Below are 57,671 nucleotides of genomic sequence, written 5' to 3'. Positions count from 1 at the left end.
ATTCTCCCCATCTAGATCAAATCGAAAACCTACCCGCCGAGCTGCAGGCCGACGAATCAGTCATCACAACCAAGGTATTCGAACCATGCGGTGCGGCCGAAAACTTTTTACTTGCTAGCGGTGCAGCAATTACGCACAAAGGGGGCAGGGCGTTTTATCGACCCAGTACAGACGAAATTTACGTGCCGCCACGCGAGGCCTTCACGACACCCGAAAACTATTACGCCACTGTGCTACACGAGCTAACCCACTGGACAGGGCACGCCAGTCGGCTGGATCGAAACTTTTCCAAGACCTCCCGGTTTGGCGACGAGTCCTATGCTTTTGAGGAACTGGTGGCAGAACTGGGGGCCGCGTTCTTGGTTGGACATTTTGGATTCGTTGCGGCAACCGTTGAGAACCACGCCTCATACATGGCAAGCTGGATCAAGGTACTCAAGAACGACAAGAATGCAATATTCACGGCAGCCAAGCATGCCGGTGCTGCAATGGACTATCTACTGGACATTGCCGATAAGACGGTCGACCAGCGTGATGGCTACAAGATTGCCGCGTAGTGTTGGGCAACTCAGTCTGATTAACCCACCCGTGCGGTGGGTTTTTTTATGGGGTTTTAGGGTGGGGCGTTCTCTTAAGTTGTGACGTTCTCAGAGCCTGCGTCGCATTATGTGGGGTCGCTATTTGTTGGGCCGGTTAGCGTGTGTGCGCGTTATCTTTTGGTGCGTGTCGGTGATGGCCGTGTCAGGTGCAGTCCGTATGTTGTCGGTGTGGTGTTGGTGGCATCTTTGGGGGTCGTGCTTCCCCACCTGGCTTTGCCAGTTGGGGCCCCATGGGTGGACGTTGCCCTTACGGGCTGGTTCCCTTAAGGTTGCAAATCCCCTTGGATTTTCTCCCTTAAGGTCACCACACAGTACGCACCCTGCGGGTGCCTTAAACCATTGCCAAGATTGGATATTTTTTGAGAGGGTGTTTGCATCGCGTAATACAACATGCGCGCAAACCCGCATGGATAAAGGATTTGCGTGTCTTACATCGACTGCATTGAGTTGTCATTTACCTACACATTCTCGCTTGATAACAAAAGATAACGAAAGTTATTTATTAAAAAACTTTAATCAACACTAATTAACTAAAACGTAACATTTTTTATTGTATTTAAGTTAAAAAAACATAAATTAACTATATTCATACAACGTAGCTTGAATCTGGTGCCAGTTATGACAAACCCACAACTTTTGGTTGATGAGCTGGAAAAATTGCTCAGTCAATGGGCAAAATTAGGGCGTCGCGCGCAGTTGGAAGCCGTTATGCCGATTGTTAGCAAGTTGATCGAGCATCGAGCGAGCTATCAAAATCTGGCCGATATGATGACAAGCAATGGTCTTGATATTGGCGGGCATGCACTGCGCCAGGCTCTTTATCGTTGGCGGAAAAAGAGTGGTTCCGGAGTGATTTCAGAATCTTTGCCCAAAGTGTTATCACCAGAGCTGGCGACAGTGGTTGCTGGAGAGATAGCTACAAACGGATCGCAATTGATAAAGTCTAATCCCGCATTTCTGTCGAGTGGTGTTGTAGATGAGAGGGGGCCATTGACGAAGGCATCTTTGCGAGAAATCAGGGACAAGCATATCGACCTAGACGAAATAAGTCGGCAAGCCAGAAAATTGAGAGAGCAAGAAAGTTAAAAGCAGGTGCATGTTATGTCTGTAAATGACACTTCGCGGAGCAAAGTCAAAACTTGCTAACCAAGCAGCGGCGTAAATTTGTTCGTCAAACGGTGGTTTTCTGAACAGATGAGAGTATTGCAATGTTTGTCGTGAGAGCTGCTTCCAAGTGCTCATTTATCCGTCAAGTTTTCAATGTCTTGGCTCCGGCCATCAGTCAACTTATAGGCTGTGTGTCGGGTGCCGGATGATTAGCTGCTTAAAAATAAACGGTCGGAGCTTGAACAGTGCCACAAAGCGCTGCGGGCATGGGACACCTTGGTGGTGTGGCTGCTGGATCGGCTAGGGTGCAGCTTGCCCGGCATAGTACAGATCGTGACCGTTCTTGGGTGGCGTGGTGTTGGCTTTGAAATTTTGACGTAAAAGATCGAAACCGGCAGCGCAGCGTGTAAGTTAATCTTCCATATGTTCGCAGCGCTGGCAAAGCTCGAGCGTGGTTTGACCGCAGCGCGTGTTCTAGGTCGTGCGCAGAAGTTTTAGGGAAGCCAAGTAAAAGACGATGCTAAAAGCGTTGGGAGCTCGTCTACTACCTGCCAAACTGATAAATTATGCTCTTTACGATTTAAGCCGACTTTATGCAATCTGAAACTACTGCAGGAGTGCTCGATGACTGCTGAACCTTGGGTTTCTGTGGACCAAATTGCCGAGCACCTGGGTGTCACGCGCGACTCCATCTACCGATGGATCGACCGAAAGCACTTGCCCGCGCACCGCGTGGGGCGCTTGTGGAAGTTCAAAGTGTCCGAGGTGGACGGCTGGGTGCGCGCCGGTGGCGCGGATGAAGAACAACGCAGCGATGGCCAGACGCCATCGCGCAAAATTTGAGGGGATGGGCTGAATGCCATCATTGAACTGGATCGGCAAAGAAGCAGTCGTTAAACATCACAAGGATGTCCCGTTTCGCCTGCTGGAACCGATGGCGGATCTTTCCTGCGGCCCGGCGCAGGGTAAAGACTCGGGCAACCTCATCGTGCAGGGTGACAACCTGCACGCGCTGAAAGCCCTGCTGCCGCGCTATGCCGGAAAAGTGAAGTGCATCTACATCGACCCGCCGTATAACACCGGCAACGAAGGCTGGGTATACAACGACAACGTCAACAGCCCGGAGATTCTTAAGTGGCTAGGCGAAGTTGTCGGGAAGGAAGGCGAGACGCTCGACCGTCACGACCGCTGGTTATCGATGATGTACCCCCGCTTGGTATTGCTAAAACAGTTTCTGGACGAGGATGGTGTCATATTCGTTTCTATTGATGATGACGAGGTGCACCATCTTCGTTCCTTGATGGATGAGTTATTCGGAACCCGACGGCGACTGGCGACATTTGTTTGGCGAACTGACGGCAACTTCGACAATCAGGCAAAGATCAAGAACTGTCACGAGTATGTGCTTGCATACGCAAACAACCCAGACCTCTTTCCGCACCCTTCTGTCGTTGATCCATCAATCGGCAAGGAAAGCAAGCTTAATCGATTACATATTCAAAACACGATTGTCAAAAATGGCCCGAAGAACCCCGTAAGCTCAATTGAGCTTCCTGCTGGGTTCCCGGCCAGCATAGACGCAGGGGTTATCCGAGCGCGCTCGAATCAATGGCCGCACTACGCGACAGATGTGAACATCGTGGATGGAAAACTAGCAACCCCGGTCACTGTTTCCAGCGGATGGTCCTCGAAATCGATACTTCAAAATTTCATCGACTCCAACTTTGAATCTGTGCTTGATTCGAAAGGGCAGCGCACACGCTTTGTTGTGACAGGAACAGGTGCGATTGAATCCGTTAAGGATCGCGAGCAGGCTAGCCATGTCATCACCGTCATTGGCGGTGTTGGTAGTACGCAGTCGCAGTCGAGTGCGCTGGCAGAAATGGGGTTTGCCTTCCCGTTCCCGAAACCCGTCGACCTGGTGCGCTATCTGGTTTCGATGATTCAAGGTAACGATTTCATTGTGTTGGATTCATTTGCTGGAAGCGGCACGACCGCACATGCTGTCCTGAAACTGAATGCCGAGGACGGTGGCAACCGTCGATTCATTCTTGTGGAAATGGACGACAACATCTCCCGGAATGTCACCCGTGAGCGGATCAAGCGGGTGGCCGAGGGCTATTCCAACGCCAAAAACCAAGCCGTCGAAGGCCTCGGTGGCGGCTTCCAGTTCTGCAGCTTGTCCGCAGAACCGTTGTTCAACGCCGATGGCCAAATCCGCAGCGACGTGAAGTTCGCGCAACTGGCTGAATTCGTCTGGTTTGCCGAAACCGGCACGGGCTTCACCGGCACCGCAGATTCGCCGCTGCTGGGCGTCCACGAAGGCCGCGCCATCTACCTGCTCTACAACGGCATCCTCAAGGATAAGTCGGTGGGCGGCGGTAACGTGCTCACCGGCCCGGTGTTCGATGTGTTGCCCAAGTTCGCTGGCTCTAAAGTGATTTACGCCGCTGCCAACCGCATGGGAGCCCGCACCGCGCGCGAAGGCATTGTCTTCAAGCAAACCCCTTACGCGCTAGAGGTTTAAGCCATGTCCGGATTTGCACCGAAAATCTATCAACAGCAAGTGCTCGACAGCGTGGAAGCTTATTTCAAGGCCTGCCACGAACTGGCGTCGCCCTCGATTGCCTTCACCGTCACCACCGAACGCCTGTGGGGGCGCGGCAACCCGTACAACCCGTTGTCGGGTTTCCCGTCCGATATGCCGTATTTCTGCCTGCGGGTGCCAACTGGCGGTGGCAAAACCTGGCTGGCGGCAAAAAGTGTCCAGCTCGTCAACACGCACTTGCTGCGTTGCGAGCACAGCGTGATTCTGTGGCTGGTGCCCAGCAAGCCGATCCGAGAGCAGACCATCAAGGCGCTGAAAGATCGCAGCCACCCGTATCACGCCGCACTGCGCGAGGCGGGCCCGATCACTGTGCTCGATCTCGAAGAGGCCAAAAGCGTGACCCGCGCCACGCTGGATACGTCGACAACGGTAATCGTGGCCACGCGGCAGGCCTTCCAGGTAGAAGAGGAAGAGTGTCGCAAGGTGTACCAGTCCAGCGGCGCACTGATGCATCACTTCGACAACCTGTCGCCCACACAACGCGATGAGTTGTTAACGGATGGTGAAGGCGGCGCGCGCACTACGCCGTACTCCCTGGCCAATGTGCTACGCCTGCGTCGCCCGTTCGTCGTGGTGGACGAGGCACACAACAGCCGCACTGAACTGGCCTTCGATATGCTGGCCCGCTTCCGCCCCAGCGGCGTGATGGAACTGACCGCCACGCCTGACTTGGAGCGCACGCCTAGCAACGTGCTGCACAGCGTGTCTGCCGCCGAGTTGAAGGCGGAAGAAATGATCAAGCTGCCGGTGGTGCTCGAAGCGGAGCCCAACTGGCAGCAGTGTCTGGCCGATGCCATTGGCCGACGCGATGCACTGCACAAGCTGGCTGATGAAGAGCGCCGAGCAGGTGCGGCTTACCTGCGCCCGCTGGTGCTGATTCAGTCGGAACCTCGCCGTGCTGGCATCGAGACACTGGATTTCGAGAAGGTCAAGAACGAGCTGATCACCAACCACGGCATCCCCGCCAGCGAAATTGTGGTGGCCACTGGCGAGGCAAAGGGGCTGGAGCAGATTGACGCCGATTACAAGCTGGGCATTGCCGATCCGGCCTGCCCAGTGAAGTTCGTCATCACCCAGAAGGCGCTGGCCGAAGGGTGGGACTGCCCGTTTGCCTACATTCTGGTAAGCATGGCCTCGCTGTCCTCGGCCACGGCGGTGGAGCAGTTGCTCGGGCGCGTGCTGCGGCAGCCCGGTGCCAGCCATCGGCAGGCCCGCGCATTGAATCAGTCCTATGCCTTCGTTGTGTCACGCAACTTTGCCGAAACTGCGGGCGCGCTGCGGGACCGTTTGGTGGCCGGTGCCGGTTTCGAGCGGCGCGAAGTCGCCGAGTTCGTGACTGCCGCTAAGGCCGAGCAGGCCCGACTGGACTTGGAGGGCCACGCCGGACGCGTTGTCGTTCGGCCAGTTGCGATTACCTTATCCGAAAAGCCCAACCTGAAGAGCGTGCCAAAGCCGGTGCGTGACAAAGTCAGTTGGGACGGCAAGCTCAATACGCTGACGATCAGTACGCCGCTCACGGAAGATGAAGCCGAGGTGCTCAAGGCGTCGGTCACATCCGAAACCGCTGCGGCGGCGATTGTGGAGGCCGCCGAAGTCAGCCGCACCACGGCGATTGAGTTCTTCCAGACGCCTGCGGAGTTGGGGGAACGCTTCCGTGTGCCGCAGTTGGCCTTGCGCTTACAGGGCCAACAAGGTGACTTGGCGCTGTTTGATGACCCGGAGGTGCTGGAGTATCCGTGGGACCTTTCACCCTACGATGCCGCACCGACGACCGATGACCTGACGGCCTTGGGCGCCGCGCTGAAGGTATCGGAAGGCGGTGAGATCGACATCGATGCGGGTGGCCACGTGGTGTCGCGCTTCCTGCCAGAGTTGCAGCGCGATCTGGGCCTCGTCTATCAACCCGAAAACTGGGATGAAGTTCGCATCGCCACCTGGCTGTGCCGCAACCTTCCTGAGCCGTCATTGACGCACGCCAGCAAGCAGGCATTTGTTGCTGCGTGGGTCTCCGATCTGCTGCGCCGTGAAGGTTTCACGCTGGCACGCGTCAATCTTCAGAAGTTTCTGATCCGCAATCTGATCGAGGCACGCATTCGTGAACTGCGTAAGCAGGCTGTTGGCAAGGCTTTCCAACAAGCGCTATTCGCTGACGACGCGGCTGAGCGTGTAGCGGTGACGGATCAATACGCCTTTGAGTTTCATGCCCAAGCCTACGCGCCCAGCCGTGACTACGATGGACGCTTTGGGCACTTCGATTTCCGCAAGCACTTCTATGGGCGCATGGGTGACTTCGACAGCAAGGAAGAATTCGAGTGCGCCAGCCAGTTGGATATGTGGGCGCAGCAGGGCCGCATCCAGTTCTGGGTGCGCAACCTCGTGCGGCGCGAAGGCAGTTCATTCTTCTTGCAGAAGGCCGATGGCCGCTTCTACCCAGATTTCCTCTGCCAGTTGCCAGGGACGGCAGGCCAGACGGGGCCGATTCTCGCGGTTGAATACAAGGGCGCGGATCGATGGAGCGGGGCTGAGGATGACCGGCTGATCGGTGGCCTGTGGGCCAACCTGTCAGAAGGCCGTTGCCGGTTCGTGATGGTCAAGGACAAGCGGTGGGATTGGGTTGAGGGGGTGCTGAAGTGAGTGACTTCCAAAAGCACTACGCCCTGTGGGATGAGTTCCTTACCGTCTGGCCTGCCTCGCGGCTGGCCACGATGACGCTGGACGACTATACCCAGGCAGGTCAGAGTGGGAATGATTAAAGATCATTTCTAGTCGATTCTAAACTTCGTTCTTTCGGATGAGAATTCTTCCGCGACTAGTAGGCAGATAAAAATTATCTAAATTGTTTAGACATCTTTTCTGAATAGGTTGAAAAGGCTTTTTATCCAAGCCACTGCCCGCAACCATCCCAATGCCAATTGATCTTGGACCTCATAATCGAGATTGATTTTTGGTCCTTTTGCTGTGCCAGTAGGCGCTGCAATACATCTTGCATGTGTTCCAGGCCTTGTGGCGCAATTTGCTGGCCATAAGCTCGGATCGTTGCATGGGCTTTGTCGATCTCAGCCTCAAACGGTGCCATGATCCGATCATATTCGTCCATGTCATCGTCATAGGCCTTGGGGTCAGGTTCAATCGCTACCAGGTACTCCAAGGCGCTAACAAAATCTTCATAGCTGGTGGTCATGGTGCTGTTTCTCCAAAGAGGGTGTTGATTCATGGTTGTGTTCGGCCTGGCGAGTTGCTTGAGCAATGCCGATATCGAGCGCAGCGCCTTTTTCCTCACGTCGGCTGACGGCAAACGGCAACTTGGCCATGTCGTTAGTGTAGACACTGATTTTCTCTTTTGCGCGTGAGATGGCCACGTAGAAAACGTCAGATTTGGTGGTCCGACTGTACGTTTCCTGATTCAAGATGACCTGCGTTGCGGTAAGACCCTGGGCGCTGTGCACAGTGCTGGTGTAAGCGTAATCCATATGCAGAGGGTGCGTTTTGTCGGCATCAAGCATAAGTCGCCGGGTTATCGACCCGTTGTCATCCCGTTTTCCTATCGTTACGGTGGTGGGAGTGACGGCAAGCACTTCGTAGCGCTCGCCATTGACCAGATCGAGTTTGGCATCATTTCGGGTGATGCGTACGCTATCGCCGGCGCTCAGTTCAGATTGACGAAGTTCATAAATTGACAGTTTGGTTGTGCGCGACGGGTTGAACTCGACGGTTACCCCCGTTTGCAGGTGAGCAACCTGAATGCGGTTAAGTTGCGTGTCAACTGATATGACTTTGTACTGATTGCCCGCAAGCAGGCCATTACGATAGTCACGCTCGGGTTGAATGATGGTGCCCACTTCGTAATATCGCGCTGACCGTCGTTGTGCTTGTGTCGTGTCCACACGTGTATGCAGATAGAACGCGAAACCTTTGCCTTTGAGCCCAAGCTTGTCATGCACCAGGTCGTTCAGGGCAATTCGTGATGCATTGGTGCCGGTAATGATCAGCGTGTCTTTACGGGTTACCTGATCGAGCGACACGTATTGATCAGCCATTGCTGTATATCGGTCTGGGCTTTCTTTGATTTCCAGTACTGAATCTAACTTGGTCTGGATGATGTGAAGCGCTTCAGAGGCCCGACCCTGGGCCGCTAATTCGACAGCCTTGCGAAGCAGAGGATCTTTTTGGCGAACAATGTCACCCATGAGCGCTGTTTGCATGCCCTCATCTTGCAACTGGTGCATCGGCTTGCCGGCCTCAATGGCTTTAGTTTGATCTTTATCGCCCAGCATAACGACACGGGCGCCAGTGCTTTCTGCCTGTTTCAGGATCTTTTCCATTTGGCGGGTTGGAACAACACCGGCTTCGTCAATCACAAGGATCGTTTTGCCATCGAGTTTGAATCGACCTTGTTTAGCTTCGAGCATAGACGCTACGGTAACGGCCTCTACACCAAGGCTGCGAAGCTCTTTAACCTGCGTTCCGTAGGGTGCGACTGATTTAACAGTGTAATCAGCCGACTCGATAACTTTCTTGACCTCGTTGAGCATGAAAGACTTGCCCACACCGGCAAGACCCTGCACGCCAATAATTCGGTTCTTGGTCCCCAGGATCAGGTCTGCGGCCGCCAGTTGGCCAGGCTTGAGACCTTTATCGGCTAATTTTTGCTTGATCACGTCTGGTGTCATGATGGCCTCAACTTTTTCGCGACCTTCACGCTCGATCTGAAAAATTCGCTTTTCGCGTTCCCGTGCGGCCTGTGTCGTATACCGTGCCTCATCAAGGAAAAGGCTTCCTGTCGCGATCGCCCGTCGTACATTCTGGCGAGCTTCAGACGGGGTAGCGCCTTCTCGTACCAGGCGCTTGACCCATTCTTCACGCGATAGGGCGGTACCAATATCGGGGATATCGTTGGAGCGGTAAACGTGGGCACCTTGAATTAGATGTCCGGCTTTGAGCGAGCGATCAACGGCCAGTTGAATGTGCTTGACCGATATGCCGGTGCCCATGCTGTGATTGAGCGCCAGTTCTGTCAGGACGGACTTACGAATGACAGCCTCACGTTCGGCATGATGCCGTATCGCCCATGCCACGCACTGGTCGGCAATGCTGCTTTGAAGCTGGTCGCTAACAGTTGTAGGTGATTCCGGGGTAATCCCAGGGCTCGGTGCGTTTGGATGCTTTTCATCCGGTGTGGCAGAAGGGTGGGGCTGGCCGGGCATTGTTTTGTCATGACCAGGCTTGGTGAATTCGACCGGTCGTTTTGCGGCCGCAAAGTCGATACCCAGGTCTTTGGCTTCTTTTTCCCATCCCTTTTGTAAATCGTCACGGGTGATTTCAGGGCGTTTGGCGTTTCGTGTGGCCAGGGTAATGGTTTGCTTTAGATCATGGGAGGCGGTTTTACGGGTTTTGCCCATCTTGGCCAGCTCGGCTTCTACCGACATGCTCCGTTTGGAAAAATATTCGATCTGTTCGCGGCTGATATTGGCCAGCTCGAAACTGTCTTTTTCATAGCGAAGGGCGTAACCAGCTCTTTCCAGATACGCCGCCATTTCGTTCTTGTAGATTGTGTCCAGCAGTTTCTTGTTTTGGAAAATTTGCTCATTCGCCACAGAGACCCATTTGCCGTCCGCACGGCGGGTGGCATTCATGATGATGGTATGGGTATGAAGCTGCGGGTCGGCATGATCTTCTTTGGAAGGGCGTGCTGTTTCGTGTCGAAACTTCGCAGCAATGATATTCGCTGTTTTTTCTGAAGTCGTAACGCCGTCGACTTTCTGGCGAGCCCTGACCAGCTCGCTTTCGAGGTATTCCAGCGCTTTTTGAACAGCATGGTCATGCGCTTCAAGCACTTTGCTGTCTTTACCAATCAGCGCCTGAATACTCACTGATTTTGGCGCTGAGAACGTTAGGTCTTCTCCGGCCCGAGACTTAGCGTCTTTTCGGATCGATTTGGCAAGGGTGACATTTGGGCCGAAGTCACCCTTGAGCGCAGCGGTGAAACTTTCTTGGGTAATGTTGCCTTCTAGCCCTATCTGAGCGGCACCTTGTCCTTGCCACTGGGCCGAGTTGCCATCCCGGCTGTAGTAATCGTCCTTTTGGTCAGCGTAGTAGTGGCCGACTTTATTCGCGTTGCCCCTGTGTAGGGTCTTCAGGGAGATCATTGCTACTCCAATGCGTGGTAACTACGCCGTCTTCATCCCAGGTCGTGTTTGATGCTGGGCGAGCTGACAGCGTTGTTTGTTCAATAAATGAGGGGTTTCGGGTGACAAACGAAAGGGGCTTGAGCACAAATTTGGCGATCGGCCGATCTTCAGCAAAGGCGACGTAGCCCGTCAGCTCTGGCAAGGCCTGAATTTGCGCGGCTGTGACCACGGCTTCAGTTTGCCGAACCAGTCGTTCGCTGGTGCCTCGGGAGCCCCCCGGATTGCGTGAGTCGGTGTATTCCGGTCGGGCAACCTCATGCTCGCCCAGTGCCGTGGACATTTCCTTGGCGGTCTCGGCGTCAGTTTTAGAGCCGCCCAGCACCACCAGGTTACGAAAACTGGCCCGTAGGGTTTGGGACATGTGTTTGCCGTAGATCTCATCGAGCTGGGAGACGGTCTGCAGGCCTGCCACGACGCGCACGCCGTGCTTACGACCTTTGGTGAGCACGTCTTCAAGGGATGCCAGCTTTTCCAGCGAGGCCAGCTCGTCAATCAGCAGCCACCAGCGTCGGTGGGCGCTTTCGGGCATGGATAGGATCGAGGAGCAGAAAACGTCGACCCAAGCAGAAAGCAGGGGCTTCATCGCTGTTTTCATGTCTTCGCGCCAGGTGATGTACAGGCAACCTTTGCCGTTTTCCATCCAGTCCCGGATACTGAAGTCGCCGGTGGGCATCGAACGATGCTCCGACAGCTTGTTGGACAGCACGAACCGCGCCGAGTCAAAGGCCCGGGTCGATTCGGATGCGCCTGCAAACAGTGATGCAGCTTCGGTGTCTTTGAGGAATGTCTGAATTTCTTTGAACGGCGCCTCGCAACACCAATAGTTGACCTGGTTGATATCGTGAATGTTCAGCTCAAATAGCTTGCGGGAGACAGCACGTAAGAGCAGGCGACCAAAGCTGTTCCATTCTTCGGCATTGGCATCTGCACCTAGCGGAACCACGGAATATGACAAGCGCTTCCAATCGTACTCAGCCCTGACCTCGTTAAAGTACATCCAGGGTTGGGTGCGCTCATCGTAGGGATTCAGGATGACATCGTCCGGTCGGCCGAACTTGCTGTACAGATCCCCGTTGGGGTCTACGACGACCATGCGATCGCCACGTTTGAGCGCCGAGAGCATCAGCTCGCGCAGCAGTACCGACTTACCGGAGCCAGTCGCACCATTGATCAACAAGTGAAGGTTCTCAACAGAGGCTGGCATGGGGACGCCAGCAATACGGACTTGCTGGGTTCCCTTTTCGGTACATAGACGAACCAATCGCTTGAACGGCACGACCTCGGTACCGCGAATATGGCGCTTGTAGCCCGCCCCATCAAAGCCCTCGCTCTTAGAGATTTTTTTGAGCGAAATAGCCAGGATAAAGCTCAGTATCAGGCCTGCGCCCAGGGCGATCATGAGCGGTGGATACGCAAGGGTTGACCGTATCCAGTGCGAGAGCAGCAAGAAGTTAATCGATTGGATGGACGTGCCGCTCAGAGCCATGGCGGTCAGCAGCCATGCAGAGAAGGGCAAAACGACGAGCGAGAGCTTGATAATCCGACGACGTATATCCGGCGCCATGAGGCATCTCCAAGAAGAGGTAAGAGTGGGCGGGCTACTGTTCAGCCCAATAGCAACGTTGTGACCAGCACACCTAACAGGCCGCCCAGTGCGCCGGCAGTCGCGGCGATTGCGGCGGTGACTTTCACGTTGCCTTGCCCAACCCTGGTGAGGTGTTGTTGTGTGATTAAGAGGCGCTGATTGGCCTGGTTGAGCGTGGTGGTGGCGTCTTCGCCGGCTTTTTCGATGCGCGCTGCAGCCTGTTGCGTAGCGTGATGCGTGGCATGACGCAGCTGTCCTGTGAAGCTCTCGATGCGCATTGATGCTTCATCGATTTGCTTACCGATCGCCTCTTGGCGCTGGGCCAGGCTATGGCCTTCGATAAGCAGATCGCGATACAGGTATTCGAGCTTGGAGCGCGATGTGGCTGGGGTTTCGTGTTCGACGTGCATAGACAGGTCTAAGTGAAGAGGGCTTTGAACGTTTGGTCGAGTTCGCGGTGGACTGGGCGCGCCAGACTTTGCAAGGCGGCAAGGTCACTGAGTCGGTCAATTTCTTCATCGTCATTGGGGTCGGTTTCGCGCACCTTTGCGCGGTAATCGGTTTGATCAGCGACGATGGCCTCGATGGTCAGACGCCGGTTGGCCAGCAAGTCGAATACCTCGCTTTCCAGAATCTGGGCTTGCGGGTTGGCCAAGAAAGCGCGAGATAGCTGCGCGTAGGCGAAGATCGGTGCAAACTCCTCCACAGCACTCACATCGACGCGGTTAAACAGCACGCGAATGCGCTCTGGCGTGACGCCAGCTCGACTGAGGGCTTCGATTGTTTTGATGGTCTCGCGCTGGGCTTTGCCTGTTGGCACTACCGGCAGCACGAAGCAATCGATTTCGGCTTGCGCCTGGTCGTATTTGTTAAGTTCGGCCAGAAAGTCCTCGATGTTTGAGGCGCCCACGTCCACGATGGCAGCGCGGGCTGTCAGCAGTTTGCGAAAGAGCTTGCCAAAGTGCGCGCCGCGCAACTGATCGACGTCAAGGCCAAGGTCGGCGGCCGACTCGTTGGTGGATTCAACGGCGATGATTTCGGCCTCAGGAATGCGCGGGGCCAGCAGGTGGCTGGTGACGACGGTTTTACCAACAGATCCGGAAAAATTAACAACAGCGATTCGCATGGAAACTCCAAAGGTGTGTGAAAGCACTGACGCCGATCGAAGGGGTGCCAGATGCCTTGGGTGGTTATGGGGTGAGCGCATTGGCTCGGTGAAATGCGGTTGGGTTGTCCAGCCGTAGCGATCCCTCGCCATGGCCGAAGCGATGTCGGGCAAAGCCCGTAACGGGTGCTACCTGCTGGCAGGGTGGTTCACGCCGCCGGGCGAACTGCGAGGGGCGCAGGCGGGTGCAGTCTTAGGTGTCGGTTCGTGCTCAGGCCTGGGCTGGCCCTGGGTCACCTAAAAACGACTTTTGTTCTCGTCGACGAACGGTGGGGGGGCTAGGCGTAAGCCTCCTAGGCATGCGTCCGTTGTCAGGGGTCCACCTTTCCCCGCCCGAAGGGAAGGGGACTGGTGTTATCACAGGCCGGCGCCGTCAGGCGTCGGGGCGAAGGGAGCGCAGCGACCGAAGGGTAGGCGCGCGAAAGCGCGAAAAAAGCGCTCGCTGTTTTCACGGCGGTGCAGTTGTGCACAGGTCGTTTCCTGTTTTAAATAAGTTTTAAATGTTTTAATAAGTTTTAGGCTGTGGAAAAGCACTTTTTCTAGCACAAAATCAATGGCTTAAAAATGTGTCTGGTGTGTAATAGACAGCATTTGGTGTGTAATAGACAGCGTTTGGTGTGTAATAGACAGGATTTGGTGTGTAATAGACAGCGCTATTTCGATGGTTTGGTAGTTATCCACAGAATTTGACCGGGTACCTTTGTCTTTTACACACTGGCGTGTGTGTTGCGCCCTGATTGGCTCACAAAAACCAGCCTCGTAATGTCTATTACACACCGACGACGTTTGATTTTTTGAGCTAAATTGAGTGCGAAATTTTGTCTTTTACACACCGCACTCTGAGTTTTTGCCACGCCCAGGCGTGCATAAAAACTTTGTCTATTACACACTGATCGTACTTATTCTTCAGATTCCACAGGCTTATCGTCAATACTTGCTTCGCGATTCACGATGACTAGCATCGGGCCTGTTTTGCCCGGTTCTTCGGTCAAGACATACTCGGGTAGATCGTTGATCTGGATTTGCTTGCGCAGCATCCGGCAGAACTCTTTAAACGTGCCGGTGCTGCCACTGCGCTCATAGATCAGCTTGAACGACCAACGCGCTCGTCCGCGGCCTGCAACGCGCCGAGCCAGTCGATAAAGGTATCGACCGATTCCAGGTTCAATCAAAAAGTAGTCGGGGTGAATGGTCAGGATTTCAGGCTGCTGGGCCTGGACGACCTCCCGGTAGATCCAGTTGGGGACTTCCAGCTCAACACTAGCAACTTTGCCGTTTTCTGCATAGGACAGTACTCGGTAGTTGCTTAATAGCCCTTCACCCTCAGCCATGCGAATGACGCGCCCATTACGTCCTTTGCGTGTACGGACAATCTTGAGTGTTGTGTTCTTGAGCCGATCCAGCGTGCTTTCTAGCTCTTCGTATTGTCGACCGCCTACGGGACGCCGGCAGAACTTTAGGATCTCCATGACACTGGGCCTGATAAGTCGAGTAGGCATCTCACATCGACCTTCTCTATGCCGGTTCATGGCTTCGGTGAGATAGGAAATCGCCATCAAAATGATGTCGTAGTCCCAGACCGAGGCCATCCCGTCTGGGCCGGCCTTGACCTCGATATACCCATCGGCCAGCTCGTAATGGATGGTTTCCCCAGGGCGTTTGTCTCGTTTGGATAGGCGAAACACAGCAACATCCATCATGGACTGGCTGTCCTTGGTTGAAATGTCCCACATTGGTGGGGCGAAGAGGTCGCGCTGGGCATCTCCTGCCGGAGCATGTCGCAGCATTGATGCCATGGCGACTTCGGGCTGATTTTCGCTTTTGGGGGCCTGCAGGGGGACTGTAGCGTCGTTATCGTCCAGGTGTTTACGCTGGGCGCAAAGTGCCATGGACTTGATTCTGTCCAAAGGGGTTTGCTGGTTTTGCATGGGTTATATCTCACCGATGGGGGAGGTGTCGCATCGCTTATCCAACGGGATAACGATTGGCGGGCGCCAGGGGGTAAGCCACTAATTTTTAGTGCTTGCGCGGATCAGGTTTATGTCGGGCGTAGACCGGTAGGGGCAGTTTGTAATCGCGACAAAACTCTCTTAGCGCAATGAGCCAGGCCTTTTGGGGCCATTGCTCCGCTTGCCCCCAAGGGTTTGCCGATTTAATTGCCGCTAACGTTGCGCTATCACTCATCTGATTGCGCCGGCACTGGTCATAGACATCCAACATGATCATGTAAGCCTGGCCGATTTCCTGATTGCGCAGGCTGTGCTCGTGTCTTGTGCGCGTCATGTGCATTCCTTTTGTTTAAGGTCAGGCTGTTTCACTGGGCCGCTGCGGCTTGAAGTAGACCTGCGCCAGCTTGTAATTTGCAAAGTACAGGGCGATGTCCAAGGTTGAGTGCAAATAGCTACGCAACGTGTTGACATCAATCTGGTTGCCTGCAACGGACTGCTTTATCAACATGGCGACCCGATCAAAAACATCCCGTGCGCTATTGGCATGGATGGTCGTAATTGAGCCCGGGTGCCCGGTGTTCAGTGCCGCCAGGTACTCCCAGGCTTCTGCGCCGCGAAGCTCCGATAAGAAGATCCGATCCGGTGAGCTGCGCATGCAAGCCTCTACGCAATCAGTGGCACTGACCTGGCCAACTCCTTTGCCGTAGATCAGATGAACGCGGTTCGGATGGTTGGGCAAGAACAGCTCATGGACGTCCTCAATGGTGATCAGGCGCTCGGTATCGGGGATTCGCTCAATAAGGCTGCGTGCAAACGTGGTTTTGCCCGATCCTGTTTTGCCGCCAATGATGATGTTTTTGTGATGAAGTGCCGCAAATTCAAGAAAAGCGCGCATATCGCCACGGTCTTTGAGGGCCAGAAGGTGCTTGTCGACATCATTGAGGTGGGTTGTGTCACCGATTGGGTCACTGGTGTCTTGCCAGTCGCTAAACGCGCCTTCCTCAGTCAGTTCATCCAGGCTTTTGACAATAGAGCTGTGCTTACGAATGTTGATCGAGATCGTGTCTTCCAGCACCGCTGGCGGCTGCATGACCTGACCGCGCTCCCCGTCAAGCAGCTTGAGCGACATGATTGGCGAAAAGTTGACGTTGTTGTAGCTGGCCATCGTAGCGACGAGCGCTTTGAGGTAGTCAAACGTAAGTTCAGGGGCTGACTTTTCGTGCCAGGCGCCCTTGATACGCACAAAGATAGTGCCTGGCCTGGGGATGGTGACCTCACGCACCTCGTCATCACGAAGGTAGATTGAGACGGGTCTGAGCATCTGGCGTAAGGCCAGGCCCTTGCTAGAGTTTGGTTCTGGTTGAGCGGGTGCAGTGGGTCGAGCATCTGAGACGGCGGCTAGATTTGAGGTTGTCATATTCACAACTTTCTAAATGTGGGTATCCCTTGCACTGCTCGCGCAGCGCAAGGGCGGCGTGAAGGGGGGAGAACGTAGGCAGGCGGCTATCGGCGCTGGCTTAGCATGGGGTCATTGCTTTGGGCTGGGCGCAGCGCATAAACACTGCTGAAGTCCAGGTCGCGGGCAACGTAAATCCCGATTCGACCGGCCTGATTGCGGTAAAGCGTGGGCGGGATATTGATGGTGTTGTCCAATACGGTGGTGATGGCCTGTTGGGCCGCATCACTTGAGTTATCAAAGCGGATGCTGCCTTCATTGCTGCTACCACTACCTTGGCGGCTCACCCAATTGCCAATGTCACCAATCAGGCTGATCATGATGGCCCCGCCGAACCGGGCAGCAAAGTGCGTATCAATCTCTCCGTCCAGGCCTGCCTCGCCAAGCGCGCCGGTACCGGGTGAGTCCAAATGCACCACCACACCGTCAGGTGTCTCCAGGCGTGACCAGACAATCCCGATTCGGGGTTGGCCATGCGCGAGCACGCCTTGTTGATAGCCCACAAAGATAGTGCCTGGATCAATGAGTACGACACGTCCACTGACCGAGCGCACTTCACGCGTGGCGTAGCAAGTAATCATCCCGGCCTGAGCTGAGACGAACTTGGTTTGCTGAACGCAGTCGATCATGGCCCCTTGAGTAAGCAACAAGTCTCGGTTTTGCAAGAGCCCGGCCTTGGCCATGGCTAGGCGAAGTGGGCGCAAGCGATCGGCCATGGGGCCTTCATCCCGTTGTTGGTTGGCACCGGACGTTGCACTATTTTTATCGTTTGCGCTTGTCTGGCCACTTTGTTGACCTTGCAGGCCAGGGGTGAGGCGTCGCTTCTCGATAGGGTCTTCGAAAAGTAGCTTTCCTCTGGGCGGGTCTGAAGGGGTAGTGGCCTGGGCGAGTTCAGGAACCAAAGGGGCCGGTTCTACTTTTGGGGTGGGAGCCGGCGCAGGCGGTAAGAGTGGTTGGCTAAGCTTTAACTCAGGCAACACGTTCTCGATCTTGCTCCTGGTAATGCCGCTTTTAGTGTCCTCGTTAGCGCTTTTTCCGTTCAAACGAAGGATAAGCAACACCAGCAAGAACAGCACCGTTGCGGCCAACATCAGCAAAAAAGCTTTGGCACCGGGCGCCATGGGTCGTGCAGCATCATTAAAGTCCGCAGGCCCTTGATCGTCAACGATAGTTTGCGTCTGTGCCTCAATTTGGGCGACAGCATCGATGGCAGCGGATGAACCTCGCTCAGATTTGAACCAACTCATGGCAAAGCCTCCGTGCGCAATACACGCTCAACGTCAGGTGAGATTGTTCGTGTGGGCATCGGGCGGGCTTGATGGCTACTTTCATTGTGAATCGCCAACACCTGTTCACCCAGACGTAAATGCCACTTGGCCGCAATGCGATGCATGACGATCGTTTGAGCGTCTGCCATATGGCGGTTGGCTATGACTTCATTGCCGTCAGCATCGACAAAGTAAACGGCGGGTAAGTCTTGCCCAGGTGCAAAACGCAGCCAGGTCTGTGCGCCATCATCCCAGGCGTTGACAGGTGCCAATGATTGGTCACCACTCATGGTGTAGCTCTGCCAGTTAATGGCAACGCCGGTTTGATCCAGGGCCTGGTTGATTTGATGCTGCGCGGCCTGAGCGGCGCTGATCGCCGCCTCGCTTTCAGGGTAGTTCAACGTAATGCGGTGGGTTTCCTTGCCCTTGCCGGGTGCAGCGTTTTGAAGCAAAAAGGCGTAATTACGTTTGTCGGTGATGACAATTAAGTTGGTGTCAGCATTTGCCGCGATGGGTTTAAGTAGCAAGTGCTTGCCCACTTGCTGAAAGTCATAGGCCAAAGCGTCGCCAAAGGCATGGGTGACGTAGGTCTCATCATCAGCCAGCACAATGTGTGTGGATACGCCAGCCACTGTATTGACCGCGATAACGTTGGCCGGGTCATATTCGGTGCTGCGAATTCGGGCGTCTTTAGGGGAGGCCTTGGGATTATCCAGAGCGAGGGACTGGCCGGGGGTGAGCGTTACCGCCAGACCCAGGCACAGCGCCGTCAACGTGCGCAAGATCATAAGCTGCGTTCCATGGAAGGTTCAGATTTAGAGGCGGTAAGTTCTCGACCCAGGCTCATACCCGCATCCATTTGCTGTTCATGCTCAACGCGCGTGACCAGGCCAACACCACCGATAGCAACATTGGGATAGTGAATTGAAAGGTCTTTATCGCGCTCGGCCGCTTCAAAGGCGCAAACGAGGCTGGTTTTTGCGTGAACGATCAGATCGCCGGTTTCTTTATCGAGCTGAACGACACAGTTGGGCGTGGTGCCAACCACAGGTCCAACGTACTGTTTGCCGGCCTCAGGTTGGCGCATCTGCTTGTCTTGCTCAAAGTACAAGTCAACAGCGCGGCGCTGTGCCTCCATACGCATTTCGAAGTGCTTGGCCAGCATGGGCGCAACCTGGATCGACAAGGGCAGTCGTAGGTCGGCTTCTTTTGATAGGTGATCTTTGCACAACCGACTGGCACCGTATAGGTCACGTGCAGCGTAACGCTCAAGTTCCTTGTAGAGCGCGGTTCGCTGCGCATTGGACAGTTCGTGAGCGTGTTCTAGGCGTGCAGCTAATTCTTGGTCTTTTTGCGATGACATGATCAATCTCCTTATTGTTTTCTGGAGGAGGGGGGCAAGGCAGGAATCAGCAGCCAACGGCAAAGGCCGATCGCGCTGATGACGATATATCCGGCTTGCATGGCGATCAGGCCGTAGGCGCTTGTCATAAGCGCATAGGCGATCCAGCAACCGTTAGACAAAAGAAAGGCCAGGAAACCCCAGCCTGAAAGTCGATGGTTTGCGGCCAGTAGGGCCGCACCGGCAAGCCCAAGTAGGGCGCCGAGCCATTCAAATATGCCGAGCCAGGTCATTTGCCACCCACCTCAACGTCTGTCGTGTAGCTGAGCACTTGAAAGCCAAGCGGGTTTTCTCGACCCACGGCCTCGGACAAGTCAGCATTGATATAGCCGTAGGCTAAGGTGGCCAACAGGTGCTCATCAGGCCCGCTGGCCTGGTTTAGATTGTTTTCCAGACGGCGCGTGAACCGCACGGTGGCACTTTGATTTGGCCCGAGCGTGATTGATCGCACATTGACTCGAACCCGAGTGTGGTTACCGTACAGTTGGTCAAGGGCTTTATCGCCTTTGAACTTTGCGTAATAGGCGCGTTGCACTGTCGGGTCGCTAAAGAGGGCGCAACGATCGTAGTTGCTTTGGATGGTGTACCAGTCATAGCTCTCGCAAGCCAGGATGTACTGGTGAATAAAGAATCGGGCAATGCGTTCGCCGTAGTCTTCTTTAGGATCGGCCAGGCTGGTGATGTTCTCGATCATCCCGGTTGCGTTATCAACGCGCACAACATGTAGTTCGGGCGCTGCCTTCAGTGGCGTTAACCCTGCCACAGCGACTACGCTGGCTAGGGCCAACGTGCTGGCACCGATTGCAACTCGCCATGCGGTTCTACGAGATTTAAGGATTTCAGCTAAGAGGTCACGTTCCTGGCCGCGTGCACGGGCCAGCTCGTCGTCAAGCGACAGCTTTGGATCTTCGGATGACATGGTATTTCCTGGAAATGAAAATGCAAACGTAAAAAAGCCCGCCGTTTGAGCTAAAGGGCAGGGCTGATATACGTTTAAGGGAAGGGGGCTTGTCGCGGGCGCGACAAATGAAGTCAGTGGCTAGGCCACTGCAGAGGACTTGTCAAAAATATCGAATTAGTGTTCGGTGGGGCGGCAGGTTGAGTGATCAGCTTGTCCCACCGTGTCAGATTAATAAGTACTGACGGCTAGAGCCTTTGTAAAACCGCCACAACGTTTTGCCAACGGTACTTAACTTGCGATGCTGTATTAGCAGAGTCCAAAGCCGTTAACGTCGCCTTGATACGATGCGAGAGCAATAAGAAGAATTTGCGATTCATAGTTGCGAAGCAATGTACTTTCTGGGTTTTAGGCCAAAACAGCTAGCAGGTGTCGCGCCTGGTGCAAATACAGCTTAGTTGTAGCGGCGACTGTCTTCGTCTCGCCGCTGGATTTCCCACCTTCTCTCTAATTCTTTTTGGTTCCGACGCGAATTTTCATTCGGAGTGTTTGTCCAAATGATCGCGTGAAACAGGGCTTTGAGTGGCCACCAGACTAAGGGACGAACAATCCAAACTAGGGCGAAAGAGGCACTTCGAGAGCCCCAAAGCATTAGTCGCGTGAACAGACTGTTGGTTGCAATGGTTTGCAGTGTTTCTGATAGCTCGGCAGCAGCTGCGTCAGGCTTCCCCAAGTCAATGCGCTTAGGGTTGTCGCCTAGGCCGGTTAGCTCGTTCTTCTGAGCGTCTTTGGGCCAAAATGGTTTGAACGTGTCGCTCATAATAAACTCCGCCATTAGGACAGATCGTTATGAAAAATGTTCACTAACTGTACCAGTAAAACTGGCTGGCTGTACAGTGGTTTGAAATTTAAAGTTTGCCAAGAATTGGCATCTCAATCCCTCTTCCACCCGTAACTTTTTCAACAATCACCGCGGGAAGCTTTAGGAGCGTGATTGCGACAAACGATACCAATAGGAGGACCCCAAGAATCTGAAACACGTTAATGACATCTGCGCTAACCATCGTTGTGATGATGCGCTGGATATAACTGAGCATGCCCATAACTAGGCTGAAGACCATGGTGAAGACCAAGCCATAGAACGCAAAATACAGAGCTTGTTCTACCCACTGGTTAAAAAATTTCTTAGTCGGCTCAAACAAGTAGGCTGCGATAAAGAATGGGCCAAGCATGACGACTAACGCCATGCCAACTTTAGCGACCGTCATTAGAACTAGACCAACAATCGTGACCAGGGTGTACAACACAACGATAATGATCGAAACCGTCGCAAAAACCACGGCTCGGAACATATCGCCCAAAACACTTGGGGAGCGATCGCCGATATTTGTCGCAGTTTCAAGTCCCGCATTATGAAATTCGGCCAGTACATCTCTTACATTACCTGGACCACCAGTCATGATCTGTAGTAATTCATCCGGTAGTGCCAGCATTGCGCCCATGATTTGAGTCTGGTAGAACCCGCCAGCCTCAATGATTGCCACCACAAAGACAATCCTGAAAATATTGATAAGCGCTTTGCCAAATGGCGTCGGGATTTGTTGTGTTGCCACCATAACCCCGTAAATCATCAGGCTAATGGCAACAGCGATTTCCAGTGGTAGCCAAATTGCGCTGATGACGCGTTCAAGATTGCCTGCCACGCTCGATAAGAGCATTTGGTTGATCATTTGATCCAGCCACTGAACGATATTGCCAAGACTGGTTAGGGCGATGGATGGCGTGGTGTCCATATAGAGAAGTCCTGGGGAAGGTGTAGCGCCCGGCCAAAGCGACCGGGCTGGATCGCTGAAATTTGCTAGTCAAAAGTTGCGCTGGTCGCTTAATCAGCCTGAGCGCGACTTCACTTATCGAATGTTTGGAATCGGCGCTCGAATGGCTTCTACACTAAATGACGACTCTTTTGATAGCTGTGCAGCTTGCCGCTCGATCAAAGCTTTCTCTGCCTCAATCTGCCGGCTTAACAGGTCGGCCCGCATTTGGTCGGCCATGATGTTGGCCTGTTCCACTTGTAAACGCGCCTGTAAGTCCGCGATGGCTTTAGGGTCAGTCGCCAGATTTATCTGGGCTTGTAGTTGGTCGACCTGGTTAAGGCGCGCTAATGTCCCGGCCTGGGCCTGTTCTAAAAGCGCTTTGCTTCGCACACCCAAGTTCTCTACACGCCGGGTGAGCGCTTGGTTGTCGACTGAAAAATCGCCACTTAACCGCTCTTCGCCTTGTATGCGTTCGATCGAATGGGCGATGGAACCTGCAGAATTCTCGCCAGAACGAAGGACAGCTTGAACGTCATCGGGTAGCGAACGACGAATGGCTGGGTTGTTGAGCAGATCCCCCAAATTACGCGTGCCGGTCAGTGCTTGGTATTGACGGTTAGCGCTTTCAAGTTGCGCTTTGAGTGTTGCGATTTGTTCCAGGTACTTGGCCAGAGATTCTGCATGTTGTAGCGCCCGCGCACTAATGCTGGCGGTGTCCGTTACTGGAATTTGTGCGTAGGCATTGCCTCCAATAAAGGCCAGTAAGGCAATTCCAATATTTCCAAAATATTTAAAAGCTTTCATTTTCATTACCTCAGGTTTTTTTACTGATTGCCCGTACTTTCTCGAAGTAGATGGGTAGCCAGTCTTGTGGGTTGTTGCCGCATTCGGCGCGTGCTGCCTCGGCCAGAAGTGCCATGTCTTCCGAGCCGGAGAAAACAAGCAGGGCGTCGGGGCAGGTTGATAAGTCCAGTTGAGCCGTGACGATGGCTTCGCCTTGCTTGACGACAAAGCGACGACTGAATTCGCCCAGGTTTTTAATCAGGTCGAACTCGGCCTGGTTGAGCTTGAAACCGTCGATGTACTCTTCGGCCGTTGCCTTGGTGTTTGGCAAGTACACGCAGGTCGCTGACTGCTGAACCAACGATTTGCCCACCGGGTTGTCCAAAATGGCACCGGGCTCCTGGGTGGCAAAGATAAAGACGCCGTTTTGTTTTCGGATCGTGCGTGACTTGTTTTGCATTATGTCTTGGAAGTAGGGCACCTTGAGCGGGTGCTGAACTTCGTCAAACACGTAGGCAAAACGTCGGCCGTCAATCATCGATTCGGTTCTAAAGATCAGGTACGTGAGTGCGGCGTCACGAATCGGCCCCGCTTCGAGAAACTCTGTCAGGTCAAAGCCAAATAGATCGTGGTGCGATAAATCCAGTTCGTCTGAAGGGTTGTCAAAGACCCAACCGTTTTCGTGACCGGCACACCAGCGTTCCAGTCGTTCTCTCAAACTTAGCGACGTGCCGTCCTGAGAAGCTGCCGAGGGCAAAAACTGCAACAACGTCGAGAGTCGCCGGTCTGCATGATCAACAAACTTGGTGAGCTGGTCGATCGCTTGAGTTATGGCGCGTTGGTCGTACAGGGACGCTTCTTTGCCCTCGTTACTGGCCAATAGCGTGGTCAGTTTGCGCATGAAGGCAATGTTGCGCTCGTTGGGCGTCAGTTGCAGGTAGTTCCAACCCGTGGGTGTACCCAACTGCAGAGCAAAATACTTGCCGCCCATGGCCTGCACCGCCACCTGCATCCCCCGGTCTTTATCAAATACGGCGCAGGTGTAGTTGAACTTTCTGGCTTGTGTAATTAAGTGTCCCAGAAGCACTGTTTTGCCCGTGCCGGACTGCCCGATGAGCATGGTGTTGCCCAGTCGTCTTGCCCCAGTTTCATCCGTTTCTGCCAGCGACGTATGAAAATTGAAAAAGTAAGGCGTTCCACTATTGGTTTTGAGCATGGTGACCGCTGGCCCCCAGGGGTTTTCATTGGGCTTGCCAAACAGGTAGTTGTGCAGGCCTGAAAAACTGAGGAAATTGAGCGAGGAGATCGCGGCGGGCCTAGGGCGCCAATACCAATTGCAGGGCAACTGCGCTCGCCACGCAGCCACCAGTGCACGATCCACCGGCCGCGCGATGATCATGTTGTCGCTTAAGACCCCAATGGCATCAGCGGCATAGCGCAACGTTTCATCACTCGTTTCACCAAAAATCATCATCGTGGCATGGTGATCTCCCATAATCATTTTGCCCGCAGCCAGGTCATCGAGCGCCAATCCAATTTCGGCGATCTGAGTTTTGGAGTCGTCGCCGGAGTCGCTTAGCCAACGGCGCTGCCGAACCAGTGCGGCACGGCCCTCGGCGCGAGACATCGCGCAAAAGGACTGGGTGAGGATGAATTCAAATGGCAAGGTGAGCAGATCATTGAGGTGCCCGGGAGGGTTGCTGGATGGATAGTCCCTGACCTCGATCATCGTGAAGCGGCGTGTGAAGTCTGTACCGCGCAGCTCGCCTTGTGCGCCATGCAAAGAAAAGAGCGGTCGGGCTGCCGGCAGGTAATTGCATAAGCGTGATTCGAGCACCGGGACGGCTTGCTTCTGGCCATTGAGCAACAGGCCCAGGAACTCGGCAGGCTCAGAAAATCGACCATTACCGCGTTCAACGATCTCAAGCAGTTCACCCGAATAGCGCTTCAAACTACTTTGAAGCTTACGGTTGATGTCGTCCAGTTGCTCGATCGCCTTGGTCTGCCAGGCCTCGATGTCTTTGGCCGATCGGCGCTCCATGCGAGAAAAGAACTTCATGGAGGAGTCCACCATCATGCGCAGGCTCACCGTCAAATATAGGTCGTTGACCATGGGTGGTTTGCCTTCGAACATGCGCCGATAGGCCGCATCGTGCTCGCGCGAGAACCAGTCCGGATAGTCGCTTTGCGGGTACTCCATGGCGCGACGACGAATAAGGTGGGTATATAGGCCAATTCCGTTTGGAAAGCCGCGTAGCACGTTGTTTAGCTCTTCGCGCCAGGCCGCCATTTGCGCCTGGGAAAAGCCTTCAAATGTGCGTCCACCAATACGCCACACGGAAAGGTACTCCATAGACTTTGTCGAAATGATTGTCGGCGTGACGTGGTGGGAGTAGGGCACATGCTTGGCGAGCCCGGGTTCATAGATCGGGCGCTGAAGGTCTGCAGGATGATTCATATGTCTGAGTCTTCCCTTTGCCGGCACCAGGCGCGACGGCGGTGATACGGCGTGGGTGTGAATGAAATGGCGTTCCAAAAGCGCTTGTTCGCCGCGAACAATTTGGTGCGAACCCATAGTTCCAGCGTCCAAAAGGCGCGATCGTCGTGGCGACTGATGATGGCCATGATGGGGTAGAGGACGGGTATGAGCAGCAATAGCCAAATCGTGAACATGGCCAGAAAACCGACAATGCACATCATGATGACGAAGGGGCGGGCGGGGACCCCGCCTTTAATCGTGGCAACCCGAGTCGCCCCTTTAAAGAGACGTACATGATGCTCGGGGATTGCTGAAACGGGAGTGTTGTGAGTGTCGGTGTTCTGTACTTGTGGCTTGGGCGCAGCCATCAGAACACCAGTTCAATTACGCCGCCGGCAACCAGGCCTGCGAAAATCACGCCGCCCGTCCACATGTAGAGTGTGTCTTTGCGGATCAAGTCCATGCTGTAGGCTGCGCCCAGCAACCCGCCTGCGATCAGACAAACAACAGGGATGATCAGCCAAAGCCAGTCGCGAAGCTTTTCCATAGTGCTAGTGGTTCGAGTTAGCCCACCCGACGTTTGCGCCCAGCTAAGCTCGGGCAAGATGAGTAGCAGCGCGGCCAGGCCAAGAAGAACGAGTACCTTGAGCATTGTTGCGGGTGACAGGTCAAAGTGTTTGTTGGTGCAATGTGTTGCGGTCATGGTGGTGTACATAAATGCCTCAATAGGGGGTAAGGCCGATGACACAGGTCGATCGGCCGATTCAATGAAAAAAGGAAATGGGTTGTGCTGATAGCCTGTGTATCGGGCTATCGGACGTGGTTGGTGTTGATAAGAATTGAGCCAACCGATCGACGGATCGGTTGCGCACCTTGGAAAGCATCCGGCCGGGGCTGTGAAAATGCGTCGGGCCTTGGCTGCGAAAACGCATCCCCAGTTTGGGGTTGGGCGTTTGTGGTGGGTTCGGGCGCTGCGGTTTGCGGCTTTGTGTTTGGCGAAGCCGTCGACGGTGCGCTGGTCAGTGCTGGAACCTTCAAGCCTGCCCCGGCAAGCACTTTGCGCACATAGCCATTTTTAAGCCCATAAGTGTAGTTGCCCGTGTTGTAGCAGCTAAGTGCAGCATATAAGGCGGCTTGGCCCTGATGGGCTTTACTGGCGCCTTCGTAACACTGCACCAGGACGCGTTGGGCGGCTTTCAGGTTCGTGCAGGGGTCAAAGACGTTCTCGGGTGTGATGCCCAGCCATTTCCAGTTGGCGTTGTTGATTTGTCCGTAGCCTGCATCAAAACTCGCGCCTTTAGCCTGTAGCTTTCGCACCTCGTCAACTGCTTCCTGGCGAGATTTGGGGAAAATGGACCTGCCAGGTTTACCGTTAACGCCAATAGCCAATGGGTTAAAGCCTGATTCGTGACGAACGATGGCCGTGATGGTGGTGACATGCACGTCTGGCGCGCAGGTTTTTGCTAACTCTATAAATTCGATCATGGGTAACCTCACCAATCGCTGTCGTACTGTTCCCGCTCTCGTTTCTTCTTTTCTTCCAGCGCGGCCTGGTATTTGACGAGCTCAGCTTCATATCGTCCAGGTTCAACCCAATAACCACCATCTTCAGGTTTTCCAACGTATTTTGGGGTTGTCGCGTCCAGATCGGTGTACGCGTGACCGGTGTAGGCGCTGCAGTACCCCGGTTGGGTATTGCCGATCTCTATGTAATCGCGGCCTCGCCGGTCCGTCTTGAGGGTTTGCAGGACTTGATTCAGCGAGGCGGCGTCACAACGGCCGGCGCCTTGCGAGATGGCCTGTACAAGGGAGGCCATGGCCGGGGTTTGGCTTGCCACGGGGCATTGCTGCAGGAAGCTCAGGCGCGCACTTAAGGTGTCTGAAAACTTGCGCTTCTTGATGCCGAAGTAGTGCGACAAAGCCGGACTGCACGCGCCAATAGAACCGCCTGCGCTGGATGACAGGCAAAGCAGGGCTTCACATGCCAAGCGCGTCGTACCTGAAAAAAGTGCCTCATTGTCTGATTGTGCATGTACAGTGCCAGCGGTCAGCGCGCTGGCAAGCAACAGCATACGAGCGGCTAATAATTTCGGTTGACTCATATGGGTTCTCCATAAGTTCGGTTTTGATTGGTTTGAAGAGTGGATATGACTTCTGTACAACAGCCTTTGCATCCAGTGACCCTGGCCCACGGCCTTAGGCACTATCAACGTGTGGTGTCCATCTTGAAAAAGGGTTACGAGCAAGAGCGTTATCGCGTCGCGCAGCTTGTTCGGTCTGATTTGGGCACAAAGCTTGTCCATGAAATAACAAGCGTTGACATTGCCAGCTACCGGGACGCGCGTTTGATGTCGATCAATACGAAAACGGGCGGCCTGATTTCGCCGGCTACCGTCAGGCTTGAAATGTCCCTGCTGTCTAACTTTTTTGACTTGGCGCGAATTGAGTGGGGCTTTACGGCCAGTCCCAACCCGTGTGCTGATGTCCGAAAGCCCAAGCCGCCGCCTGGTCGAGAGCGACGCCTAACCGCCCGAGAGGAGCGGTTGATACTTCGTTATGCTGCAGGGCATTCGAACCCGGAACTGTATTCAATCGTTGTCATCGCCTTGAGCACTGCCATGCGACAGTCCGAAATTCTGGGTTTGCGCTGGGAGCATATAAATTCCCGCACGCGTGTCGCGCATTTGCCCGAAACCAAGAATGGATCAAAACGTGATGTGCCGTTGTCCCCTAGGGCCAGAGAAGCTATCGCCCGTATGGGGACAAAATCCCAAGGGAAGATTTTTGCCTACACCAAACACGGTATTAAATCGACCTGGCGTTTCATGCTGCAAAAATTGTCGATCGAGGATCTGCATTTTCATGACCTTAGGCATGAAGCCATATCCAGATTCTTTGAATTAGGGACGTTGGACATGATGGAAATTGCTGCGATTTCTGGTCATAAGTCTGTGTCGATGTTAAAGCGCTACACCCACCTTCGGGCTAACAGGCTGGTGCATAAACTAGAAGGCAATAGGAACAAGGCTCGCTTAGCCGTCATGCGTGATATCGTCCCGTACCCGGCCATCGTCACCGCCACCGCTTCAGGAGTTGCATTATCGTTTCCTGATTTCGATCAGGGGCTGCGTATTGATCGCGCAACCATAGAAGAAGCTGTGCCGGCGGCACGAGATGTGCTGCTCAGGGCCTTGTTATTAGCAATTCGTGAAGGGAGAAAACTACCGACACCTGACGAGTTTTTGCTCGATACACCAGCCTGTGATGTTCTGATCGTGGACCCCATGGCTGAAGCTTGATACTTTTTTGACGCAAAAGTCGCAAGTTTTGAGGCATTTTTGCCAATCCGGTGTCTGGCGAGAACAAGGTGCGGGCCTAGTAAAGTACGGCGGTGGATATGCCTCGATTAGTTATGGGAACTGCGTGTATCCAAATCCCATAACATATAGTTGTTCTTGCCCAGCTGGCTACACTCCAATTGGTATTCAAAGCAATGATTGGCAGCACATTCAATGCTACGCCAGACGCTAATTTGCCAATCCGGGGTGTGGAAAAAGAACACGGAGCAGAGCCCCGGCCAATGGTGGTCCTCGACCTGTTATGCATTTCAGTTCTGGAATGGAAACAGCGGATACCCATACAGAATCGGTCGGGGTGCTGACATCTGTTTTCGCATCAGCGATGTGGGTGAATATGGTGGCGCAATATATATGTGCTGCCGAGGGGACTAATTTGCCAATCCGGTATCTGGGGAAAAGTTAGCAGAGGACTTACACAACGGTCTAATGGGTCAAGTTATGGTTATCCGACTGGATATCATTACGATGTTTTTTGCATACTCTGGGCCCAAGAAAATGGGGTCGGAAGCTACTTGTCGGGTACCGTTTGGTACGACATCAGCAGCAATCAACCGTGTTCTACTCTTTTCTTCATGATTCTGTAGTTTGTTTTGCCAATCCGAGGTGTGGAAAAGCTTCGGCAAAACAGGCTATTACTGTAGCTATGTAAACTTTAGCCAGGCATGGGCGTGGAGCTACGTAACTGCTCCCGATCCTTACCCTGGTTGTGCGGTTTATGCTCCGGGGAGCATATGGGCTCAAGGGACGTGCGGTTGCATCAAATTGACGCTTTCATAATCGCTCATTTTGCCAATCCGGTGCTTGGAAAATGCAAGGTGCTAGGTATAAGTACGGTGGAAATTTTTTCTATAACTACAGTTACTCGTGCATCTCGGGAAATGTATTCACTGGCTGGTGCTCTTGTCCCGCTGGATACTCGGCGTATGACCGTTGGTCCTCAGGATCAGTTGGTGATAACGGTCTGATTCACTACGACTGCTTGTCAAGCAATTAGCTGTTAGCAAATTGCCAATCCGGGATTTGGACAAAATCAAAGGGACCTCCTGGAAATTGGTTTGTAGTTAATGGGCCGGTGGTAAGTGGTGGGAATAGTTCCGTTGCGACCTGCCCAGGAGGGACACGACTTATGTCTGGTGGGCATAGTTATACATGGCTTGGAGACGACAAATCACCTCTCGCAAGTTACCCAACTGCCTCTAACCAATATGTAGTGGTGTCTAACTACGTAACCACCGCTTATGCGATAGCCCTTTGTGCCTTTTGATTGCCAATCCGGGATTTGGGATAAACAAGATAAAAGCGCATTGCGCTACGGCGGAGCATTCATGGAGGCTATTGGCGGACCTTATTCTTCAGGTTGCGCAATTCCACATGCGATAACTGGTAGATGTTCATGCCCTGCCGGATATTGGGCCATCAAAACTTCGGCTGGCTACGGATACTATGCTGCACCATGGGACACGATTTATTATGGATTTGCGTGTGAGTCTTGGAACTAGCGACCCTCGCTGTAGGCCTGCACAAATACAGCTAGCCTAACGACAAAGATATAAACTGCCAGAGCTATCGGCGGAACCCATTTGGCTAACCAGTGATGCGACATATCCAGAAGGGCATGAGCAATAGCCAGTAAATGGGTTTACTGTACCGCATTGGGATCCCCAATAGCCGCTGATCCAGTTATAGAGTCCCCCGAACCTATAGGACGACGCTGGCGGCGCAAAACTTGATATAGCCACGCAGCTGCCACCGGTATAGACGGTGCCATATGGGCACGTGGCGGCCGAACGCGACCAAATGGATTCAGGTTTTCTCCAAATCCCGGATTGGCAAGAAAGTATCAAGCCAGCAGCATCACGACCAATCAAGCCATTAGGTGAGCACGCTTGTCCCTCGACTGCGATACCGTCAATCTGCATGAATTCGCCAGACTTGACTCGACCGGCAGCTGATAAATTGCCCGATTGATCGACGCTGGCCAGCTCTGATGACCAGGTGCCGTTCATCCAGCGATACTTGCCGTTCTGGTTCTGTAGCCAGATGGTTTGACCGTTAGCAGCGGTCATTTGCATGCGTTGGCCCTCACCATCGACCCAGTTCAAGGTGGCGCTCTGATTCCAGAGGCCGTTTTCGCAAAGCATGGGTGTGCCGGCCGCATTGCGGGCGATGGCCCCGTCAGGACTGCAAGCCGTGGCTTGGGTGACGATTCGCGTCAAGTGCGCTTCGGCCGTCTGGACAACTTCAGCGTTCTGGATCGAGCTTCCCGCCATGTCAATGTCGGTATTCATCTGGTTGACTTCAGGACGTCCCGGTACCGCGTTTCGGTACAGGTAATCCGCCAACATGCCTGCATCGCTGTAAAACATGCCCACGGCCAGATGTCCAGCACCTGGATTAACACCAAAAGCATTTACCGGCACCTGCCACCCACCGTTATTGCCTACGGCCAAGGTGGGGTCACTTGATCTAATGCTGCCACCGGCTTTGAGCTTGCCCGCGATACGCAGTAGCTCATTATCAGGAATCGGCTGCCCACCCTCAGTTATTACCATCGGCTCAAGGACATTTCGCTGATTGGCGCCTGCGCCTTGCGTAACGTAACGGATGCGCAAGCTATACCCTTGAGAGTAAGGGTTCAGGTCTGATAGCGCTTGACTTAGATAGCCCGTATCTCGCAGGTCAGTCGTTGTGACAGTGGTTGCCGGACCGTTCAGGGTCAGCGTACTGGTTAGCGGCGCATAGTTATCTTGAACATATTGCGCGGCTGCCAGGCTCACTTTCTCCAGGTGGGCTGCCGTTTCGTTGACGCGTGGCGTTGCCCGGTATCGGGCAAGCGGCTCGCTAAAGCCCTGGTAGACGAGAAACATAATAGCCACGGCCGCCAGCATGGAACCCATGCCAAAGCCGGCCTGGTTGCGCGGTTGAGGTTGGGTGATGCGGTTAAATAATGCCCGCGTCAAATTTGAGCATTGAGTCATACTGGCAATCTCTTGGTTAAGGTTCAAAAGCCGCGCACCCGTCGCGAAGCTTGAAAGGCAATATCGTCGTTCAGTGCCATGAAGTTGCCGTCACGGATCTTGCCGATGATCCCGCTACTGATTGGATTGTGACGATCCACAAGCAGGCATCGAGGGGTGTAGCGGGCAAACGGCTCGCCCGAGGCGGCTCGGGTGTAATCCTTGGTTAAATGAATGACACCCGCCAAGGTCATCGCCAGTCTTGCGTTAGCTTCAGCGCTACTGGCCTTATCAGCCCGCAGATAAGTTTGATACTTATCCAATGCCTCTTCGACCGAAGAGGCGTGCATTGTGGCAATCACCGGCATGTCAGTGTTGGCAATGTCCTGCGCCTCGATCGCCGTTCTGGCTTCGCGAATCTCCCCGATCAAGACAAAATCGGCGCGTGAGCGGCGCACATGTTGCAAGGGAGCGTGATAGCCGCCGGTCTGGGCAGAAACGGGTACTTGAACAACGCGCCCGTGGCCGCAGCGGCCCGCCATGCGTACCTCACCGGCTGGATCTTCCAGTGCGATACCCAAGCCGCCCAGCTGACTAATGCGATGACAAAATAGGCTGGCCGCAGTGGTGGTTTTACCTGTCCCAAAGCCACCAGTTACCAGAATCAGGCCTTGCAACCTTGGGCGTTCGATAAATTCAACAAAGTCTTTCGGGACGGGAAGATCTGCCAATGGACGAACCTGCGCGTCAATTCGAGACAGGAACCACACCGGTTGCTCTTCCAGGTTCATGGTGGTTACCCGAAAGCGTAGGGTTTCATATTGCAGGGTGAATTCCGAGGCCTTTAGATGCTCTTCTAAACACCTGGTTCGGATAGCATCGACATCGGTGCCGTGGGAGACCTGTACATCCATCATCTCAGTGAGGTCAGGACCTTCGACCTTGGCTTCGCAAAAATCTGTGCCAAGCACAAGGTCGACAAATCGCAAGTCATGCAAGCTAGACATGGCGTCAATAGGCGATAAAGGTCAGATCTGAGTTACCCGTTGCGGCGCAGGTCGGCAGTGGCGCAGCGAACTCGCCGCTATCAGTGGCGCGAGCCAGAAAGCGATCGCAGGCTGATGCGGGAATGCTGTTGTACTGAATTTCCAGTTGACTGGCTGTGCCCGAAACGACCACGGTGCCGCTCCAACCATTTCGAACGGTGCCGCCTGACTGGCCGCCGGTCATGTTCCCAAAAGCGCGAATACGCTGCAGTGCGGCGTTATCTACCGATGCGTATGAGCCGTTCGTTTTGAGGGATTTGGCGCCACTGACGATCGACATTAGATTGGTGCTTTCGATCGTGACCGAGTAGCTGTTGGTGATATAGCGATAGATCCCGTAGGTAGCCGCGAGTGCCAGCGCTACCAGGGCGATCGAGCCCATGGCGGGCAAAGTGAACATACCGCGTTGCGGGTTGACGGTTGTTTTGCGCTTAAGAATGAAGCGAAGCAAGTTCATGGTTGAAACCTTTTTAGCGAAATGACATTGAAATAAGTTCAAAAATGGTGCTCATGAGCAGGGCGATCCACAAAAGCACCCAAACCGTGCCGATGCTATTGGCGCGTTTTGAATACTTCTCGATGAAGTACGTGGTGTCGTCCAGCCAGTTCTCGGCGTACTCGATCAGGGCATCTGCAAAGCCTGATTGGGAACTCATACTTTCTAGAACCGGTAGCGCCTCCCAATCCGGAAACTCGTGGCCCGCATGACGAAACGATTCGCCCAGGTTGTAGCCTTGACGAACGCCATACATGGCCGCGTTGATCCGGGATTTAAGGTACGGGGTAGCGGTGCTGGCCAGGATGGCCAGCGCACCTTGAAGCGGTAGGCCGCTTTTTTGAAGAACAGCAAATGAATATAAAAACAGCGCGCCCTGGATGCGCCGATAAAACGACCACGGTGCAAAGCGATCGGCTTTGGTGCGCCAGCCACCGCACCATCGAGGTAAAGATAACGTGATCCCGATGGCCAGCAGGATGGGCACGGTGATGGCTAACAACCAGTAATCGTGCACCGACTGGGCGGCAAAAATCGTCAGTTGCGTTAACGGGCTGTAAGTATCAGTTCGGGTGATCTCCATACTGGGTAGCACAACGCCAGCGATCATGTACAAAATACCCATAAGCCCCAGGATCAAGAACAATGGGTAGGCAAAGGCGCCAATGATTTGTCGCCACATGCCGCCTTGCTGGCGGGCGAACTTGCCAGCCATCTGGCAAGCCTGCGCCAAATTGCCAGATGATTCCCCCGCAGCCAGAATGGCGCACTCGGCCGAAGGGAGCCACTCACGCAAGGCTTCAGACAGCGGTAAATTGCTGTGCAAGATGCCGGTTTGAGCCACTTTGGCGATGGTCGGTACAAAAGGGGGCCGTTTGGCCCCTAGTAGCGCCGCCATGCGATTAGCCATGCGTTGCCCGGCCGATAGATGCGCGCCAAAGGTATCGGCCAGTTTGCGCAGGGTTTCCAGTTTCCTGGCTCCCGCACGCTGATATAGATACATGGCCCGGTAAAAGTCGATCCGCTGCTCACGTTTGAAGGCTTTGCGTCTGGCTCTGGCGTTCAAGTATCGGACTAGATCATTCAAGTGCTATCTCCCCAGAGGTGGGCATCGGCATCCAAAGGCGAAACAATGCGTTCGGCATCAGCCGGATCGATCAGACCTTGGTTAATCTTTTCGATCATGTGGGCCGCTTTGGTGATTCCGCCACGCTCCCTAACCCAAAAGCGTCGCATGGCTTGCGCGCCCTCATGTCGAAACTTACTGAGTAGAGCGTGATCCGTTGTCATCACTTCGGCGCAGATGGTGCGAACACGCAAGACGCCGCGATAGCAGTGATCGCATCCAGAGTAGTTACGCAATCGAACCGTATCGGCGGTGCAATGGGCTTTGATGCGACGTTCAAGCCCTTCGGCTAAGCCGGATTGGCCTTTGGTAAAGCTGACGCTGCAGTGAGGGCACAGTTGTGGCACCAGGCTTTGGTTAGCGAAAAGCCGGAAAATCTCCGGATCGCTTAAATAGCCCATTTCAATGCCGGCCTCTTGCAAGCGGGTCGGTACCAAGGTGGCTGAACTTGCGTGCAGCATGCCCCAGGTCAGGTGGTTGGTCAGCGCGCTTTTGAGGGCAGCGTCCATGGTTTCGCGAAGGCGAAGCTCACCAGCGATGATCCAGTCCGGGTTCCAACGCATGAGGGTTTCAAACCCGGCAATCCAAGCCTGGCCCTCTGCTTCGCGTCCCAGCCCTTTGCGAAGTACCGCCTTTTGCACAACCCCGTAAATTGGAATCTCTGGCGGGTCCTCCAGCGCGATAACCTTGCGACGGCAACCATCGAGCTTCTGGCGAAGCCCGATAAAGTTTGCCAGTGAGGTAGATTTACCCGAACCGGTCGGACCACTGAAAAGGGCGATACCCGATGCGTGTGCGGTCACGTCGTTAATCGCGTCGTTCTGCGCTTGGGAAAAACCGAGCTTGACCAAAGAGCGAGGTTCACCCAGGTCATAGTGCAGCCGAAGTGCCATGAAAGGGCGCTCTTCGTCGGTCGGTCCGGTCGACACTCGCACCTGATGCAGACCCAGGCCGCTGGTATGACGTTTCGCAATGCGCCCGCTTTGATCCCGAGTTGGGTCGTAATGCGGGTCAGTTGCTTCAGACATTGAGTCGTAGATCGTGCGCACCAACTGTTTCGCGCGCTCTGGCTTCATGGAAAAGCGGCGCTCGATGTCACCCACAATCCGATAATGGATTTCAGCGCTATCAGGATAGACCTCAATGAAAATATCCGAGGCCTGTTCTTTAGCCGCTTCGGAAATCATCGAAATGGCATAACTCTCTTCAGCTGTGCGCCGAAGTCCCGCCAGACCGGTGGCCGTTGGATCTGCCGCTGCCGTGTACAAGCGCTGAATTTCAGAATATGGCACTTCATAGACCGTGTGATATGGAGCGATTTTGCCTTCTGAGAGTGCTTTGCGCCGATCCAGGCTGGCGATGTAACTGCGCACCAACATGTCGCTGCGTGCGTCTTCAGTCAGGTAAAGCACGCCGTCATCCGTAAGCGCGGCTTTGGCGCGCACTGCGGGCACGGCATGGTAATCATGATCGTCGATGGCCGATACAAGGACCAGGCGATCTGGCGCGTCAGTCTGATTCTGTGTCAGCGCTTCGGGCGTTTCAGGGACCAGGCGGTCGAGTTCAGGAAGGTCAAGTGTCTCTGATGCGTTCAGACCGGCATCCACCAGCGTATTCATGGCAAGCGTCCTTGTGGGGGAGGTACAAAAGAGGGCGGCATCATGGCCGCCGGCGCACTGTTCTGGCTTGGTGTGGGCGCGCCGCTACTGGCGGCACTCAGGTCGATGAGCTCGTCGTTGTGCTTGAGCTTGACGCCGTTCTCGTTGATCTGGGCGACGACGTAACCGCCAGGCAGCAATTCACCGTGCGAGACAATCACTGATGAGCCGTCGTTCAGATAAAGCTTGGCTAACCAGCCAGAAGCGGTTGAGCGACGCCATGCTAGTTGCGGCAGAGTGGGGTTAGTCAGGTCGGCAGTTTTCGCTGCGCTATCAAAGCGGCCCAGTTCAGCACGCTGCTTTGCTCTGTTGGCCATGGCTTTAAGCAAAATCTCCTCTTGCAAGATGGCGTCCAGGTCGCTGACGGTTACCGGCGGCTTGTCGGTCTGGGCATGACCGAGTGTCGGTAGGGACAAACTGCTAAAGAGAACCAGCAGTAAGTGGGCGGTATGTTTACTCGCCATAAAGTTCACCTTTTAAAGTCCAGTTCAATTCCCCATTGCCGCCAAAAGCCAAGCCAATTTCTTGCAGGCGAATGCCCGGCAAGTTGAAATCAGCCAGAAGCGATGTCGGGTTACGGGGTGTGGATTTGATTGACCAGCGCAGTGTTTTCCAATGCGGTGCAGTCAGTTTCGGGTCTTGCACGTTTGGCGGTGGGGCGTAGCCCGGTGCCAGCGTGGAGGTTGTTGTGCTGGTCTCAAAAGGAACCAGACGTTCTTGCCACCAGCTCATAAAGGCAGCACTTCGCACGTTGAGTGGGGCCAAGGCGTCGTCGCCACCTGCCGGCATGGCCATGGGCCAATCCAATGTGCCCAGGTCACCGTCAGTGGAGAACTGAACGCCAACGCCGGTACGCCAGCGCTGAGCCGCTTGAGTAAAGCCGCGAACCGTGCGCCCGTCTGTTCGGGCGAATGAGGCACTGGCGGTTTTAGCCGAACATTGGGCGTTGAGCAGCACCCAACCATCGAGCGTCAAAGGAACTTGCCCGATGGCATCAGAACAGTGCTGCGCCAGGGTCAGTACCGCAGGCTGTGAGGTCCACGGACGCATCAAGGACAAATCCGAAGCGCTTAACCCGACTTGACCGCGCAAGCGTTCAAGCTCCTGTGCGCGAGCAAGGGCTCTTTCTTGCGCAAGCCGCGCTTGGTGATGCTCCCAAAGTCCCCAGGCACTGGCTGCGGCCAAGAGGAGTACACCCCAGACAACCCAGGTCACGAGGTTATGGTTGTTTAGTGTCAGGCGTTGGCGAAGACGGTGGCTGCGCCGGATATTGGGAATGAGGTCGGCAAGCTCAACTGGCTTGGCGTCGGCCCAAAGTTCAGGTGGCGCATACACAACCAGCTCACCTGCACTGACGCTACCCGAGAGCGAGTTCCAAAGCTCCTGGATTTTGTGCTGGGCCTCTTGGGCATCGAAGACGCCGTCAGAGTCGGGAACGATGGCATTGTGCAGTGCAGCGGCTAAGGCGAAGCGGCCATCGGGCAATGCAAAAGCAGCAATAAAGGTTGCGCCAAGACTATCGGCCGCTACCGCCGCCAGCGAGACCGTCCCTTTTTTGGCACGGCCCCCGCGCACGACAAAACCTGCTTGTACGACATCCGTATGGCGACGAAGTAATACGACCTCAAGCGCCTGTTGGGTGCGCTCGCGTTCACGTCGCGCAATTTTCTTGGCTTCTTGCATGTAATTCTGGCTGCCGGGCAATACTTGCCAGTACAGGCCAGAAATTAGGATACGGCGCCCCACCTTGATCGGGGTGACGCCTTTGACAGTTTTAAAAAGAGTGACCGCTTGCGTCATGTCGCTGTTGTCCTGCAACGCGCCCGCGGTGCCAGCCGACTAAAGCATCAAGACAATGCTCCCATTCGGTATGGCGGCGGGCAAAGGGATAGAAGAATGAGAGTGGGGCGATTGCAACTGTCCGTTGCGTGCTACGCCCGCGCTGGCGGGGACGGCCGTCCCCAGAATTGCCATCAAGTCTGGCTTGTCGTCACGCGGTGTGTAATAGACATAAGCATTGGTCGAATCAATCAAAGCGTGCAATTGCGCTGAAGGGGTGAACCAGTTGGGTAAGCCCAGCGCTGCGAGGTTGACCGTGCCTAATTCGGCGGGGTTGTCCCGACGGTAAGCAGCCAGTGCGTTGCGTACAACGAGCAGGTCGCTTCCCAGCGTGCGTGCGCGAGTCTCTTTGTTGAGCGTTTGTGTTGATCGACCTACCTCATATACCTTGTCCTGAATCGTCATGACTATAAGAAGAACCAGGAAAAATACCGGCATGGCTAACTGTCCTGCTGCGTCGGCATGATGCGTGGCGAAATAATGATGACCAGAACGCGCCGGGTCTTTTCACGGGCACCACCGCCCGTCACTGCCCAGGCCGAGGTACCGCCGATACCTTGCTTGTTTGACGATTCGCTGGCTTCCTGGAAGTCCGAAATCACCAAAGTTTGGCCAGAACGCATCCCAACCCGTTGCAAAAAGGTCTGACGATCCACAGACGCGGTATATTCCGGCCGCTCGGGGTTGCCGGGGACCATTTCAATGCGAGCCGGTGGCGACATGTTCAGCGAGAACTGAAGGGTCAGGTGCTCATCATGAATGTCCGGCAATATGTCCATGGCAAACCCTGTGACCACGCTGCAGAGCGTCGTTGATTCGGTAGAACCGACTTGAGCCGTGTTGGTTTGACTGCGGCCGCACACATATTGGCGCTCGTTAGTCAGGTGGATCGGGGTAGGCTGCAGGTGCTGCGTTGTGACACCCCGTTGACGCATGATGGACACGGCCCCTTGTTTGGACAGGGCGCTCAAAATAGCCTGGGTGCCGCCAAACTGGCCAGCACGCCCGGAAGCGGTATCCAAAATGCCAAAACCCACACTGGCAGAGCTTTCCAAAGGAGAAAATCCGTTGGTAAAACCAGCACCAAAACTGCCGTTTAATGATCGCCACACCATGTTCCAGTTGATGCCCAGACTGTCCGAGTCGGTCAGCTCTACAGAGGCCACCGTCACATACAGCATGGCTTGTCGGCTCATACGCGCATTGGTGTTCTCAATATATTGCCCAATGCGGTCCAGCACATCGGGTGTGTCGGTCACGGTAATTGTGCCGATGGACGGAGAAAATGCGTGCTGTCCGACCCCTGGGGTCAGCATGGCCTGAACAGCGCGTTGCACATCGGCGCCAAAGCGCGATTTGATGCTCATCAGCGTGCGTTGCGATGTCTCAGAGGTTGTTTCGCTGGCGCTGGTGCCGTTGCCACTCCCCCCCGTGCCGGAGGTCAGGCTTGCGCCACTGGTGACATTGGCCTCGACATCGAGCTCTGAAGAAAGGGCGACACGAAATGTGCGCGTGTCTAAATAGTGGATCACGACCGCATTGTTGCGATACGACCAGGACAAGCCCAGTTGAGAGGTCACCACATCCAGCAGCCCAGATAGTGGTTTGCCCAGCCATCGAAGCGGTTGAATCTGGCGCTCACCACTGGTGGAGTAGGCAAAGTTTCGGCCGGTTGGCGCGTTGGCTGCGGGTGCCATCGCGGCTGCGGCTGGCCCCAGAGAGGGCACCATCGGCACAGTGCCCCCCATGGCGGGGGTAGCGCTTGTTTGAATTGACCCGCCTGCCAAGGCCGCCCAGGCGTCTTGGCTAATACGTATAGGCAGCTGACAGTCGGCCGCTACGATCTGCGTGAAATCCACCAGCGAAAGGGGCGCATCAGCAATCAGACGGACTCGGCAGTCCTGCGCGGTAGGAATTTTCTGGGTCCGTTCAGTGCTCGGCTTGATTTGCTGGGTTGAGATCCAAGGCTCGTCGACCTTCGTGATGATCTCGCGCCCTTCACGATGGGCATCGATTTGTTCTAGGGCGATGTTGAAGGCTTCTTGAGCAACCTCTGGCGCATCGTCAATGCGCTTATAAGCAGCACAACCAGAAATAATTGCAAGGCAAAGCGTTGAGGCGACCAGGCGTATAGCTGGCCGATAATTAAAAGTAGGCATGGGCTTATTAATCCGTTGGAGCTTTCACGACCAGTACCTGGTTGGCATAGGCCGTGACGTTAAAAGAGCGCCCCGCGTCGCGGTAGGCGTTAAATACGTGCGATGCGGCCGCCAGGAAATCCGGTGCCTGTATAGAGAAGGGCGCTTCGATCCGATAATCCGATTCGCTGGCCCAGCGAACAATCCACCCTTGATCAGCCCCCCAGTTGCTCAGCATTTCACTCAGGGTCATACCGGCCTGTGCGGACCACGTCAGTAGCGGTGGCGCGGGTTCAGGCACAGGTTCAGGTACAGGATCGGGTTCGTGTTGCGTTCCAGTCTGGGGCGCTGGACTTTCAAGTTCGTCTGTCTTACTAAGAGCCACAGCGTCGGACTGGCTGCCTTGCTCGACCTGGCCTGGGGCCCGTTCGCTGTTCGAGTGCGGCGTGCCATTTGTGTCTTGCTGCTCTTTGACGCTTGTTTTCACGCTTGAGCCTTGATCTGTAGCCTTTGCATCAGAGGGGAGGCTACTGGCTATATGTAATGGGGACTCGCTTTTGACCTCGGGTAAGTTCACTGGCTGGGCGCTTGCCTCGCTCGGTGCAGGGAGGGTTGGCGACGGTTCCGGCGTGCTCATCGGTTCGGGAAGAACAACTTTTACGGGTTGCTCTGGCCAGGTAAAGCTGACACGCTCTAAGGGGAGTCGAGTAGCAGAGCTGTCCAGCTGTTCATTTGGATTGAATGTCAGCAGTACGGGCCACATCGCAAGCGGCTCTTCCGGTGGCGATAGCTTTGCCAGTTGAGTGTTCTCTTCTATTAGAGGCGCTTGTGTTTGTGGGGTGTCTCCTTTAGCGGTTGGAGAGGAAGTTGTATCGCTCGTCGCTGTGATTTCGCTACTCGTTGCCGGCGGTTGGACGGTTTGCGTCGAGGCAAGGGCGATCAGCTCTGGCTGGCTGGGGTGGGCGAGCATTGGGCCAGCCCACGGACGGGGGTTAGGTGCAGTCAGATTGATCGGTATGCGTTGTCCCTCTACAGGCTTGGGCGGTTTTTTTGGTACGAATCCGCACCCGCCGACGAGCGTTGCCGCCATCAACGCTGCAGCCTTGATGTGCAATTGCATCTAAATAGCTCCGGATTATTAGGGCAAGACCCGTGACGAGTTACGTTTTTTGGTCTTGGGAAGGTCGCCAGGGGGTGACGCCTGATCGGGTTAGCTCGGCGTGCGCGGCTCGAACGTCGCCTGGCTTACAAATGTGTCGCAGCAAAAGAACGACCTCAGCCACGGCTGGCCATAAGTCAGTGGGTACATCGCTAGGATTGTCCAGAATCGTTAGGCGAAGTTGAGCGATTTGGTCTGCAACATCGTTTTCGTTCACGCTGGCCAGGCGCAGCCTCAAGTACTCAGAAAGACTGATACCTAGCTTTGTGGCCGCAATGAGGTAGTGTTGATGTTCCTCGTCAGACATTCGAATTGATATCAGTCGTTCAAGAAGTGGCCTACCCATCACTACGCTCCACAATGATCTGGCCCACCTGTTCGGCATAGGCGCTACGAAAGGCCGACTCCCTAAGATGTCTTTGAATGGCCGAATCGTTATAGCGCTGGCAATGCTCCCAGCAACGAACGTCTCGAAATTGCGATAGGGTCATGCCCGTTTCGCTTTGAAACCAGACCAATGCGGCGTGACGTGCAGCGCGAATGGCTTCTGGAAATTGCGGACGCAAGAAGTTTGGACGCGCGCTTGTTGCGGCGCCCTGTATGTTGGGTACGTACATGAGAAGGCCCTATTGAATTAGGCAATCAGAAATCGTGATTGCCATAGGCAGCACCACCTATACATCAAGGTATAGATGATGACTTTGCGAATTGCTAACTAGAACGGTTTCAGGCGAGAGTCTGCCCAGATAGGCAATGAAAGACACTCATGAAACTCAGAGAAAAAGAGAAAGCGGAACGTGTTCAGCAAGTTATGCGGAACACTTCCAGATATGCAAAGGGCCAGTACTTCGGAAGCCTTTGATTTTATTGGTGCGTCCAGCCGGAATCGAACCGGCACGATCAAAGATCGAGAGATTTTAAGTCTCTTGCGTCTACCAATTCCGCCATGGACGCCAAGCGCGTAATTATGACATAAATGGCTGGGCGAGATGGCGCAAACCGTCACGACAGCCGTCAGCCTGGTCTTGTATGTTGTCGCGTCAGGTTACATAATGCGCTGCATGAGCGAAAAACTTCTTCTTGTCTGCGCCTTACCCGATGAACTTGTTCCGGGCAGCTTGCCTGCCAATGTGCGAGTTGTATACACCGGTATGGGCAAAATCAACGCGGCCATGGGCACGTTAAAGGCCATCCACGAATCCCGGCCGTCACTCATTCTCAACCTGGGTACGGCTGGCGGCTTAAAAGAAGGTCTGACGGGTTTGTTGCCCATCGGGCGTGTGGTGCAGCGCGACGTCGTCACGTCGCTGGCACCACGCGGGCAAATGCCGTATTGCCCAAGGCCGCAACAGTATTTTTCAATTCAGTCTTCGGGGCATACGTGTGGAACAGGAGACAGTTTCGTAACGGCGCACGACCCGTGGTTCGATCACGCCGCCATCGATCTGGTCGACATGGAGCTTTACGCCATTGCCGCAGCGGCACACGAACATAATGTGCCCTGGATGTCGTTCAAGTACGTGTCCGATCGCGCCGACGATGCCGCCGTCGACACCTGGAAGCGTGACAAGCACCTTGGTCAGCAGCTTTTTCTAGAGGCGCTGAAAAAATTTCTTTAGTCGTTGCAGCATGTGCGTTGAACGTGCGTTGCGTGTGTCTGCAAGGCGGCGCCAATGGCCATAATGGCAGGCAAGTTTTTGTAGTTGTATTTAACCCTGGTATCGCTGCTGCAGCGGCCAAAACCCCATCGTTTAAACAGGATGTTGTATGAGTGTGATTGTTATTGGGTCGGGCATTAACGGGTTGGTGGCGGCGGCCGAGCTGGCCCTTAAAGGGCAAACGGTTACTGTGCTCGAGCGCCTTGACCGGCCCGGCGGCGCGGTGCGAACCGAAGCGCTGACGTTACCTGGTTTTCGTCACGATGTGGCCGCAATGAACTTGTCAATGTTTGCCGGCTCGGGCTTTCACAAGGCGCATGCCTCGGTACTGGCCACGCATGGTCTCGAGTTCGTGCCGGTCGATCGCCCCTTTGCGTCAGTTTTCCCCGATGGTGATTACTTCGGCGTTTCCACCGACCTTGAAGAAACGCTCTCTACAATTCGCCACCCCGAAGATCAGGCGGCCTGGAAGGCCGGTCTGGTTGCTTTCCCAGGCAAGGCCGGCGCGCTGGGCACGCTATTGTCTGCCCGCATGACAAAAGGCGGGTTATCCAGGGCGGGCTGGCAAATTTTGCGCAGCCAGGGCTTTACTGGTGCGCTCGACCTGATGCGGCTGCTGGTGTCATCCCCACGAAACTGGGTTGAGCAAACCTTTACCGACCCTCGTCTGCATGCGGCATTGGCAACCTGGGGGCTGCATCTCGATTTTGCACCCGACATCTCGGGCGGGGCTATTTTTCCTTACCTCGAAAGCTTTGCCGGGCAAGCCATGGGTATGGTTATTGGCAAGGGTGGCGCCGACACGGTCACCCGATCGCTGGTGCAACTTATTGAATCGCGTGGCGGCAGCGTGCGATGTGGCGCCGAAGTCGATCGTATCAATGTTGTCGGCGGCCAGGTTCAGGGGGTTACGCTCACCTCGGGTGAAACGCTCAAGGCCTCAAATGTTCTGGCTAACGTGGCGCCGCGCGCGCTCATGCGTCTGCTGTCAGGCCAGAGCGGCGACGCCGGCTTCGACGCGGGCATGAAGGCGTTCCGGCATGCGCCCGGTACCATGATGATTCATCTTGCACTGTCCGATCTGCCGCCTTGGCAGGCCCAGGCGCTAAAAAAATTCGCGTACGTCCACATCGGCCCCACGCTTGACGACCTGGCGCGTACCTACCAGCAGGCCATGGCCGGGTTGTTGCCCGATGCGCCGGTACTGGTGGTGGGTCAACCTACGGTATTCGACCCTTCACGGGCGCCAGAGGGTAAACATACCTTGTGGGTCCAGGTGCGTTGTCTGCCCGCCGACATTCGCGGTGATGCTGCCGGGCAAATCCAGGGCAGGGCATGGGCCGATATCAAGCAGGCGTATGCCGACCGTGTCATGGCGCAAATCGAGCAATACGCGCCGGGCCTGTCGGGTCTGGTGCTCGGGCGTCACATCGTATCGCCACTCGATCTCGAAGCCGAGAATCCAAACCTGGTGGGCGGTGATCAGGTTTGCGGGTCGCATCATTTGTCCCAAAATTTCTTGTTCCGCCCGGTACGAGGTTTTGCCGACGGTCATACGCCGGTCAAAGGCCTGCATATGGTGGGTGCCGCAGTTTGGCCGGGTGGGGGTACCGGTGCCGGTTCGGGCTATATGGTGGCCCAAAATGTGCGTTAGTTCCGGGTTAACACCAGTGGGTAGTTCAACCTTCAACCTTTAATATGTAAAGCGAAACATGATTTGGCCTTTTATCACCAATTTTTTCAGGGCCGGCTCATTGTCATCCACGTAAGGAAACACACCATGACGCATACAAGACGTGACTTCCTGCAGCTTAGCGTTGCTGCAGCCGGTATTTCGGCCATTGGTATGCCGGCATATGCACAAAATGCCGGTCAAGACCTGGTTATTGCCTACAACACGGGTGTACCCAGCTGGGACCCAACCACGGGGCCTTCCGGGGTTAACCCCAAGCTGCAGGCACTTTACCTGTCGGTTTTCGATCGCTTTATCCAGCAAGAAGCCGACCTGAGCTTCAAGCCTGGTTTGCTCACCGAGTGGGGCTTTACCGACGACAACAAAAAAGTGCGTATGGTGGTTCGCGAGGGCGTCAAGTGGCACGATGGCTCGCCCTTTACGGCCGAAGACATCGCATGGTCGCTGCAACGCGCCGCCGATCCTAAAACCGGTAACCCAGGCCAGTTCGTCTGGAAAAACCTCACCAACTTCAAGGTCGACGGTAATGTCGTTACGGCCGATGTCGTTCAGTTCGAACCCACCATTTTCAAATGGATGGCGTTCCTGACGGGTTATGTTTTGCCCAAGGCCTACTTTGAAAAAGTCGGCCCTGAAGGTTTTGAAAAAGCCCCTATTGGTACAGGCCCCTACAAAATCGACGCCTACGAGCGTGGCGCCTATGTGCGCCTGGTGGCCAACAAAGACTACTGGGGTGGTAAGCCGGCCTACGACGTGGTCACCATCAAGTTCGTCCCCGACGCCGCCAGCCGCGTTGCCGAGATCGAATCCGGCAATGCCCAGGTCACGATGGAAATCCCCTACGAAGAATTCGACCGCCTCAAGCAGAAGCCTGGGCTCAAGGGCGAAGCCTTCCCGATTTCCGATATCGCCATGATCTTCCTGAACGATGTCGGCCCCATGCTCGACAAAAACGTTCGTCTGGCTGCGCATCACGCTATCGACAAGCAACTCATTATCGACCGTCTGTTGCGTGGCTACGGCGTGCCGCTGTCAACGCTCGAGGCCCCCGAATACGATGCCTTCGATCCCAACCTCAAGTTCGAGTACAACCCCGAAAAGGCCAAGCAGTTGTTGGCGGCGTCAGGCTTCTCGCCCGAAAAGCCGGTCAAGTTCACAATTCAGACCACACGTGGTTTCAAGCCTAAAGATTACGAAATGATCCAGGCCATTGTGGGGATGTGGCGTCGGGTGGGCATCGAGGCCAACATCGAAATCTACGAGATTGCCAAGCACTTCGAATTGCGCGGTGCCGACCAGCTCGCTCCGGCAGCTTTCTACAACTGGGGGAACGCCATTGGTGACCCAACCACATCGACGGGTCACTCGATGTTCGGGCCTTCGCCTCACTCCGTATGGGATTCCCCCGACCTTATCGAAAAGATCGGACCACTGTGGGCCGAACCCGACGAAGCCAAGCGCATCCAGGGTTGGAAAGATGTCAGCGCTTACATTATGGAAAATGGCTACGTTATTCCGTTGCTCCAGTATGTGCTGCCCGTCATCCACTCTGACAAGGTCGTTGTCCCTGCGGCTGCCACAGGCGACGTCACCGCGGCTTCCATGAAACCCGCCTAAGTTGTTCTTTTGATCCGGGCGGCCGCTCTGGCCGCCCGCCACATTCCGCGACAGTTCTGCTGCACCCATGTTGAAATCTATTCTTATCCGGCTAGCCACGATGTTCGTGACGCTGGTCGGCGTCGCTATTGTTGTTTTTATCCTGATACGTGTCGCGCCAGGCAACCCGATTGCCATGATGGTGTCGCCCGGGGCAACCGAGGCGGATATCGCCCAGCTGACAGCGCTGTACGGGCTCGACAAACCGCTGCTTCAGCAGTTCTTTATCTGGGCAGGCGGCGTATTGCAGGGCGATTTCGGTACGTCAATCACACTCAAGCAGCCGGTCGCCGGCCTGGTTCTCGAGCGGTTGCCGGCCACGCTCGAGCTTTCCATTCTTGCCTTGTTAATTGCCATGGCCATTGGCGGCGCCACGGCCGTTTGGGGTGCCAAAGAACGGGGGCGCCCCGGCGAGGCTGGTGTCGACTTGTTCAACGGCGCGACCCTGTCGATCCCCGACTTCTTGTGGGGGCTGTTGTTGATTCTGCTGTTTGGCGTGCTCTGGCCTGTGTTTCATATTTCGGGTCGGGTTTCACCCCAGCTCGATCTCGACTTCACCACCAATTTTTACCTCTTCGAGGCCTTGGTACGGTTCCGGTTCGACGTGCTGCAAGACCTGATGGCCCACATGCTGATGCCGGCATTGTCGCTGGCCTTGCCTTTGGCAGCGATTATTTCGCAATTGCTTAAGCAAAGTCTTAAAGATGTGCTGCAACTCGACTACACCGTGCTGGCTCGCGTGCGCGGTTTTACCGAAACCCAGGTCATTTTGCGCGAGGCGCTGCGTAATGCTGCGTTGCCCACGCTAACGCTCATCGGTGTGCAGTTCACTTTTCTAATCGGGGGCACCGTCATTGTCGAACGCCTCTTCGCCTACGAAGGTCTGGGCAATATGGCCATCGATGCGGTGATCAATCGAGATCTTCCCCTGATTCAGGGCATTGTCCTGATGTTTGCTTGTTTGTTTATTTTGGTGAATTTGGTAGTTGATATTGCCTACACCTTCCTTAATCCGAGGCTGCGTCATGGCTGAAGCCACTGTAAACGCCGTTCCCGCCGAGCCGCGGGCACGTGTACGTAAAACAAATTTAAGGCTCTGGTTGTCAGCCTCCTGGATCGCCATCGTGGTCCTGGCTGCGTTGCTGGCTCCGTTTATCGCGCCGCATAATCCGCTCGAACAAGACTTGCTGCTCGAGCGTTTGCCCCCCATCGGTTTCAGCGGTTACGAAGCCGGCTTCTTTCTGGGGACTGACAGCCTCGGGCGCGATGTCTTGTCTCGCCTTATATACGGTGCACAAATTGCGTTAACGGTTGCGCTGGTTGCCGCCACAGCGGCATGCGCTTTTGGCTCGGCGCTGGGTTTGCTGGCCGGTTACTTTGGCGGTTGGGTAGACCGCGTGGTTTCGCGGCTTATCGATATCTGGATGGCATTTCCGCCGGTGCTGTTTTCCATTTTGCTGGTGGCTGTACTGGGAACGGGCCTGACATCTGTCATTTTGGCTATTGCCATCATCGACTGGACGCGTTTCGCCCGTGTGATCCGTGCCGAGACCATGGTTCAGACACGCATGGATTACGTCCAGTCGGCCCGTATCGGGGGGGCAACGCGCCTGGGTACCCTGGTTAGCGAGGTCGTGCCCAATGTGCTGCCTACGGTGGTGGCCTTGCTGGCCCTTGAAATGGGTGTGGCCGTTATCGTGGAAGCCATTCTCAGTTTCGTGAACCTGTCTATTTCGTCCGACTCCCCAACCTGGGGCGGCATGATTGCCGAAGGGCGGGCCTCTATTCATTTTGCCTGGTGGGTGCTTGTGGCGCCGCTCGTGGTGCTTTTTCTGACGGTGCTGTCGTTCAGCCAGTTGGGTGAAGGCCTGAAAGACCAGTTCGACCCGCTGGCAAGGTAAGCAACATGACACTAAGTACACACAATGTTGGCGCCGACACGGCCCAACCCACACTCGAAGTCAATGGCCTGAATGTCGCATTAAGGGGCGGTAGCCGCCTGTTGCGCGATGTTTCCCTTTCGGTGCAGCCGGGCGAAGTCCGCGCGCTGGTCGGCGAAAGTGGCGCGGGTAAAAGCATGATCGGCAAAGCGGTATTAGGTGTTTTGCCACGCAACATCGAGGTGACCTCGGGCCAGATTTTGCTGCAAGGCGAAAGCCTGGATGCGCTTGGCGCCGCGCAGCGACGCCAGACGGTGGCCGCGGCGGCGTCACTCATTCCGCAAGACCCATTAACCGCCCTGAATCCGTCGCGCCGGATTGGCGTGCAAATTACCGAACGTCTGGTCAAGCGTTTGGGGTGGAGCAGTGCCGACGCGCAGGCGCGCGCCCTCGAGTTGCTTGATCGGGTGCATATCCGCGACCCTAAACGAGTGATGGCGTCGTACCCGCACGAACTGTCCGGCGGTATGCGCCAGCGTATTCTTATTGCGGCCGCGTTTGCACCCAAGCCCAGGCTTATTGTCGCCGACGAACCCACAACCGCGCTTGACGTAACAGTGCAAAAGCAGATTTTGCGCCTGATTCGCGAACTGCAGGCCGAGTCCGGTACGGCGGTTTTGTTCGTAACGCACGACATGGGCGTTGTGGCCAAAATCAGTCAAACGGTTACTGTGCTTTTCGCCGGCAAGGTCATGGAAAGCGCGCCCACTCGCGAGGTATTTGCCAACCCGCAGCATCCATACACGCGGGCGCTTATTGGGGCAACGCCGCGTTACACCCACCCCGACGAACCCCTTAAACCGGTGCCGCCCGAACTGATTGCCAACCTGAAGAAAGAAATTGCGCTGGCCGATGCCAACGGAGCTGCCCATGTCTGAGCCTTTGTTTCGTGTCAAAGATTTGCGCCTGTCACTCCCCGACATGTCGCGCAAGAAGCTGTTTGGGCCGACCCCCCGAATCGAGATCCTCAAAGGGCTGACGTTCGATCTGCCTGCCGGGGAAATCATCGGTATCGTGGGCGAAAGCGGCTCGGGGAAGTCGACCCTCGGGCGTGTGCTGGTTCGGTTGCTTGGGGTCTCGTCGGGCCAGGTGTTGTTCCGTGGGAAAGACATTTCACGTCTTACCGAAGAGCAGGTCAAGCCGCTTCGTCGTGATCTCCAAATGATCTTCCAGGACCCGATGTCCTCACTTAACCCGCGTCATACTGTCGGCCGCATCGTTGCGTCGCCGCTCAAACGGTACGGCTTCGATAATCCGCGTCGCCGCGCCATCGAGGCACTTGAGCGGGTTGGCCTGCCTGCTGCGTTTGCCGCCCGGTATCCGCACGAGCTTTCGGGTGGGCAGCGTCAACGGGTGGGTATCGCCCGGGCAATAGCGCTTAACCCCTCGTTTATTCTGGCCGACGAAATCGTGTCCGGGCTTGATGTGTCTTCGCAAGCGCAGGTGCTAACCTTGCTGCAAGACCTTGCTGCCGACATGAATCTCACCATTGCCTTTATCAGTCACGATTTATCGGTCATTCGTACGGTGTGCTCGCAGGTGATTGTGCTTAACCATGGCGAAATCGTCGACGCGGGGCCCTGCGACCAGGTCTTCAGTAACCCGCAAAGCAGCATTACACGCACACTCATTGACGCCATCCCGCTACCCGAAATAGACGACGCCTGGTTCGACAGCGTCCGGCTGGCCGAAGCCTAGCCAGCAGGCCAGCGTTTATCGTATGCAAGCATCATCAAGTGTGGCCGGGCAGCTTTCTACCCGGCCTTTTTTTATCGACGAACGGTCAGGGGCTTATCTGATTTTTGCGGCTGTTTTTCGAGGCTGTGCTTTGCCGGATATGTTGTTGTCAAAAAATGGGTGTAAGCTTTAGTCGTCTGTTTGTTCGAGTTTGCATTATTTTGCAAGGCGGCGTTTCGTGTCGTTTGGCGCAGTCCGACTGCATCAGGTACCTTTCATGACCCAGCCCCATCCGCAACCGTCGTCACATTATCTCGACCTGTTGCTCGATGTCGTTTTTTTGGTCGACGCCGAGGGTCGGGTCGCGTACGTTAGTGCCGCCTGTAATGCTGTACTTGGGTATACCCAGCAAGAACTTATGGGGCGTCGCCTGCTCGATTTCGTTGCCCCCGAAGACCACGAACGTACGCGTGCCGAAGGCCAACGCGTCTTGTCAGGCGAATCGCGGGCAGGTTTTGAAAACACCTATTTGCACAAAAGCGGGCGTCGCGTTCGTCTGATGTGGACGGCGCGGTGGTCGGAGGCCGACCAGATGCGTGTTGGTGTGGCGCGTGATGTTACCCAGCGTCGCCAGCTCGAGGCTGTTCAAACCGTTACTTTTGCGCTCTTCGAAGCGACCAGCAAGGTCAACGACACCGCCTCGTTGTTTCAGCAGGTGCACGACGCTTTACGCCGTGTTATTCCGGTCGAAACCTTCGCTGTGGTCACAGTGTCCGATAGCCACCCCGGTGTGGCCGGGCATCTGGTGTTCAATTGTTTTGGGGCCGGCCCCCGGCTGCCTGCTGCGCAGGCGGCCCAGGCCCGTCATCAATGTCAGGCCGTTTACAACACAGCGCTTAAGGGGGGCTCGTTTCAGGCTTTTATCCAAGACGGCTGGTGCGTCGCGCCGCTAATGGTGCATAACCGTTTGTTAGGGGCGGTTGCCTTGCAGGCTGACTTCACCGTACTAAACGTCGACGGGGGCATGGCTTTTTGGCCGTATTTCTTTGGCCAGCTCAGCCTGGCCGTCGAGCGTTTGCAGTGGCAGGCGCGCCTTGTGCGTCAGGCCAGCCACGACGAGCTCACAGGTCTGCCCAACCGACGTGCGTTTAACGAACGTCTTGCCGCCGCGGTATCCCGGTGCCAGCGGCAGGGTGGCCGTATGGCGCTGTTGTTTGTAGATCTCGATAACTTCAAACAAATTAACGACACGCATGGCCACGACACCGGCGACACGCTGCTTCGCGCATTTGCAAATCGCCTCAAGCACGGCTTACGCCTGGAAGACGCAGCTTACCGTTACGGCGGTGACGAATTTATTGTTTTGCTTGACGACGCGGTGTCACACGAGGCGATCGACACGGTTGTCGCCAAAATTATGCATATTGCCGGCTTACCTGTAGACACCGGCGCAGCCACACTCAAAATCAGTGCCAGCGTGGGTGTGGCTCTGTTTCCCGATCATGGCGCCGATGCCGAATCGCTTATTGCTTATGCCGACCAAAAAATGTATTCACGTAAACGGTCCCGCGGCGCTGCCACGCCATCTTATGCAGGCGGGGCGTCATGCTGATCATTGATCTGGTCAAGAATATTGCGTTACTGGTTGCCCTGGTGGTGGCGTATCAGGTGGCCATGTCGCGCAAGCGGCGCGATATGCCATCGGGCAAAGTTTTGTTCGGCGTGTTGCTGGGGCTTACTGGTATTGCCGCCATGATGACGCCGGTCGATTACGGCAACGGTATTATTTTCGATGGACGAACCATATTGCTGTTTGTCGGCGGGGTGTTTGGCGGGCCACTGGCTGCGGCAATCAGCGCGTTGTTTATGGCCGCCTATCGTGTCTGGTTAGGCGGTGATGGCATGTGGGTCGGGCTGCTTACCATTCTTATGTCGGCCAGTATCGGCAGTGTGTATTACTACATCCGCTTGCGTTCGGGCGGCGCGCTTGGTTTTGCCAGCGCCTGGCTGGGCGGTGTTGTTGTGCACGCGTGCATGTTAATGCTGTTTTTACTGTTGCCGGCCGGCATTGGTTTTATCATTGTGAAGCAGATCTGGTTCACGGTTTTTCTGGCCTATCCGTTGGCAACGGCGCTGGTCTGTCTGCTGTTTCAAGACTACGAAGAAAAAGAACAATCCCGCCTTAACCTGCACAGGCTGGCCTACTTCGACGGTCTTACCCGTTTGCCTAACCGTCTGTTCCTGTACGAGCGTCTGCAAGACAAGGTCGCGCAGTGCGTGGGTACGTCGCAGGTGGGGGTCCTGGTGCTGGTCCACGTCGATCGTTTTTCGCGCTTTAACGATGCGCGAGGGCATGCTTTTGGCGACAAACTTTTGGTGCAAATGTCCGAGCGCCTTGACACCGTACTCGACGGTCGCGGGGCCCTGTCGCGTATGTCCGGTAGCGAATTTCTGGTTTTGCCCCACGAAGTCTATGACACGCGTTCTTTGGCCGAGGCCGGGGCTAACGCGCTGGTCGAGCAAATGCAGGGCGCATTCGCGCCCGACTTCAATATTGACGGGATTAAGGTGTCGGTGGTTGCCAGTATCGGGGTTGCCTGTTTCCCGCTCTCCGATACCGATACCGCAGGCGAGGTCTTGCGTCGGGCCGACACCGCCATGCATCGGGCCAAAGCCGCAGGGGGTAATCAGGTGACGGTATACGAAGCGTCCATGTCTACACTCGCCGAGCGTCAGTTTCAGCTTGAGTGTGAACTGCGCCAGGCGATCCCGGCGGGCCAGTTGCTGGTGTATTTGCAGCCGCAAGTTGACACTACTGGCCGGCTTGTGGGCGCCGAAGCGCTGGTGCGCTGGCAGCACCCCGAACTGGGCCTGGTGTCGCCTGCTTCGTTCATTCCGTTAGCCGAAGAATCCGACCTTATCGCCGATCTTGGCATTTGTGTGCTCAGGCAGGTGTGTACGCATATTGCCGCAGGCCGTTTCCCCGACGCTCCCGGCTTCAGGGTGTCGGTCAATATCAGTCCGCGTCATTTTCATCAGCGCGGTTTTGTGGCGTCGATCAAATCCATTTTGGCAGAAACCGGTGTTGACCCGCGCAAGTTAACGTTTGAGGTCACCGAAAGCTTGCTGATCCGGGACGTCGACGACGTGATTTCAAAAATGCAGCAACTTAGCGCATTGGGCTTGCATTTTTCGCTGGACGATTTTGGTACTGGCTATGCATCACTTACCTACGTCAAGCATTTGCCCATTCATGAACTGAAAATCGACAAAGTATTTGTTCATGATGCACCCGTCGACCCCGACAGTGCAGCATTGGTCGAATCCATTCTGGCTGTGGCGCGCCATATGCACCTTAATGTGGTCGCCGAAGGTGTCGAGACGCCCGAGCAAGCCGAGTTTTTGAGAGTGCGCGGCGAAGTCATTTACCAAGGTTATCTGTTCGGCAGACCCGAGCCTGCCGATGCCTGGTTTGAGCGGCACTCGCCCTAGGACGGTGCCGCTGTACTCCTTACTTTTGCGGTGCTTTTGCAAAACGCAAATAGGGCAACTTGATGTCGAGGTTGCCGAATTTTTCTTTGGCCTGCTCGTCGTTCAGGCTAAGCGCCACAATAACGTCCTGACCAGGCACCCAGTTCGCCGGGGTGGCAATGGGTACGCCGTCGGTTGCCTGCACGGCATCAAGCGCACGCATGATTTCGGCAAAGTTGCGCCCGACCGACATGGGGTATGACATGGTCAGACGGATTTTTTTATCGGGGCCAACAATGAAAACGGTGCGTACTGTGGCGCTGTGTGCGGGCGTGCGGCCGTCGGGCAGGTAGGCATCGGCCGGCAGCATGTTGTACAGCTTCGACACGTTCAACGAGGTGTCGTCAATGATCGGGAAGTCGGCCGGGGCGCCGGCAACGGCCTCGATATCGCGCTTCCATTTTTTATGGTCTTCAACATTATCTACCGAAACCCCCAGCACTTTGGTATTGCGTTTGACAAATTCGGGTACCAATTGGGCGACTGCGCCGAACTCGGTGGTGCATACGGGGGTGAAGTCTTTGGGGTGCGAGAAAAGGATGGCATAGCTGTCGCCAACCCAGTCGTGAAACGTGATTTGACCGGCGGTCGAGTCGGCGGTGAAGTTGGGGGCAACGTCGTTGATTCTTAAAGACATGGCTGATCCTTTGTGATGTTGAGGAAAATGCAAAGGTTAAACACCAGGCAAAAGGCCTAAGGTAAATATGCATTTGACTGCATATGACTTATAGGCCATAATTCGGCCCTTGTGTTAACTGTAAGCTGTTTGTAATAACGGCTTTTGCGCCATTTTTGCGCAAGCGTAACAATCATACGCCTGGCTCTACCATAACGCTATGTCCAAAAAAAATCTTGATACGCGTCAATTAACGCTCCTTGCGGGCGTGCCGACATTAACGCTTAAAGAGCTGCGAAAGCGCGCTGGGCACACCCAGGACGAGATGGCGTTGGCATTGGGGGTTGGGCAAGACACAGTGTCGCGCCTTGAAAAGCGCGATGACATGTTGCTGTCCACGCTGCGTCACTATGTTGAAAGTATAGGCGGGCAACTTTCTCTGGTCGTGACACTGCCAGGCCAGCCTCCGGTACAAATTGCGCATCGCGACGGCAAAAAAGATTAGTTTTTTATATGATTCAGACCCCTTATTACCTCATCGATAAATCGGCGCTGCTGCGTAACCTGAAAATTATTCAACGGGTGCGCGAGCAGTCGGGCGCTCGTGTGTTATTGGCCCTTAAGTGTTTTGCGACCTGGTCCGTCTTTGACTTGATGCGCGAGTACATGGACGGGACCACATCATCGTCGCTGTATGAAGTCAAACTGGGTTATGAGAAATTTGGTGGCGAAACCCATGCCTATAGCGTTGCATTTGCCGACCACGAAATAGAGGCGGTTGTCGCCAACTGCGACAAAATTATCTTTAATTCCATCAGTCAGTTGAATCGTTTCGCGTCTGGCGCCGGCGGTAAGCCCGTAGGGTTGCGGCTTAATCCAGGGGTAAGCTGTGCGGGTTTCGATCTGGCCGACCCGGCCCGTCCGTTCAGCCGGTTGGGCGAGTCCGATCCTCAGCGCATTATCGACGTTGTTGATCAGATCAGCGGCGTGATGATCCACAACAACTGTGAAAATAAAGACTTCGACCGCTTTGACGCGCTGTTGGCCGATGTCGAGGCGCGTTACGGCGAGCTACTGCATCGGTTGGATTGGGTCAGCCTTGGGGGTGGCATCAGCTTTACCGCCGACGGGTATCCGGTGGATGCGTTTTGTGCGCGATTAAAGCAGTTTGCCAATACCTACGGTGTGCAGGTTTACCTCGAACCGGGTGAGGCCACCGTGCGGCACACGACCACGCTCGAAGTCAGCGTGCTCGACACTGCCTTTAACGGCAAAAACCTTGCGGTAGTCGACAGCTCGACCGAAGCCCATATGCTCGACCTGCTTATCTATCGCGAAACTGCGCCGCTGGGTCAGGCCCAGGGTGATCACGTTTACCAGGTGTGCGGCAAAACCTGCCTGGCGGGCGATATTTTTGGTGAGGGGCGCTTCGATCGCCCACTGCAGGTGGGCGATCGTATCTCTATTGGCGACGCAGCTGGCTACACCATGGTCAAGAAAAACTGGTTTAACGGCATTCATATGCCATCAATTGCAGTCAAAGAACTCGATGGCACGGTCCACGTCGTTCGCGACTTTTCCTTTGATGATTATGTCGCCAGCTTGTCCTGACGACACCCTTTTCACTTTGGTAAGAGAGAACATGCTATGAAGCGCAATGTCCTGATTATTGGTGCCGGCGGGGTCGCGCAAGTTGTGGCGCACAAGTGCGCCCAGAACAACGCTGTGCTGGGCGATATCCATATCGCGTCGCGTACGTTGGCCAAGTGCCATGCCATCATCGATTCTGTTCATGCCAAAGGCAGCATGCAAACAAAAGGCGTATTGCAGGCCCACGCGCTTGATGCCCTTGATGTCGAGGCCACCAAATTTCTGATTCGTGCCACCCATAGCCAAATTGTTATTAACGTCGGTTCGCCGTTTGTAAACATGTCGGTATTGCAGGCGTGCATCGACACCGGTGCTGCCTACATGGATACCGCCATCCATGAAGATCCGCTTAAAGTGTGCGAAACACCGCCCTGGTATGCGAACTACGAATGGAAGCGCCGCGAAGCATGCAAAGCCGCGGGTGTGACGGCCATTTTAGGTATCGGGTTTGACCCGGGCGTAGTCAATGCCTATGCGCGTTATGCCATCGACCACCATTTCGATCAGGTCGATTCGATCGATATTATCGACATTAACGCGGGTAGCCATGGCCGGTACTTTGCGACCAACTTCGACCCGGAAACCAATTTCCGCGAGTTCACGTCAACGGTGTGGTCCTGGGAGAACAACGCCTGGAAAGCAAACCAGATGTTCGAGCATCGCAAAGACTGGGACATGCCCGTCACTGGTGTGAGCACAACATATCTTACCGGTCACGACGAGCTGCATTCCATGTCTCAGCACTTGGGTGTGCCCAACATCCGGTTCTGGATGGGCTTTGGCGAGCATTACATTAATGTGTTCAATGTGCTCAAGAACCTGGGGTTGCTGTCAGAGCAACCCGTTCGTACGGCGCGGGGGCAAGAGGTCGTGCCGCTTGAGGTCGTGAAAGCTGTATTGCCCGACCCGGCGTCCTTGGCACCCGCTTACACCGGGAAAACTTGCATCGGCGATCTGGTCAAAGGGACTAAAGACGGTCAACCTGCCGAAGTCTTGATATACAACGTTTGCGATCACGAGGCCAGCTACCACGAAGTAGGCAGTCAGGCGATTTCTTATACCGCAGGTGTACCGCCAGTAGCTGCGGCGCTTCTTATTGCCGAGGGTGTCTGGGATGTCGGGGGTATGGTCAACGTCGAAGAGCTCGACCCTGCGCCGCTGATCGCCCAAATGAATCGTATGGGTCTGGTTACGCGTATCCGCCATGCGGCGGGCGATAACGTGCTCGATCCGGTTTGCCCGGTTGCCGCGTCATTGGGTGATGACCGCCAGGGTGAACTGAAATACGGCTAGGTCTACATCTTGCAAGGTCCTGTATCCTTCGGGTTATGACATCGTTTCATCACCCGGCAGGAGACAAGATTAATGCTATTAAACCGATCACTTAGCGCGATAACACTGGCCTGCAGCACGATGCTGTGCGGCCAGACTCTCGCGGCTCAAATTGCCGATCAAATCTGGTTTGGTGGTCCTATCCTGACCATCAACGATGCGCAGCCCAAGGTGCAGGCCGTCGCGGTTAAAGACGGGAAAATCCTGGGCCTGGGTTCGCTGGATGACGTCAACGCGTTAAAAGGCGACACCACCAAAATGATCGACCTGAAAGGCAAAACGATGCTTCCGGGTTTTGTCGATGCGCATGGCCATGCATTCATGATCGGTTTGCAGGCTGTTTCGGCCAATTTGCTGTCTCCGCCCGATGGCGAAGTGACCGATATTAAAAAGTTGCAAGCCACGCTTGAAAGCTGGGCGCAAAAAAATGAAGGCACGGTGAAAAGCGCCGGTATGATTTTGGGGTTTGGTTACGACGACGCCCAGTTGGCCGAGCAACGTCACCCCACGCGCGAAGACCTCGATGCGGTATCCAAAGATATCCCCGTGCTCGTGATTCATCAGTCGGGGCACTTGGGCGTATTAAACAGCAAAGCCCTTGAGCTTGCAGGTATTTCAAGCAACACCAAAAACCCGGAAGGGGGTGTGATCCGTCGCGAAGAGGGGTCTCAACAACCTAATGGCGTGCTCGAAGAAGCCGCGTTTTTCGGGTCGCTAGCCAAGCAATTCGGAAAGATGACGGCGGAGCAAGCACAAGGCTTGTTTGTCGCGGGGACGCATTTGCTGGCCCAGTATGGCTACACTACCGGGCAAGAGGGGCGCGCAACGTCTGGCATTGT

The 57,671-nt window shown here is 55.1% G+C and carries 54 protein-coding genes and 1 tRNA gene (1 of these 55 cut by a window edge); 21 read left to right on the top strand and 34 right to left on the bottom strand.

The genetic code is table 11. The features are described from left to right. The first annotated feature begins 20 nt into the window (after positions 1-20). The 6 genes from GTU67_RS02570 to GTU67_RS02545 all read left to right on the top strand — a co-directional run bounded on the left by GTU67_RS02570 (position 21) and on the right by GTU67_RS02545 (position 6,948). Entirely contained in the window at positions 21-557 is a 537-nt protein-coding gene (locus GTU67_RS02570) for a zincin-like metallopeptidase domain-containing protein (protein WP_185778655.1), read from the top strand. Between the two features lie 660 nt (positions 558-1,217). Then, entirely contained in the window at positions 1,218-1,685 is a 468-nt protein-coding gene (locus tag GTU67_RS02565; protein ID WP_185778601.1) for a hypothetical protein, read from the top strand. Between the two features lie 234 nt (positions 1,686-1,919). Continuing rightward, positions 1,920-2,087, top strand: a complete 168-nt coding sequence (locus GTU67_RS15485; protein ID WP_283245236.1) for a recombinase family protein — start codon at positions 1,920-1,922, stop codon at positions 2,085-2,087. Between the two features lie 243 nt (positions 2,088-2,330). Next, entirely contained in the window at positions 2,331-2,549 is a 219-nt protein-coding gene (locus GTU67_RS02555) for a helix-turn-helix domain-containing protein (RefSeq protein WP_185778600.1), read from the top strand. A gap of 13 nt (positions 2,550-2,562) precedes the next feature. Further along, a complete protein-coding gene (locus GTU67_RS02550) occupies positions 2,563-4,233 on the top strand; it encodes a site-specific DNA-methyltransferase (RefSeq protein ID WP_185778599.1) in 1,671 nt (556 codons plus the stop codon). Between the two features lie 3 nt (positions 4,234-4,236). Beyond that, on the top strand, positions 4,237-6,948 hold the full coding sequence (locus GTU67_RS02545; protein ID WP_185778598.1) for a DEAD/DEAH box helicase: 2,712 nt from the start codon (positions 4,237-4,239) through the stop codon (positions 6,946-6,948). Positions 6,949-7,189: 241 nt separating this feature from the next. Here GTU67_RS02545 and GTU67_RS02540 read toward each other — a convergent pair whose 3' ends face one another. From GTU67_RS02540 to stbB, 5 genes are read right to left on the bottom strand one after another with little or no spacing between them, the layout of a single operon-like run. After that, positions 7,190-7,495 carry a hypothetical protein gene (locus GTU67_RS02540; RefSeq protein ID WP_185778597.1) on the bottom strand — a complete coding sequence of 102 codons (306 nt, stop codon included), beginning with the start codon at positions 7,493-7,495 and terminating at the stop codon, positions 7,190-7,192. Then, a complete protein-coding gene (gene mobF, locus GTU67_RS02535) occupies positions 7,479-10,460 on the bottom strand; it encodes a MobF family relaxase (protein ID WP_185778596.1) in 2,982 nt (993 codons plus the stop codon). Before mobF ends, GTU67_RS02540 begins: the two co-directional genes overlap by 17 nt. Further along, positions 10,420-12,066 (bottom strand): type IV secretion system DNA-binding domain-containing protein, encoded by a 1,647-nt coding sequence (locus tag GTU67_RS02530; RefSeq protein ID WP_185778595.1) that lies wholly within the window; start codon positions 12,064-12,066, stop codon positions 10,420-10,422. Before GTU67_RS02530 ends, mobF begins: the two co-directional genes overlap by 41 nt. A gap of 41 nt (positions 12,067-12,107) precedes the next feature. Then, positions 12,108-12,497, bottom strand: coding sequence for a hypothetical protein (locus tag GTU67_RS02525; RefSeq protein WP_185778594.1), 390 nt, complete (start codon positions 12,495-12,497; stop codon positions 12,108-12,110). Positions 12,498-12,505: 8 nt separating this feature from the next. Next, on the bottom strand, positions 12,506-13,213 hold the full coding sequence (gene stbB / locus GTU67_RS02520; protein ID WP_185778593.1) for a StbB family protein: 708 nt from the start codon (positions 13,211-13,213) through the stop codon (positions 12,506-12,508). A gap of 130 nt (positions 13,214-13,343) precedes the next feature. Here stbB and GTU67_RS02515 point away from each other — a divergent pair, with 130 nt between their 5' ends. After that, positions 13,344-13,493 (top strand): hypothetical protein, encoded by a 150-nt coding sequence (locus GTU67_RS02515; protein WP_185778592.1) that lies wholly within the window; start codon positions 13,344-13,346, stop codon positions 13,491-13,493. A gap of 658 nt (positions 13,494-14,151) precedes the next feature. Here the strand turns inward: GTU67_RS02515 and GTU67_RS02510 are convergent. The 16 genes from GTU67_RS02510 to GTU67_RS02435 form a co-directional block, all read right to left on the bottom strand. Further along, complete coding sequence (locus GTU67_RS02510; protein WP_185778591.1) at positions 14,152-15,180, bottom strand: replication initiator protein A; 1,029 nt, start codon at positions 15,178-15,180, stop codon at positions 14,152-14,154. An 88-nt stretch (positions 15,181-15,268) separates the two neighbouring features. Further along, positions 15,269-15,535, bottom strand: coding sequence for a hypothetical protein (locus GTU67_RS02505; RefSeq protein WP_185778590.1), 267 nt, complete (start codon positions 15,533-15,535; stop codon positions 15,269-15,271). A gap of 21 nt (positions 15,536-15,556) precedes the next feature. Further along, positions 15,557-16,522, bottom strand: a complete 966-nt coding sequence (gene virB11, locus GTU67_RS02500; protein WP_249417491.1) for a P-type DNA transfer ATPase VirB11 — start codon at positions 16,520-16,522, stop codon at positions 15,557-15,559. Positions 16,523-16,704: 182 nt separating this feature from the next. Beyond that, positions 16,705-17,904, bottom strand: coding sequence for a type IV secretion system protein VirB10 (gene virB10, locus GTU67_RS02495; RefSeq protein ID WP_185778588.1), 1,200 nt, complete (start codon positions 17,902-17,904; stop codon positions 16,705-16,707). Next, positions 17,901-18,713 carry a TrbG/VirB9 family P-type conjugative transfer protein gene (locus GTU67_RS02490; protein ID WP_185778587.1) on the bottom strand — a complete coding sequence of 271 codons (813 nt, stop codon included), beginning with the start codon at positions 18,711-18,713 and terminating at the stop codon, positions 17,901-17,903. The genes virB10 and GTU67_RS02490 overlap by 4 nt, the downstream gene beginning before the upstream one ends. After that, positions 18,710-19,288 carry a hypothetical protein gene (locus tag GTU67_RS02485; RefSeq protein ID WP_185778586.1) on the bottom strand — a complete coding sequence of 193 codons (579 nt, stop codon included), beginning with the start codon at positions 19,286-19,288 and terminating at the stop codon, positions 18,710-18,712. The genes GTU67_RS02490 and GTU67_RS02485 overlap by 4 nt, the downstream gene beginning before the upstream one ends. An 11-nt stretch (positions 19,289-19,299) precedes the next feature. Continuing rightward, entirely contained in the window at positions 19,300-19,560 is a 261-nt protein-coding gene (locus GTU67_RS02480; RefSeq protein ID WP_185778585.1) for a hypothetical protein, read from the bottom strand. Then, entirely contained in the window at positions 19,557-20,246 is a 690-nt protein-coding gene (locus GTU67_RS02475; RefSeq protein WP_185778584.1) for a VirB8 family type IV secretion system protein, read from the bottom strand. The genes GTU67_RS02480 and GTU67_RS02475 overlap by 4 nt, the downstream gene beginning before the upstream one ends. Before the next feature lie 433 nt (positions 20,247-20,679). After that, positions 20,680-21,045, bottom strand: a complete 366-nt coding sequence (locus GTU67_RS02470; protein ID WP_185778583.1) for a hypothetical protein — start codon at positions 21,043-21,045, stop codon at positions 20,680-20,682. 88 nt (positions 21,046-21,133) lie between these two features. Next, a complete protein-coding gene (locus tag GTU67_RS02465; protein WP_185778582.1) occupies positions 21,134-22,018 on the bottom strand; it encodes a TrbL/VirB6 family protein in 885 nt (294 codons plus the stop codon). A 114-nt stretch (positions 22,019-22,132) separates the two neighbouring features. Next, a complete protein-coding gene (virB5, locus tag GTU67_RS02460) occupies positions 22,133-22,843 on the bottom strand; it encodes a P-type DNA transfer protein VirB5 (protein WP_185778581.1) in 711 nt (236 codons plus the stop codon). Between the two features lie 10 nt (positions 22,844-22,853). After that, on the bottom strand, positions 22,854-25,280 hold the full coding sequence (locus GTU67_RS02455) for a VirB4 family type IV secretion/conjugal transfer ATPase (protein ID WP_185778580.1): 2,427 nt from the start codon (positions 25,278-25,280) through the stop codon (positions 22,854-22,856). Beyond that, complete coding sequence (locus GTU67_RS02450; protein ID WP_185778579.1) at positions 25,277-25,669, bottom strand: VirB3 family type IV secretion system protein; 393 nt, start codon at positions 25,667-25,669, stop codon at positions 25,277-25,279. The genes GTU67_RS02455 and GTU67_RS02450 overlap by 4 nt, the downstream gene beginning before the upstream one ends. After that, the gene (locus tag GTU67_RS02445; RefSeq protein WP_249417490.1) at positions 25,669-26,004 is read right to left on the bottom strand and encodes a TrbC/VirB2 family protein; all 336 of its coding nucleotides are present in this window, start codon (positions 26,002-26,004) and stop codon (positions 25,669-25,671) included. The genes GTU67_RS02450 and GTU67_RS02445 overlap by 1 nt, the downstream gene beginning before the upstream one ends. Positions 26,005-26,111: 107 nt before the next feature. Further along, positions 26,112-26,786: a lytic transglycosylase domain-containing protein gene (locus tag GTU67_RS02440; RefSeq protein WP_185778578.1), complete on the bottom strand. Its 675-nt coding sequence runs from the start codon at positions 26,784-26,786 to the stop codon at positions 26,112-26,114. Between the two features lie 8 nt (positions 26,787-26,794). Beyond that, complete coding sequence (locus GTU67_RS02435; RefSeq protein WP_249417487.1) at positions 26,795-27,403, bottom strand: TrbM/KikA/MpfK family conjugal transfer protein; 609 nt, start codon at positions 27,401-27,403, stop codon at positions 26,795-26,797. Positions 27,404-27,448: 45 nt separating this feature from the next. Here GTU67_RS02435 and GTU67_RS02430 point away from each other — a divergent pair, with 45 nt between their 5' ends. Continuing rightward, positions 27,449-28,600 carry a site-specific integrase gene (locus GTU67_RS02430; protein ID WP_185778577.1) on the top strand — a complete coding sequence of 384 codons (1,152 nt, stop codon included), beginning with the start codon at positions 27,449-27,451 and terminating at the stop codon, positions 28,598-28,600. Positions 28,601-30,195: 1,595 nt separating this feature from the next. On the opposite strand, the gene pilV is transcribed toward GTU67_RS02430, so the two are convergent. The 12 genes from pilV to GTU67_RS02370 form a co-directional block, all read right to left on the bottom strand. Next, positions 30,196-31,638 carry a shufflon system plasmid conjugative transfer pilus tip adhesin PilV gene (pilV, locus tag GTU67_RS02425; RefSeq protein WP_185778576.1) on the bottom strand — a complete coding sequence of 481 codons (1,443 nt, stop codon included), beginning with the start codon at positions 31,636-31,638 and terminating at the stop codon, positions 30,196-30,198. 23 nt (positions 31,639-31,661) lie between these two features. Continuing rightward, a complete protein-coding gene (locus GTU67_RS02420) occupies positions 31,662-32,624 on the bottom strand; it encodes an ATPase, T2SS/T4P/T4SS family (protein WP_185778575.1) in 963 nt (320 codons plus the stop codon). A gap of 4 nt (positions 32,625-32,628) precedes the next feature. Next, positions 32,629-33,120, bottom strand: a complete 492-nt coding sequence (locus tag GTU67_RS02415) for a type 4 pilus major pilin (protein ID WP_249417485.1) — start codon at positions 33,118-33,120, stop codon at positions 32,629-32,631. A 13-nt stretch (positions 33,121-33,133) separates the two neighbouring features. Beyond that, the gene (locus GTU67_RS02410; RefSeq protein WP_185778574.1) at positions 33,134-34,246 is read right to left on the bottom strand and encodes a type II secretion system F family protein; all 1,113 of its coding nucleotides are present in this window, start codon (positions 34,244-34,246) and stop codon (positions 33,134-33,136) included. Then, positions 34,243-35,904, bottom strand: a complete 1,662-nt coding sequence (locus tag GTU67_RS02405) for an ATPase, T2SS/T4P/T4SS family (protein WP_185778573.1) — start codon at positions 35,902-35,904, stop codon at positions 34,243-34,245. Before GTU67_RS02405 ends, GTU67_RS02410 begins: the two co-directional genes overlap by 4 nt. Continuing rightward, on the bottom strand, positions 35,901-36,407 hold the full coding sequence (gene pilP, locus GTU67_RS02400) for a type IV pilus biogenesis protein PilP (RefSeq protein WP_185778572.1): 507 nt from the start codon (positions 36,405-36,407) through the stop codon (positions 35,901-35,903). The genes GTU67_RS02405 and pilP overlap by 4 nt, the downstream gene beginning before the upstream one ends. Further along, positions 36,397-37,743: a type 4b pilus protein PilO2 gene (gene pilO2, locus GTU67_RS02395; protein ID WP_185778571.1), complete on the bottom strand. Its 1,347-nt coding sequence runs from the start codon at positions 37,741-37,743 to the stop codon at positions 36,397-36,399. Before pilO2 ends, pilP begins: the two co-directional genes overlap by 11 nt. Positions 37,744-37,782: 39 nt before the next feature. Then, positions 37,783-38,220 carry a type IV pilus biogenesis protein PilM gene (gene pilM, locus GTU67_RS02390; protein WP_185778570.1) on the bottom strand — a complete coding sequence of 146 codons (438 nt, stop codon included), beginning with the start codon at positions 38,218-38,220 and terminating at the stop codon, positions 37,783-37,785. A gap of 2 nt (positions 38,221-38,222) precedes the next feature. Beyond that, the gene (gene pilN / locus GTU67_RS02385; protein WP_185778569.1) at positions 38,223-39,941 is read right to left on the bottom strand and encodes a PilN family type IVB pilus formation outer membrane protein; all 1,719 of its coding nucleotides are present in this window, start codon (positions 39,939-39,941) and stop codon (positions 38,223-38,225) included. A 7-nt stretch (positions 39,942-39,948) separates the two neighbouring features. Beyond that, complete coding sequence (locus GTU67_RS15480) at positions 39,949-40,407, bottom strand: TcpQ domain-containing protein (RefSeq protein WP_185778568.1); 459 nt, start codon at positions 40,405-40,407, stop codon at positions 39,949-39,951. A gap of 1,010 nt (positions 40,408-41,417) precedes the next feature. Next, complete coding sequence (locus tag GTU67_RS02375) at positions 41,418-41,696, bottom strand: hypothetical protein (protein ID WP_123660981.1); 279 nt, start codon at positions 41,694-41,696, stop codon at positions 41,418-41,420. A 251-nt stretch (positions 41,697-41,947) separates the two neighbouring features. Further along, positions 41,948-42,033: transfer RNA gene (locus GTU67_RS02370), tRNA-Leu, on the bottom strand. A 107-nt stretch (positions 42,034-42,140) separates the two neighbouring features. On the opposite strand from GTU67_RS02370, the gene GTU67_RS02365 reads away from it, so the two are divergent. The 9 genes from GTU67_RS02365 to GTU67_RS02325 all read left to right on the top strand — a co-directional run bounded on the left by GTU67_RS02365 (position 42,141) and on the right by GTU67_RS02325 (position 53,195). After that, a complete protein-coding gene (locus GTU67_RS02365; RefSeq protein WP_221893228.1) occupies positions 42,141-42,698 on the top strand; it encodes a phosphorylase family protein in 558 nt (185 codons plus the stop codon). A gap of 148 nt (positions 42,699-42,846) precedes the next feature. Then, on the top strand, positions 42,847-44,391 hold the full coding sequence (locus tag GTU67_RS02360) for a phytoene desaturase family protein (protein ID WP_185778567.1): 1,545 nt from the start codon (positions 42,847-42,849) through the stop codon (positions 44,389-44,391). Between the two features lie 126 nt (positions 44,392-44,517). After that, entirely contained in the window at positions 44,518-46,047 is a 1,530-nt protein-coding gene (locus GTU67_RS02355; protein WP_185778566.1) for an ABC transporter substrate-binding protein, read from the top strand. A gap of 67 nt (positions 46,048-46,114) precedes the next feature. After that, positions 46,115-47,119, top strand: a complete 1,005-nt coding sequence (locus GTU67_RS02350) for an ABC transporter permease (RefSeq protein WP_185778565.1) — start codon at positions 46,115-46,117, stop codon at positions 47,117-47,119. Next, the gene (locus GTU67_RS02345) at positions 47,112-47,987 is read left to right on the top strand and encodes an ABC transporter permease (protein WP_185778564.1); all 876 of its coding nucleotides are present in this window, start codon (positions 47,112-47,114) and stop codon (positions 47,985-47,987) included. The genes GTU67_RS02350 and GTU67_RS02345 overlap by 8 nt, the downstream gene beginning before the upstream one ends. A gap of 5 nt (positions 47,988-47,992) precedes the next feature. Further along, on the top strand, positions 47,993-48,904 hold the full coding sequence (locus GTU67_RS02340; protein WP_185778563.1) for an ABC transporter ATP-binding protein: 912 nt from the start codon (positions 47,993-47,995) through the stop codon (positions 48,902-48,904). Then, positions 48,897-49,724, top strand: coding sequence for an ABC transporter ATP-binding protein (locus tag GTU67_RS02335; protein WP_185778562.1), 828 nt, complete (start codon positions 48,897-48,899; stop codon positions 49,722-49,724). The genes GTU67_RS02340 and GTU67_RS02335 overlap by 8 nt, the downstream gene beginning before the upstream one ends. 256 nt (positions 49,725-49,980) lie before the next feature. Then, positions 49,981-51,315 carry a GGDEF domain-containing protein gene (locus GTU67_RS02330; protein ID WP_185778561.1) on the top strand — a complete coding sequence of 445 codons (1,335 nt, stop codon included), beginning with the start codon at positions 49,981-49,983 and terminating at the stop codon, positions 51,313-51,315. Beyond that, positions 51,309-53,195, top strand: a complete 1,887-nt coding sequence (locus GTU67_RS02325; RefSeq protein ID WP_185778560.1) for a putative bifunctional diguanylate cyclase/phosphodiesterase — start codon at positions 51,309-51,311, stop codon at positions 53,193-53,195. The genes GTU67_RS02330 and GTU67_RS02325 overlap by 7 nt, the downstream gene beginning before the upstream one ends. 19 nt (positions 53,196-53,214) lie before the next feature. On the opposite strand, the gene GTU67_RS02320 is transcribed toward GTU67_RS02325, so the two are convergent. After that, positions 53,215-53,871, bottom strand: a complete 657-nt coding sequence (locus GTU67_RS02320; protein WP_185778559.1) for a peroxiredoxin — start codon at positions 53,869-53,871, stop codon at positions 53,215-53,217. A gap of 199 nt (positions 53,872-54,070) precedes the next feature. On the opposite strand from GTU67_RS02320, the gene GTU67_RS02315 reads away from it, so the two are divergent. The 4 genes from GTU67_RS02315 to GTU67_RS02300 all read left to right on the top strand — a co-directional run. After that, complete coding sequence (locus GTU67_RS02315; protein WP_185778558.1) at positions 54,071-54,355, top strand: helix-turn-helix domain-containing protein; 285 nt, start codon at positions 54,071-54,073, stop codon at positions 54,353-54,355. Positions 54,356-54,363: 8 nt separating this feature from the next. Next, positions 54,364-55,461 carry a carboxynorspermidine decarboxylase gene (locus tag GTU67_RS02310; protein WP_185778557.1) on the top strand — a complete coding sequence of 366 codons (1,098 nt, stop codon included), beginning with the start codon at positions 54,364-54,366 and terminating at the stop codon, positions 55,459-55,461. Positions 55,462-55,497: 36 nt separating this feature from the next. Further along, complete coding sequence (locus tag GTU67_RS02305) at positions 55,498-56,793, top strand: saccharopine dehydrogenase family protein (RefSeq protein ID WP_185778556.1); 1,296 nt, start codon at positions 55,498-55,500, stop codon at positions 56,791-56,793. Positions 56,794-56,865: 72 nt separating this feature from the next. Next, positions 56,866-57,671 carry the beginning of an amidohydrolase gene (locus GTU67_RS02300; protein ID WP_185778555.1) on the top strand. It continues 1,066 nt past the right edge of the window, so only the first 806 of its 1,872 coding nucleotides appear in the window; the start codon lies at positions 56,866-56,868; its stop codon lies beyond the right edge, outside the window.

It is taken from the genome of Pusillimonas minor, assembly GCF_014237865.1.
GTDB classification, from domain to species: Bacteria; Pseudomonadota; Gammaproteobacteria; order Burkholderiales; family Burkholderiaceae_B; genus Neopusillimonas; species Neopusillimonas minor.
Note: the sequence above shows the minus strand (reverse complement) of the source record. Positions and strands in the feature narration are given on the sequence as shown.

Coding starts and splice junctions, on each gene's coding strand:
- GTU67_RS02420 (WP_185778575.1), bottom strand. CDS start 32,624: ATGTCTAGCTTGCATGACTTGCGATTTGTCGACCTTGTGCTTGGCACA.
- GTU67_RS02475 (WP_185778584.1), bottom strand. CDS start 20,246: ATGTCATCCGAAGATCCAAAGCTGTCGCTTGACGACGAGCTGGCCCGT.
- GTU67_RS02490 (WP_185778587.1), bottom strand. CDS start 18,713: ATGATCTTGCGCACGTTGACGGCGCTGTGCCTGGGTCTGGCGGTAACG.
- GTU67_RS02480 (WP_185778585.1), bottom strand. CDS start 19,560: ATGACCTGGCTCGGCATATTTGAATGGCTCGGCGCCCTACTTGGGCTT.
- GTU67_RS02505 (WP_185778590.1), bottom strand. CDS start 15,535: ATGACGCGCACAAGACACGAGCACAGCCTGCGCAATCAGGAAATCGGC.
- pilV (WP_185778576.1), bottom strand. CDS start 31,638: ATGACTCAATGCTCAAATTTGACGCGGGCATTATTTAACCGCATCACC.
- virB11 (WP_249417491.1), bottom strand. CDS start 16,522: ATGCTCAGACCCGTCTCAATCTACCTTCGTGATGACGAGGTGCGTGAG.
- GTU67_RS02530 (WP_185778595.1), bottom strand. CDS start 12,066: ATGGCGCCGGATATACGTCGTCGGATTATCAAGCTCTCGCTCGTCGTT.
- pilO2 (WP_185778571.1), bottom strand. CDS start 37,743: ATGACGCAAGCGGTCACTCTTTTTAAAACTGTCAAAGGCGTCACCCCG.
- GTU67_RS02455 (WP_185778580.1), bottom strand. CDS start 25,280: ATGAATCATCCTGCAGACCTTCAGCGCCCGATCTATGAACCCGGGCTC.
- GTU67_RS02305 (WP_185778556.1), top strand. CDS start 55,498: ATGAAGCGCAATGTCCTGATTATTGGTGCCGGCGGGGTCGCGCAAGTT.
- mobF (WP_185778596.1), bottom strand. CDS start 10,460: ATGATCTCCCTGAAGACCCTACACAGGGGCAACGCGAATAAAGTCGGC.
- GTU67_RS02405 (WP_185778573.1), bottom strand. CDS start 35,904: ATGAATACGCTGGTGGATGCCGGTCTGAACGCATCAGAGACACTTGAC.
- GTU67_RS02310 (WP_185778557.1), top strand. CDS start 54,364: ATGATTCAGACCCCTTATTACCTCATCGATAAATCGGCGCTGCTGCGT.
- GTU67_RS02525 (WP_185778594.1), bottom strand. CDS start 12,497: ATGCACGTCGAACACGAAACCCCAGCCACATCGCGCTCCAAGCTCGAA.
- GTU67_RS02335 (WP_185778562.1), top strand. CDS start 48,897: ATGTCTGAGCCTTTGTTTCGTGTCAAAGATTTGCGCCTGTCACTCCCC.
- pilM (WP_185778570.1), bottom strand. CDS start 38,220: ATGCCGGTATTTTTCCTGGTTCTTCTTATAGTCATGACGATTCAGGAC.
- virB10 (WP_185778588.1), bottom strand. CDS start 17,904: ATGAGTTGGTTCAAATCTGAGCGAGGTTCATCCGCTGCCATCGATGCT.
- GTU67_RS02510 (WP_185778591.1), bottom strand. CDS start 15,180: ATGCAAAACCAGCAAACCCCTTTGGACAGAATCAAGTCCATGGCACTT.
- GTU67_RS02470 (WP_185778583.1), bottom strand. CDS start 21,045: ATGAGCGACACGTTCAAACCATTTTGGCCCAAAGACGCTCAGAAGAAC.
- GTU67_RS02430 (WP_185778577.1), top strand. CDS start 27,449: ATGACTTCTGTACAACAGCCTTTGCATCCAGTGACCCTGGCCCACGGC.
- GTU67_RS02555 (WP_185778600.1), top strand. CDS start 2,331: ATGACTGCTGAACCTTGGGTTTCTGTGGACCAAATTGCCGAGCACCTG.
- GTU67_RS02445 (WP_249417490.1), bottom strand. CDS start 26,004: ATGACCGCAACACATTGCACCAACAAACACTTTGACCTGTCACCCGCA.
- GTU67_RS02350 (WP_185778565.1), top strand. CDS start 46,115: ATGTTGAAATCTATTCTTATCCGGCTAGCCACGATGTTCGTGACGCTG.
- GTU67_RS02450 (WP_185778579.1), bottom strand. CDS start 25,669: ATGGCTGCGCCCAAGCCACAAGTACAGAACACCGACACTCACAACACT.
- GTU67_RS02465 (WP_185778582.1), bottom strand. CDS start 22,018: ATGGACACCACGCCATCCATCGCCCTAACCAGTCTTGGCAATATCGTT.
- GTU67_RS02355 (WP_185778566.1), top strand. CDS start 44,518: ATGACGCATACAAGACGTGACTTCCTGCAGCTTAGCGTTGCTGCAGCC.
- GTU67_RS02540 (WP_185778597.1), bottom strand. CDS start 7,495: ATGACCACCAGCTATGAAGATTTTGTTAGCGCCTTGGAGTACCTGGTA.
- GTU67_RS02330 (WP_185778561.1), top strand. CDS start 49,981: ATGACCCAGCCCCATCCGCAACCGTCGTCACATTATCTCGACCTGTTG.
- GTU67_RS02320 (WP_185778559.1), bottom strand. CDS start 53,871: ATGTCTTTAAGAATCAACGACGTTGCCCCCAACTTCACCGCCGACTCG.
- pilP (WP_185778572.1), bottom strand. CDS start 36,407: ATGGCGAGTAAACATACCGCCCACTTACTGCTGGTTCTCTTTAGCAGT.
- stbB (WP_185778593.1), bottom strand. CDS start 13,213: ATGCGAATCGCTGTTGTTAATTTTTCCGGATCTGTTGGTAAAACCGTC.
- GTU67_RS02345 (WP_185778564.1), top strand. CDS start 47,112: ATGGCTGAAGCCACTGTAAACGCCGTTCCCGCCGAGCCGCGGGCACGT.
- GTU67_RS02375 (WP_123660981.1), bottom strand. CDS start 41,696: ATGTACGTACCCAACATACAGGGCGCCGCAACAAGCGCGCGTCCAAAC.
- GTU67_RS02545 (WP_185778598.1), top strand. CDS start 4,237: ATGTCCGGATTTGCACCGAAAATCTATCAACAGCAAGTGCTCGACAGC.
- GTU67_RS02565 (WP_185778601.1), top strand. CDS start 1,218: ATGACAAACCCACAACTTTTGGTTGATGAGCTGGAAAAATTGCTCAGT.
- GTU67_RS02360 (WP_185778567.1), top strand. CDS start 42,847: ATGAGTGTGATTGTTATTGGGTCGGGCATTAACGGGTTGGTGGCGGCG.
- GTU67_RS02485 (WP_185778586.1), bottom strand. CDS start 19,288: ATGTCATCGCAAAAAGACCAAGAATTAGCTGCACGCCTAGAACACGCT.
- pilN (WP_185778569.1), bottom strand. CDS start 39,941: ATGCCTACTTTTAATTATCGGCCAGCTATACGCCTGGTCGCCTCAACG.
- GTU67_RS02415 (WP_249417485.1), bottom strand. CDS start 33,120: ATGAACTTGCTTCGCTTCATTCTTAAGCGCAAAACAACCGTCAACCCG.
- GTU67_RS02550 (WP_185778599.1), top strand. CDS start 2,563: ATGCCATCATTGAACTGGATCGGCAAAGAAGCAGTCGTTAAACATCAC.
- GTU67_RS02440 (WP_185778578.1), bottom strand. CDS start 26,786: ATGATCGAATTTATAGAGTTAGCAAAAACCTGCGCGCCAGACGTGCAT.
- GTU67_RS02435 (WP_249417487.1), bottom strand. CDS start 27,403: ATGAGTCAACCGAAATTATTAGCCGCTCGTATGCTGTTGCTTGCCAGC.
- GTU67_RS02515 (WP_185778592.1), top strand. CDS start 13,344: ATGGCCGAAGCGATGTCGGGCAAAGCCCGTAACGGGTGCTACCTGCTG.
- GTU67_RS02315 (WP_185778558.1), top strand. CDS start 54,071: ATGTCCAAAAAAAATCTTGATACGCGTCAATTAACGCTCCTTGCGGGC.
- GTU67_RS02325 (WP_185778560.1), top strand. CDS start 51,309: ATGCTGATCATTGATCTGGTCAAGAATATTGCGTTACTGGTTGCCCTG.
- GTU67_RS02340 (WP_185778563.1), top strand. CDS start 47,993: ATGACACTAAGTACACACAATGTTGGCGCCGACACGGCCCAACCCACA.
- virB5 (WP_185778581.1), bottom strand. CDS start 22,843: ATGAAAGCTTTTAAATATTTTGGAAATATTGGAATTGCCTTACTGGCC.
- GTU67_RS02365 (WP_221893228.1), top strand. CDS start 42,141: ATGAGCGAAAAACTTCTTCTTGTCTGCGCCTTACCCGATGAACTTGTT.